The organism is Nitriliruptor sp., assembly GCF_040882075.1.
Lineage (GTDB): Bacteria > Actinomycetota > Nitriliruptoria > Nitriliruptorales > Nitriliruptoraceae > Nitriliruptor.
Window position 1 is genome coordinate 1 of sequence record NZ_JBBEBZ010000214.1, and the last position, 55,436, is coordinate 55,436.

The window sequence follows — 55,436 nt, forward strand, 5'->3', positions numbered from 1 at the left end:
TGACACCATGTTGACACATGCCGAGCGGAACGCGAGGGAACACATCCGGTCCTGAGACCGACTCCTCGACACCCCCGGACGGCCCCGTGCTTGCCGGGGGTTCGTCGTCACCGAGCCGGCAGCACGGCGGGTTCCCGGAACCAGCTGGACCCGGAACGGTGCTTCGCGCGGTACATCGCCTCGTCCGCCGTGCGCATCAGCGCCCTGACGTCGACGTCCGCGTCTCCCGTCACCGCGATGCCGATCCAGACCGCGACCGGCACCTGGACCCCGTCGATCTCGAGGCCGTCCTCGACGGCAGCGGTGAGCCGGCCAGCGATCTCGTCAGCATCCTCCGGCGACGCCAGATCCTCACAGACGGCGACGAACTCGTCCCCACCGACCCGGGCGAGCGTGTCCGATGGCCGCAGCACCCCGGCGAACCGGTGGGCGACCTCGGCGAGGACCTGGTCGCCAGCGGCGTGGCCACGGGTGTCGTTGACGAGCTTGAAGCCGTCGAGGTCGAGGAACATCACCGCGATCAGCGTCTCGTGCCGATCGAGCCGGGCGACCGCCAGGGCGAGCCGGTCGTCGAACAGCGCCCGGTTCGGTAGGCCGGTCAGCGCATCGGTGCGGGACGCTCGGCGGAGCGCGAGCACGCTGGAGGCCAGCTGCGCCTGGTGGGTGAGCACCTCCAGCTCGGCGGAGGTGAACGCGCGTGCGACCGCGTCGAACATGGCGACCGACCCGAGAACCACGCCGTCGTCCACCAGTGGGACCCCGGCGTACGCGCCGATGACCCCTTCGGCGACGAGCGGGTTGCTGGCGTAGACCGGGTGCGATCTGGCGTCGTCGACGGTCAGCGCGCTGCCGGTGTCGACCACCTCGGCGCAGAACGACAGCCAATCGGGGACGTGCGTGCACGGGGTGCCGACGCCGACCTCGGCTGCGTAGGTCTGCAGGTCGGGTCGGACGATGTTGACCACGGCGATCGGGACGTGACACCCGAGCTGCAAGGTGGCGACGACCGCCTCGAGAGCGCGATCGTCGGCGTGTCCTTCGAGCTCAGCCGCAGCGACCGCAGCGATCCTGCGGGCGTCACGGACGCCGGTCACCGGGCCAGACGCCGGGGGCTCGTCGATCGCCGGGGCAGTCACAGGCACGCCCGTGAGGTTCGAGGTACCGATCGAACGGTGGTCGTGGCCGGTCGAGGGCGTCCGAGCCGTCCGCCGACGGTACCGGCGACGCCTCGGCGTAGGGTGGGCTCCCGCGACCCGGAGGGCAGATGAGCTTCGGAGCTGACCACGTTCCGGATGGTGAGCTGCTCGAGCGCCTCGAGGCCGTCGCGCTCGAGCTCGCGGACCCCGAGACCGGCCAGCTCCCCGATGGTTGAACCCTCCGGTCATCTCGACGCGGTCGTCGTCGGTGCCGGCGTCGTCGGGCTCACGGCAGCGCTCGTGCTGCAGTCGACCGGACGGCAGGTCGCCATCGTCACCGCTGACGATCCGGGCGCCACCACCTCGGCGCTGGCGGCGGCGGTGTGGTTCCCGACCAAGGTCGGGCCGCGGGATCGTGTCCTCGTGTGGGGAGCTCGCACCTACCGGGTGCTGCACGAGGCGGCGGGCGACCACGCGAGCGGTGTCCTCCTGCGCGACACCGTCACCCTGTACCGAGATCGGCCCGGCCGTCCCTGGTGGAGCGCCGCCGTCCCTGACGTCCGCGACGCCCGGCCGGACGAGCTCCCAGCCGGCTACGACCACGGTCTCGCCTTCACCGTGCCGCTGGCCGAGATGCCGGTGCACCTGGCCTGGCTCCTCGACCGTTTCGTCCGCGGGGGAGGGGTCGTACGGCGGGCCCGGCTCGGCAGCCTCGCTGACCTGGCCGGCGAGACGCCGTTGGTGGTGAACTGCGCCGGGCTGGGGGCCCGCGACCTGGTCGGTGACCGTTCGCTGACCCCGCTCCGCGGCCAGATCGTGCGGACCACCAACCCGGGACTGACCGTCAGCCTCCGAGACGAGCACCACCCGGGTGGCTACACCTACGTCCACCCGCGTCGGGACGACTGCATCCTCGGCGGCACCGTCGAGCCGGGCCGCGACGACACCACCCCGGACGACGAGGTCACCGCCGCCATCCTCGACCGGTGCACCGCTCTGGCGCCGGAGCTCGCCGACGCCGAGGTGCTCGACGTCTCGGTGGGCTTACGGCCCGCCCGCCCGACGGTGCGCCTCGAACGCGACGTCGGCTCCGTCCCCGGGAGCACGGTGATCCACGACTACGGGCACGGGGGCGCAGGCGTCACCCTCGGATGGGGTTGCGCCGAGGAGGTCGCCGCGCTCGCGGACGCCGTCGAACCACGGTGAGCCCCGACCCAGGACCGGGCGAGCCGGTACCGTTCCCGTCATGGATGCCGTGACCACGACCGCCGCGACGGGTGCCGCCGACACCAGGACGGCCCCCCGTTCGACGACCGTTCCTGCCACGCCGGTCGTCGACCCGCAGGTCCGCCCCGATCCCTCCTCCGGTGACGGCGAACACGATCGCTTCACGCACTACGTGAGCAAGCGACAGCTCGAACGTTCGCGCCGCAAGGGCACCGCGGTGACCGCCCTCTGCGGCAAGCGCTGGAAGCCGGACGGTGATCCGGCGCGCTACCCGATGTGCCCGACGTGCTCGGACCTCGCGGCCGAGTTCCTCAGCCGTGGGTTCGGCGACTCCAAGGGCTGAGCGTGCAGCCGTGAACGGGCCGGGATCGGTACTGCCTCCGCCCGTGGTGCCGTTCGCGGTGCAACCGACGCGGGAGGTCCGTCCGGACCTGTGGCCGCTGGCGCGAGCCGTCCCCGAACACGTCGACGACGATGGACCGCGGACGCTGGTCCGGCTCGACCGTGAGGTCGTCGACCTGGTCGCTGCGAAGCGTGATGCACTGGGGCGTGATCCTGGTCCGTGGACGGCGTCGTCACCGTCGCTCGCCGCTGAGGATGCCGTCGAGGTCGGTCTGCGCCTGGCAGCCGCCGTGGCTGACGCGGCCCCCTCGTTGCTGACGCTGATCCGGCAGCGATCACCGTCCCAGGCACCGGCGTCCGGGTCTCGACCGACGGCTCGATCAGCGAGGTGGGACCGAACTTCGGCCGCCCCGTCCTCGGCGATCCGCGGGTGGTCCTCGAACGGCTCACAGCGGTCGCACCGGCGCACCGGCTGCCGGAAGCGGTGGCACTCGCGATCGCCGAGGACCCCACGTCCGCTGGGTCTGGGGGCTGACCGACGATCCGGCAGCAGCCCACCATCCTCGGGTCCGCGTGGTCGCTCCGCCCGTCCCCACTCCCGGGGAGCTGACGTTCCGGGCCGAGCGGCAGACCACGCTGCCGCTCCGTGACGTGGGCCTCGGGATCTTCCTCATCCGGGTGCACCGAGCCCCTCTGGCGACCGTCGTGGCGACCACGGCGCGTCGGTCGCGCTTCGCCGCAGCCGTCGACTCCCTGTCCGAGGATCTGGCCGGCTACAAGGGCATCACGGGTCAGCGGCGCACGGAGGAGCTGGTCCGGTGGCTCGCGGACCTCGAGGTCGGGGAGACCACGACCGACCGAGCGACCCAGCCCACTACCGTGCACGCGTCTCCGGAGGAGCGACACGCGTGGCAGATACCGCCATCCAGGCCGTCATCTTCGACCTCGACGGGGTCCTGACCGACACGGCCGAGTACCACTACCTCGCCTGGCAGGAGCTCGCCGACGCCGAGGGGCTGCCCTTCGACCGGCGGGCCAACGAGGCGCTCCGTGGCGTGTCGCGCGCGGACTCGCTCCGGCTGTTGCTCGACGGACGCGAGGTGGCCGAGGACGACTTCGCCCGCATGATGGCGAGCAAGAACGAGCGGTACGTCGAGCTGCTGGCGGACATGTCGCCGTCTGATCTGCTGCCGGGGGCGGTCGAGCTGATCGACGCCTGCCGCGACCGGGGCCTCGCCGTCGCGATCGGGTCGTCGTCGAAGAACGCGCCGCGGGTGATCGCCGCCCTCGGTATCGCGGACCGGTTCGACGTCGTCGCTGACGGCACGATCGTCGAGGTCGCCAAGCCCGCTCCGGACCTCTTCCTGGCCGCGGCTCGCGACCTCGGGGTCGACCCGGAATCCTGCGCCGTCATCGAGGACGCGGCCGCTGGCGTCGACGCTGCGCTGGCCGCCGGGATGCTCGCCGTCGGGATCGGGCCGCACGAACGGGTCGGAAACGGACACCTGGTGTTCCCCACCACCGCGGACGTCGATCTCGCTGCCGTGCTCGCCGCGCGGGTGTGAACGGGCTACGCGTCCCACGCCCGGTCCTCCACGGCTGGGAACTCACCCGTCGCGGCCTCGGCGCGGTCCGACGCCGGGCCCAGGCGGAAGGCACCGTCGACGGGGTCCTGCTCGGGCTCGGAGCAGCGACCGGCCTCGTGACCGGCGCCCTCGCCTGGGTGCTGATCTCGACCGTCGAGCTCCTGCAGCACCTGCTGTGGACCGACCCGGCGCCCTGGTGGCAGATCGTCACCATCCCGGCGCTCGGCGGGCTGGTCGTCGGCTACCTCGTGTCCCGCGTGGTCCCCGAGGCCGCTGGCGGCGGTGTCGTGTCCACGATGGAGACCCTCGCCCTCCGGGGTGGCGCTTTCCGTCGCCGGGTGCCTCTCGGGTCGCTCGCGGCGACCTCCGTCGCCCTCGGGACCGGTGCCTCCGGCGGTCGTGAGGGACCGATCGTGCTCATCGGTGGGTCGGTGGGCTCGCTCATCGGTCGCCTCGTCCCGATCGGCGAGGGCCGGATGCGCGCCCTCGTCGCTGCGGGCGCCGCTGCCGGCATCGGCGCGTCCTTCAACGCACCCATCGGGGGGATGCTGTTCGCGATCGAGGTGTTGCAGGTCGGCGTCCGCGGCGGCGCGCTCCAGGTGGTCGTGGTCGGATCCGTCGTCGGGTCCGTCGTCGCGCGCCAGCTCGTCGGTGAGGATCTGATCTTCCAGCCCAGCCGGAACCTGGCCCTCGGCGATCCCATCGAGCTGCTGGTCTACGCCCTGCTCGGCCTGCTCGCCGTGGTCGTGGCCGTCGGCTTCCAGCGGGGGGAACGCGCGGCATCGATCGCGTCGAGGTGGCTCCGGCAGCGGATCGGGTGGCCAGCGACGGTCGCCACCGCTGGCCTGGTCGTCGGCCTGATCGCGCTCCTGGTCCCCGAGGTGCTCGGCGACGGCGAATCGGTGCCACCCGTCGCGGGGCTCCGCGAGCCCATCCAGGCCATCCTCGACGTCGAGCAGGGGACCACCTGGCAGGCGGCTGGCTTCCTGCTCGTGCTCCTCGTGGCCAAGCTCGTGGCCACGTCGGTCACGGTCGGTGCCGGTTCCTCGGTCGGATCCTTAACGCCGATGCTCCTGACCGGTGCGGCGCTCGGCGGCGTGGTCGGGACCGCGGCCCTCCCGATCCTGCCGGCGCTCGACCCCGGCGCGGTCGCGACCGTCGGGATGGCTGCGGTGTTCGGTGCGACCGCTCGGGCACCGCTGACCGCGATCCTCATCGTCTTCGAGCTCGTCGGCGACTACGAGCTGGTCCTGCCGCTGATGCTCGCGGTCGGCCTGGCGGTCTTCCTGCACGACCGCGTCCACGGCGACGGGATCTACGCCACGAACCTGCGACGGCGCGGGGTGGTCCTCGGTCGGCCCGACGACGTGGACGTGCTGCAGCGCGTCGAGGTCGGTGAGGTCATGACGCGCGACCACCCGACCATCCCCGCGGATGCCGACCGTGAGGAGCTGGCGGCACGGTTCGCGAGCAGCCGGAGCAACGGCTTTGCCGTGGTCGACGACCGCGGCCAGCTGGTCGGTGTGCTGACCCGCCGTGACGCCGCCGAGCGGGAGGGCGCCACAGCAGGGGCGCTCTGCACCCGGCGCGCCCTGACGGTGGCGCCGAACGACCCGGTCTTCGTGGCGGTCCGACGGATGGCCTCGCTGGACGTCGGGAGGGTCCCCGTGGTCGACCCCGCGAGCCGGCGGATGGTGGGGATGCTGCGACGCGAGGACGTGGTCCGCGCCTACCAGCTCGGCCTGTCGCGGGGGACCGCGGTGCAGCAGCGACGCAACACCGCGCAGCTCCGCGACCTCACGGGGGTGCGCTTCGTCGAGCTGGCGATCGAGTCAGGATCGCCCGTGGCTGGGCAGGCGGTCCGTGACGTGGCCTGGCCCGAACGCACGGTCCTGACCAGCGTCAGTCGTGACGGCGAGGTCGTGGTCCCGCGAGGTGACACCATCCTCAGCCCGGGCGACGTCCTCGTGGTGCTCGCGTCCGACCCCGACGCTGTCCGTGCCCTGATCGTCGGGGACGGACACGCCCACCTCTAGATCGAGTCCCGCTTCCTCCCCTGCGCGAACCCCGGAGCCACCGTGCCACGTCGCCGTCCGCTGCTGCTCCTGCCGCCGTCCAAGGGGAAGTCCGAGGGTGGCGGTGGTCCGCCCTACGCAGCGACGCTGCCGGGGTCCGAGCTCGCTGACGCGCGGACGAGGGTGCTCGAGGCGCTGGCGCACGACGTTCCCGGCCTGGATGATGCGGCCGTCGCGAGGTTGGCGGGGGTCGGCGCCGCTGGTGCGGTCGAGCAGCGCGCCTCGCTGGTCTCGCTCGGCGACGCCCCGACCTCGCCGGCCAACCGGCGCTACACCGGGGTGGTCCACGGCAACGCCGGCCTGGCCGATCTTCGACCTGGTCAGATCCGCGCCGAGGTGAGGATCGTGTCCGGACTGCTCGGTCTGGTCGCCCTGGGCGACCCGGTGCCGGCCTACCGGCTCGAGTTCACGGCGTCGTTGCCGAGCCTCGGGGGACTGGCCGGGTTCTGGCGTGAGGCGGTCTCCGAACACCTCGCCGCGCTCGGCCGCGGCCGCCGCGTCTGGGACCTGCTCCCCGGGGAACACCGGCGCGTGTGGAGCACGCAGACCCGTGCGGGACTCGACGTGGTCGAGGTGGCGTTCCTGCGCCCGGACGGTCGCTCGGCCAACGCCGCACGCACCAAGGTCGCCAAGGGCAGGCTGGCTGCGGCTCTGCTGGCCGAGCCGGGGATGTCGCCGAGCGACCTGCCCGGACACGTCGATCTCGGTCCGGGCTGGAGCGTGCACGCGGACGGTCCGTCGGTCACCGCCATCTACGCCGGCTGAGCATCGCCGCCCGTCGAACCGAGCCGCGCACGACCGGACGACCGGCTGCGGCAACTGACGCGACCCGCACCGGGTCCTACCGTTCCTCGCCGAGGTGGAGGGTCACGTGTCCGAGGCGGAACTGAGCGACCGGGTACGCGAGCGTTGGCGTGCCGTCGCCCGTCGGTTGCCGCCGGGGATCAACCGGATCGCGGAACGGATCGCGGGCCGCGAGCTGCTGCTCGAGGCCAGCAGCCTCGGGTTCTACGGGCTCGTGTCCGCCCTCCCGCTGCTGACCATCACCTTCAGCCTCGTCGGTCTCGTGGCGGGTGATGCGCAGCTGGAGCAGTTCGCGCAGCAGGCGGAGGAGAGCGGGCCCGCGGGGACCGGCCAGATCCTCCAGCAGCTGCTCGAGAACAGCGACTCGCTGTCCTGGGCGGCGGTGCTCTTCACGATCTGGCCCGCGACCGCGTACGGCGGAGGGCTCCGGCGTGCGCTCAGCCGCGCGACCGAGGAGGACGCGACCGCCCCCGCCCTCCGGGGCCGGGCGACGGCCGTCGGGATGGTCTTCGCGCTGCCGGTCCTCGTGCTCGCGGGGCTCCCGCTGGTCGCGGTGCTGACCTCGCTGGGAGACGATGGGCTGGCCGGAACGATCCTCGGTTGGGGGCTCGCGCTCGTGGTCGGGGTCACCGCGCTCACGTTGATCCTCACCCTGCTCTACAACGTGTTCACGCCGGATCGGCTCGGGTGGCGAGACACCCTGCGCGGCGCGGCGATCACCGCGGCCGTGACCACGCTGTTCTCCATCGGCTTCGTCGCCTACCTGCGGCTCGGCAGCGTCGAGGACCGGTTCGGCGGTGCCACCATCGGCCTGATCGTGATGCTCGGGGTGTACCTCTTCGTCGCCAACGCCCTCCTGCTCGCTGGCTTCGAAGCGGCCGCAGGGCTCGACGGGGGTGATCTCGACGAGAGCGGCGACCGCGACGACGGTCAGGCGGCCGCGACGACGGTCAGGCGGCGGACGCGGTCACGTGATCGATGAGGCGCTCGACCGCTCGGATGAGCTCGCGGTCGAGGTCGCGCCAGGTGGTCACCGACCGGGCGATGTGGCGCCACAGCTCCCGCGGGTCGCTGAAGCCGAGCCGCTGCGCCGTCCCCGTCTTCCAGTCCTCACCTCGTGGCACGTCCGGCCAGGCGGCGATCCCGACGACCTCGGGCCGGACGGCGGCCCAGACGTCGACGAACGGGTGGCCGGTCACCAGCACGTCGGGCCCCTCGACCTCGGCGGCGACGCGGGCCTCCTTGCTCCCGGGCACGAGGTGGTCGACGAGCACGCCGACCCTCCGGTCCGCTGAGGGGCCGAAGGCGTCGATCACGCCCCGCAGGTCGTCGATGCCGTGCAGCACCTCGACCACGACGCCTTCGACGCGCAGGTCGTCACCCCAGACCTGCTCGACGAGGGCCGCGTCGTGGATGCCCTCGACCAGGATCCGACCCGCCCGGGCGACCTTCGCCGGCTCTCGTGGCACGGCGAGCGAGCCGGAGTTGGTCACCGCGGGGACGACCGGGGCCACCGGACGGGGCGGTGGGATCAGCGTGACACGCACGTCGTCGACGAGGAACGCGCCCGGGTGGAGCCCGAAGCGGCGCTCACGTCCTCGACGGTCCCGCAGGGTCACCGCGTCGCCGGTGCAGCGGACCGCCGCGCCGGTGAACCCGTCCGCCGCGACCTCGATGATCATCCCCGGCGCCACCTCGACCCGCGGGATCGGGCGTCGGTGCTGACCGGGGTCGGCCAGGACGTCGCGGTCGTACCGGCTCACGCGTGGGTGCTCGGCGGGACCACCGGACGGACCGAGCCGTCGTCGACGTCGATGACGGCGCCCGCGACCGCCCAGGGGTCGGGCCGGCCGGGCCACGCCAGCAGCCGGGCGACGTCGTGACGCACCGCCTCCTCGACGTCGGTGAACCAGCCCCAGTCGTCGCGCATGGGGTCGAGGTCGCGGAGCCGGTCGCCCAGCGTCCCGTCCTCGTCCTCGAGCCCGCAGTCGGTGTGCCCGAGCACCAGGCAGGCGCGGGTCCCGAGCATCGCGGTCGACAGGTGGAGCGAACGCAGCACGTCCTCACCGATGCGCGCCCCGGCGACGCGGATGATGTGCGCGTCACCGTGAGCGAGCCGCAGGTCGCCGAGCGCATCGATGCGGGCGTCCATGCAGGTGATGACCGCGAGGCGGCGCACCGGCGCCGGCGAGTCCGGTCGTCCGGAAGGGCCGCTGACCGCGCCGGCCGCCAGCACGTCGCTCAGGACGGCGATCGGGGCGGCTCCTTCAGCGGGGTCCTGGCTGGTGGTTCCCACGGTCAGCTCCTCGATCGTTCGGGGGACCGGGTGTCGCTGTCGGCGTCGACGGCGCGTGCCGACAGCGTCCGGGTGAGGGTGTCACGCTGCTCGAGCAGCACGCGGCGCAGGGGACGAGGAAGACCGCGGCTGAGGGTGGCGTCCACCCGCGCGAGCAGCTCGTCCGACGCGGCCGGGTGCGGGAAGGTGCCGGTGGAGAACTCGATGGCCCAGTCGAGCGAACGCTGCGACCAGACGTCGTCGAGGGCCTCGAAGTACCGGTCCACGTACGGTGCGAGGATCTCGGTCTGGTCGAGCTGACCGAAGCCGACGAAGACCTGACGTGACAGCGTGTGCGACAGCGACGTGTCCTCGAGGAGTCGGTCCCACGCCTCCTGCTTGGCATCAGCGGCCGGCCGGACGGCACGGGCGGTGAGAGCTTGCCGCTCGCCGAGGTCGGTCGGGTCACGTTCGAGCTCGGCGTCGATGTCCCCGGTCGTGAGCTGGCCAGCCCGCGAGAGCGAGGTGACCAGGTGCCAGCGGAGGTCGGTGTCGACGGTGAGGCCGTCGAACGACAGGTCCCCGACGAGGAGGCGACGCACGTCGCGGAGCTGATCCTCGTCGCCCCGAGCGGTCGCGGCCCAGTGCCGCACCCACGCGAGCAGGTGGTCGCTCCCGGGCGATGCGCCGTCAGCCTGCACACGGGCCGTACGGGCCAGGGCGGCCAGGAGGGCCGGACGGTGCGCCGGCGCGGCGTACCGCTCAGCCGCCGAGACAGCGCGCAGCAACAGGCGCTGGAGCACACCGATCTCGGTCTCGGAGGCGATGTTGGTGCGCACCAGCTCCCCGAACGTCGACGCGGCGAGCTCCCCGTCACGGACCATGTCCCATGTGGCCGACCACACCTGGGCCCGAGCGAGCGGGTCGGTGAGCGCCGCCAGATCGTCGGTGAGCGCCACCGTCGACGCGGGGTCCAGCGCCACCTTGGCGTAGGTGAGATCGTCGTCGTTGACGAGGATGACCTCGCCCGCGGGCACACCCACGAGCTCGGGGACCTCGGTCCGAGCGCCAGCCACGTCCAGCTCGACGCGCTGATCGCGGACCAGCCCCGCGTCGGTGCGCCGGTAGCACCCGACCGCCAGCCGGTGACGGCGCAGCACCTCGCGGTGCTCGGGCGTGCCCGGGAGCCCGGACCACGAGGGGGAAGGTGAGGTCTGGACGACCGCGAAACGTTCGTACGTGCCGTCGTCCGCCACCGCGAAGTCGGCGGTGAGGTGCGCCACCCCCGTGGTCAGCAGCCACTCGTCCCGCCAGGCCGCCAGATCGCGCCCCGAGGCGCGTTCGAGCGCGCCGAGGAAGTCCGGCAGGGTCGTGTTCCCCCACGCGTGGCGGGCGAAGTAGTCGCGACACCCGGCGAGGAACTCGTCCTGACCGACCCAGGCGACCAGCTGCCGCAGGACCGACGCCCCCTTGGCGTAGGTGATGCCGTCGAAGTTCTGGTGGACCGATTCGACGTCCGGCATCTCGTCGGCGACGGGGTGGGTCGAGGGCAGCTGGTCCTGCAGCTTGGCCCAGGTCTTCTCGGCGTCGAGGAAGGTGGTCCAGGACCCCTTCCAGCGGGTCGCCTCCGCCTGGCACAGCACGGACATGAACGTCGCGAACGACTCGTTGAGCCACAGGTCGTCCCACCAGCGCATGGTGACCAGGTCGCCGAACCACATGTGCGCCATCTCGTGGAGGATGGTCTCGGCGCGCCGCTCGCGGATGGCGTCGGTGACCTTGCTCCGGAAGACGTAGGTCTCCGAGAAGGTGATGCAGCCCGGGTTCTCCATCGCGCCGGCGGAGAACTCCGGGACGAACAGCTGGTCGTAGGAGCCGGCGAACGGGTACGGCATCTCGAACGCCTGGGCGTACCAGTCGAGCCCCTGCTTGGTCACCTCGAGGATCTCGTCGGTGTCGAGGTGGTCGGCCAGGGACCGCCGCACGTAGAGACCGAGCGGGAGCTCGCGGTCGCCAGCCCCCGGGCCGGTGTGGACGTCCCCGAACCGGGCGTACGAGCCCGCCACGACCGCGGTGATGTAGGTGCTGATGCGCTCGGTGGTGGTGAACCGCCAGGTACCGGCCGCACCCTCATCGGGACGCTCGGTGACCGAGCCGTTGCTGACGACGACCCACTCCTCGGGCGCGTCGACGCGGAACGAGAAGCTGGCCTTGAGATCGGGCTGATCGAAGCAGCCGTACACGAGGTGGGCGTCGAAGGGCTCGAACTGGCTGTGGAGGTAGACGCGAGCATCGGCCGGGTCGACGAACCGGTGCAGCCCACGGCCCTCGTGGGTGTAGGCCATCTCGGCGACGACGCGGAGGGTGTGGGTTCCGGTGGTGAGCCCCGGCAGGGACACCCGGGTCGGGCCGACCAGGTCGAGGTCGAGCGGCGTGCCGTCGAGTTCGAGCAGCTCGACGTCCGCTGCGGTCAGGTCGAGGAAGCTGTCGCCGTCGGTCCGGACGTCGAAGGTGACCGTGCTGCTCGACCGGAAGCGCTCCGCGCCGCGCGTGAGATCGAGGTGCACCTCGTAGCCGTGGACCTCGAGCTGGGCAGCGCGGGCTTCGGCCTCGGTACGGGTCAGGTTCTCGGCAGCGGCCACGGGACACCTCGGGATGGGGACGATCAGGGGTGGTGCCGGACCGGGCCGACCCACCGACGGGGCAGGCTAGAGGCCCGGTGCGTCGAAGCGCCCACCGCGTCCGGCCCCCGCCTGGAAGGCCGCCACCGAGGCGGCACCGCCCTCGGCCAGCGCGCCCGCTCCTGTGCGGTGCTCCGCCAGGAGGGCGTCGTCGAGCGGCGCGTCGAAGGCCCGTCGAGCAGCGTCGAGGTCAGCGAGCATCGTCCGGCGCGGGAAGGCCTCGAGCGAGCGGCCGAGTGCCACAGCTGCCTGGAGGGCGGTGTCCTCGGGGACGACGCGCGTCGCCAGGCCGATGCGAAGCGCCTCGTCCGCTGCCACGGGCCGACCCGTCGCGATCAGGTCGAGCGCGACGCCGAGCCCCACGACCCGGGGGAGGCGGACCGTGCCACCGTCGATCAGGGGCACCCCCCAACGCCGGCAGAAGACCCCGAAGGTGGCGGTCTCGGCCACCACGCGCAGGTCGCACCAGAGCGCCAGCTCCAGCCCACCCGCGACGGCGTGGCCCTCGATCGCGGCGATGGTCGGCTTGCGGGTACGGCGACGCGTGGGACCCATCGGCCCCCGGAGCTCCTCGACGATGCGGTTGCGGCGAGCTGGATCGTCGAACGCGTGCAGGTCAGCTCCGGCACAGAAGGTGCCACCGGTGCCGGTGAGCACGGCCGCGACCAGGTCGTCGTCCGCCTCGAACCGGTCGAACGCGACGTCGAGCGCCTCGGCCGTCGGACCGTCCACGGCGTTGCGGACGTCCGGCCGGTCGATCGTGACGATGAACACCGGGCCGTCGCGCTCGGTCCGGACCTGTCCCGACGAGGACGACACGACGGCTCCGATCGGTGGGTGTCACTCCCGCGGGCGTTCCGCGCGGTGCGGGCGCCTGGAACGTCGTGAGCGTAGGCCCGGGAGCGGCGCGAGCGGGTGGGGGCCGGCGACTCGAGGTGACGTCCGTATCACCTTTCTCCACCGGAGAGGGTGGTCCGGCGTTGCTAGGCTCGGCCCTGGAGAGGGTGCCCGCTGACGACCCGTCGGTTCGGGAGCCCCACGTTCACGAACACCACCACGGGAGAGCGTCGTGCAGGAGTACACCAGCCCAGGCGAGGTCGCGATCGACCCGTCCGAGAACCTCACCCGCGCCCTCTGGGCCGCGGCCGACCAGCGCCCCGATGCGCCCGCCGTCGCGCACCGCGTGGGGGACCGGTTCGTCGAGTGGTCCAACCGGCAGTTCGCCGACGAGATCCTGAGCGTCGCGAAGGGCCTGATCGCCAAGGGCATCCAGCCCGGCGACAAGGTCTGCCTCTACTCCGCGACCCGCATCGAGTGGACCGTCTTCGACATCGCGATCTGGACCGCCGGTGCGGTCACGGTCCCGATCTACGAGACCTCCTCCGCCGAGCAGGTCGAGTGGATCGTCTCGGACTCGGAGGCCAAGGCGATCGTCATCGAGACGCCCGAGCTCAAGGGCACCTTCGCGTCCGTCGCGGGCAAGCTGCCCACCTGCGAGCACGCCTTCGTCATCGAGGAGGGCGCGGTCGAGGACCTCAAGCAGGCCGGCGCGTCGATCAGCGACGAGGACGCCCGTCGCACCGCGGACGCGGTCACCGGCAGCGACGTGGCCACCATCGTGTACACCTCGGGGACCACGGGCCGGCCGAAGGGCTGCGTGATCACCCACGGCAACTTCGTGTGGGATGCCACCCAGGTCGAGTCGGGAGCCAGGGAGTTCTTCAAGGAGGGCGAGCGCACCCTGCTGTTCCTCCCGCTGGCGCACATCTTCGCCCGGGTCATCCAGACCTCGTCCATCCGCGCCGGGGTCACCCTCGGCTACTCCACCGGCATCCCGAACCTCATGGAGGAGCTCGGGATGTTCAAGCCGACCTTCCTCATCGCGGTCCCGCGCGTCTTCGAGAAGGTCTTCAACGGCGCCCAGCAGAAGGCGCACGCCGGCGGCAAGGGCGCGATCTTCGACAAGGCCGCAGCCGTCGCCGAGGAGTACTCGCGGGCGACGACCTCCGGCAGCAAGGTGCCGATCGGCCTCAAGCTCAAGCACACCGTCTTCGACAAGCTCGTCTACTCCAAGCTCCGGGACGCGATCGGCGGCAACGTCCGCTACGCCGTCTCCGGCGGCGCGGCGCTCGGCGAGCGGCTCGGCCACTTCTTCAACGGGGTCGGCATCCTCATCCTCGAGGGCTACGGGATGACGGAGAACACCGCCGGCGCGACGATCAACCGCCCCGACGCGTTCCGGATCGGCTCGGTGGGAAAGCCCATCCCCGGCTCCTCGGTGCGCATCGCGGAGGACGGCGAGATCCTGCTGAAGGGCGGCCACGTCTTCAAGGGCTACTTCAAGAACGACGAGGCCACGCGCGAGACCGTGAGCGACGACGGATGGCTGCACACCGGGGACATCGGCCAGCTCGATGGCGAGGGGTTCCTGCGCATCACCGGCCGCAAGAAGGAGATCATCGTCACCGCGGGCGGCAAGAACGTCGCCCCGGCGGTGCTCGAGGACCGGGCCCGTGCGCACCCCCTCATCAGCCAGGTGATGGTCGTCGGCGACGACCAGCCGTTCATCGCCGCGCTCGTCACCATCGACCCGGAGGCGTTCCCCGCCTGGGCCGAGGCCAACGGCAAGTCCGGCGAGTCGGTCGCCGACCTCGTCGACGACGAGGACCTGCGGGGCGAGATCCAGAACGCGATCGACGACGCGAACAAGGCCGTGTCGAAGGCCGAGTCGATCCGCACCTTCCGCATCCTGCCGGACGACTTCGAGGTCGGCGTCGAGCTGAGCCAGAAGATGTCGGTCAAGCGTCACGTCGTCGGAGAGAAGTACGCCGACGTCATCGACGGCATCTACTCGGGCGGCAAGCGCTAGTCGGACGACGGTTCCACCTCGCGGCCCCGGTCCTCGACCGGGGCCGTGACGCGTCCGAGGTCGTCGCGGCCGTGGGCGCAACCCCACCCTCGTCGGCGCGCCCTCAGGCTGGTGGGTCGACCGCCGGTTCGCGGGTCCGCCACCACTGCGCGTCGAGCTCGCCGAGGGCGGTCGCAGGACCGCCACCGCCTTCCAGGTACTCGTCGCGGATGGCGCGCCAGTCGCCGCGGGCGCCGAGGCGTGCGAGGACCGAGTTCAGGCCCCACTGGATGCGGTTGAGCAGGAGGTAGTCCGACGGGAGGTTCAGCCGCCGGACGACGTCGGCGAGGGGGCTGCGAGGGTCGGCGGAGGAACGGATCACCTCGGCCGCGAACTCGGGCGTAAAGGTGAACGGCTGGTCAGCCAGGACGGGCTTGGTGTACAGCCGGAACCACTCGTAGACCGCATCCCCGTCGACCTTGGCGCTGCGGGGCAGGAACCCCGCGTCACGGAGGGCGGACAGCGCGGCATCACGGTCCGACAGCGCCATCGCCGCTTCGATGCGGCGCATCGACGCGTAGCGTTCGCGGCTGAAGAGCTTGACCGACCCGTAGTCGAGGAACGCGACCGTCAGGCCGTGTTCACCCTCCTCGATGAGGTAGTTGCCGGGGTGCGGGTCACCGTTGAACAGCCGGAAGCGTCCGATCGACCCGAACGCGTACCGGAAGATGATCTCACCGACGCGCTGCCGATCCTCGTCGGTCCCCTCGGCAACGAGCTGATCGAAGGTGCGCCCGTAGATGCGCTCGGACACCAGCACCTGCTGGCGGCACAGATCGCCGACGATGTCGGGGACGTGGATGAAGGGGTGCCCCTCGTAGCGGTTGGCGAAGGCGCGCTGGTACTGGGCCTCGCGCTCGTAGTCGAGCTCGTCGAACACGCGCTCGCGGAGCTCGTCGAGCAACGGCCCGATCTCCTGGTTGGGGGACACCAGGCGGGCGAGGGGTGCGAACGACTCGGCGTTCTTGAGGTCGGCGCGGACGGCGTCGGCGACGCCGGGGTACTGCACCTTGACCACCACGTCGCGGCCGTCGTGGAGCTTGGCGGCGTGCACCTGCCCGATCGAGGCGGCCGCGAGCGGGGTCGGGTCGAACGACGCGAAGACGTGTTCCGGTCCCTCGCCGTACGACTGGTGGAGGACCTCGTCGATCGCACCAGGATCGAAGGCGGGCGCCTGGTCGCGGAGGGAAGCGAGCACGTCGTGGTAGGTGCTCTGCACCTCGGGCGGCAGGTCGAGGTCGACGAAGCTCAGCAGCTGGCCGAGCTTCATCGCCGCGCCCTTCATGTCACCGAGGACCTCGGCGAGGTCGGCGGCGACACGGGCGTGGAGCTCGGCCTCACGCGGGTCGCCCCCGGCGAGCCCACGTGCCTTCGAGGTGGCGACCCCGGCGGCGCCCTTCGCGCCGGCGCGGGCGAGCCGAGCACCGCGCTGCAGCCGGCCGCCGAGCGAAGCCCGGCTCCTGCTGGCGCCATCGCGTTCGTCGCTCACGTGCCGGTCCCTGTCGTCACGGTCACCGCGTGCGGCGGGACCTCGACACGATGGTGCCCGAAGCGGACGCTGTCGGCCGGGTGGCCGTCAGGTCACTCGGCCATCTCGGCCAGCGGGTTGCCCTCGGCGCGAGCGTCGGCCAAACGGGTCGCGAGGGCATCGCGCCGGTCCGCGGACAGGCAGTCGCAGCCGACCTCGTGGCTGGTGTAGTGCTTCACGTCCATCCGGTGGGTCGGGCAGGCAGCGACCTCGAGGCGGGTGATGGGTTCGGAGCGGGCCACCGTGGGCCTCCTCGTCGGTCAGGGTTGTGGGGTCGAACAGCTGCGGTGACGCTCAGACGTTGAACCGGAAGTGGATCACGTCCCCGTCGGCGACGACGTACTCCTTGCCCTCGATCCGCAGCCGGCCCGCGTCGCGCGCGGCGGCCTCGCTCCCGAGGCGGTCGTAATCGTCGTAGGCGATGACCTCGGCCTTGATGAAGCCACGCTCGAAGTCGGTGTGGATCTCGCGCGCGGCGCGTGGTGCGGTGGACCCGCCGGGCACGGTCCACGCCCGCGCCTCCTCGGGGCCGGCCGTGAAGTAGGTCAGCAGCCCGAGCAGCCGGTAGGCCCTGTCGATGAGCCGCTCCAGCCCGGAGCGCTCCAGGCCGAGGTCGGTCAGGTACTCCTGGCGTTCGTCGCCCTCGAGATCGGCGAGTTCGGCTTCGACCTGTGCGGAGATGACCACGACCTCGGCCGCTTCCTCCTCGGCGAGCCGGCGCACGACCGCGACGTGCTCGTTGCCGTCCGGGAGCTCGTCCTCGGCGACGTTGGCGGCGTACAGCACCGGCTTGGCGGTCAGCAGCGACAGCTCGCGAGCGACCACCGGGGGGAGTTCGCCGCGGAAGGTGCGGGCCACGGAGCCCTCGCCGAGGTGGTCGCGGAGCGCCTCGATGACGTCGCGTTCCCGGATCGCGTCCTTGTCGCCGGTCCGCGCCGTCCGGTTGGCGCGTTCGAGCCGCTTCTCGACGGTGGCGAGGTCGGCGAGGACGAGCTCGGTGGTGATGATCTCGACGTCGCGGGCCGGGTCGACCGAGCCGCTGACGTGGACGATGTCGTCGCTCTCGAAGCAGCGCACCACGTTGCAGATCGCGTCGACCTCGCGGATGTGGGCCAGGAACTGGTTGCCGAGCCCCTCGCCCTGCGAGGCGCCGGCCACGAGCCCGGCGATGTCGACGAACTCGATCGCCGTCGGCACGACCTTCTTGGACGCGGCGAGCTCCGCCAGGCGGGTCAGACGCGCGTCGGGGACGGCGACGACCCCGACGTTCGGGTCGATGGTGCAGAACGGGAAGTTCGCGGCCTCCGCACCGGCCTGGGAGACGGCGTTGAACAGCGTCGACTTGCCGACGTTCGGCAGCCCGACGAGTCCGACCTGCAGCGCCACGGGAGCCTCGGAGGGGAGGGGGAGGGGTGGAGGGACGACCACGACGGTCCGCCGACGGGTCGACCCGCGAGGGTAGCGGCGAGGCGGTGCCCGCCCGGACGCCGTCGCGCCGTTCCGTACCGGCTCGGGGCCACTGGTAGCGTCCCGGAGCATCTTCGTGCTCGCCAGGAGGCCCCGTGCGGCTGGTCATCGCCCGCTGCTCGGCCACCTACGTCGGCCGGCTGTCGTCGACCCTGGCACCGGCGCTCCGGCTCATCATGGTCAAGGCGGACGGGTGCGTCGCCATCCACGCCGATGTCGGCGCCTACAAGCCCGTCAACTGGATGAACGCGCCCAACACCCTCGCCGAGGACGCCGACCGGTGGGTCGTGACCAACCCCAAGGGCGAGACGCTGACCATCGAGTTCGAACGGATCGTCTCCGACACGACGGTCGAGCTCGACACCGAACGCGGGTTGACGCTCGACGGGGTGGAGCGGGAGCTGCAGGAGCTGCTGGCCGACCACCCCGGTCACCTCGAGGACGGCCTCACCTGCGTGCAGCGCGAGTTCCGGACCGACCTCGGCCCGGTCGACCTGCTCTGTCGCGACGTGGACGGCGCTGCGGTGGCGGTCGAGATCAAACGGATCGGCGAGATCGATGGCGTCGAGCAGCTGACCCGGTACCTCGAACGGATGCAACGTGACCCGCTCATCGCGCCGGTTCGCGGCGTCTTCGCCGCCACGGTGATCAAGCCACAGGCCCGCGTGCTGGCCGCCTCGCGAGGCATCGGGTGCGTCGAGGTCGACCTCGCCCGGCTGCGCGGTGAGGACGACGTCCACCTCCGCCTGTTCTGACCGTGTCCGCCCCCCTCCCGCTCCTGCCCGCCGGTCCGCGACTCGTCCGCGGCCTGGTCGCCGGAGAGGTCGCGATCGACCCGGTCCCACGCGCCCCGCGACGCGGTCGCGTCCGACGGTGGTGTTACGTCGCCGCCGGGGACGGCGACACCCTCGTCGGCGCCGCGGTGGTGCACCTCGGTGTCGCCGGTGTGGCCTTCGCGTTCGCGCGGGTCGGCGGCGTCCAGGGCACGTGGGACCTGACACGTCCGCTCGCCCGGGGTGTCCGGGTCGGTGAGGTGCCGGCGGGGGGCGCCGCGGTCCGAGCCGGAGAGGCTCGCCTCGAGCTGCACCCGGACGGACGCATCGACCTCGACGTCCCGACCCGGACGGGCCGTCTCCGCGCGGACGTTCGCTCGGAGGGCACGATCACGCCGGCGGTGCTCTCGACGCGCACCGAGGCCGGAGGGTGGAACGTGACCCGCAAGGCCGCAGGGATGCCGGTCACCGGAGAGGTCCAGCTCGGAGCCGGGCCGACCGTCGGTCTCGCTGCGGACGCTGGCGCGTGGTCGGATTGGACCGCAGGCCGGCAAGACCGGCGCACGACGTGGCGGTGGGCGGCGGGTGCCGGTTCGACCGCTGACGGACGACGTGTCGGCGTGAACGCGTCGACTGGGATGAACCGCCGCGAAGCGGGGGAGGACGTCGTCTGGTGGGACGGCGTGCCCCACGCGTTGGAGTTGACCTCGCTAGCGGCCACCGGCGACGTCGCGGTCGATCCCTGGCAGGTCTCGGGGCCAGGCACGTCGCTGCACCTCGAGCCGCACGGTTCTCGCAGCGCGGACGAGCGGCTCGTGGTGGCGACCTCCCGGTACGTGATGCCGTTCGGTACCTGGACCGGGAGCCTCACCGACCCGGACGGACGAGCTGCTGAGGTCCGTCTCGCGGGGGTCGCCGAGGACCACCTCGCCGTCTGGTGATCCCGCCGACCCTCAGCCGGAGTGGCGAAGGGCGCCCTCGACCGCTGCCGCAACGCTGCCGTCGCCGATCCGACACGCCTCCTCGGCGGTGAACCAGGCGACGTCGGCCGACTCGCCCGCGTCCGGTGCGAACGCGTCAGCGCCGTCGGCGATCAGCAGGTAGCGCAGGTCGAGGTGCAGGTGGCCACGAGGTCCGGGGTGGACGTCGACGTGGATCAGCCGCGGCCCGTCGTCGGGGTGACGGGCGGCCAGCCCGGTCTCTTCGCGCGTCTCGCGCCGTGCCGCGTCGGGTGCCGACTCTCCGGGGTCGACGTGACCGCCCGGTTGGAGCCACAGCCCGAGCCGCTTGTGGCGGTGGAGGACGACGCGACCGCGGTCGTCGACCACGATGGCCGACCCCGTCAGGTGCGTGGCGTCCGCGTGCTCGTCGAACGGTCGGGGGAGCCAGGTCGCCAGCGCGCGGGTGCGTCGCAGCGACCACGTCTCGGTGGGTCCGTGCGGCACGTGCGCCGCGAGCTGGTCGAGGACCTCGGTGAGTCGCGCCTCCCGGGCGGTCACGTCGGGCCCCACGGTCCGGCGACGGCACCGGCCAACCCGATGCGTCGGATCTTGCCGGTCGGCGTCCGGGGCAGCTCGTCCACGATGGCGACCTGCTTCGGGACCTCGGCCGCGCGCAGGCGATCGGACAGCTGGTGGCGCAGGAACGCGGGGTCGAGTTCGACGCCGGCGTGCGCGACGACGGCGGCGACGACCTGCTGCCCCCAGTCCTCGTCGGGGATGCCGAAGACCACCGCTTCGGCCACCCCGGGGAGGTCGAGCAGGTGACGCTCCACCTCGGCCGGGTAGACGTTCACCCCTCCGGAGATCACCAGGTCGCCGGGCCGACCGGCGAGCGTCAGGCGGCCAGCGGCGTCGAGCGACCCGAGGTCGCCGACCGTGAACGCATCGCCGTCCCACGCCGCCGCCGTGCGGGCGGGGTCGTCCCAGTAGGTGAACCGAGCGTGGGTGGGAGCCTCGCACCACACCGTCCCGATCTCGCCGGTCGCGGCTTCGCCACCGTCCACGTCCCGGATCCGCAGCCGTCGGCCAGGTCGCGCGGTCCCGACGGTCCCGGGGGCGACCTCCCAGACCTCCGGAGGGCAGACGGTGAACTGGCCCTCGGTGGAGCCGTAGAACTCCCACGCGCTGCTCGCCGGGGTGAGCTCGAGGGTCCGTCGTTTGAGGGGGACCGGGCAGGGTGCCCCAGCGTGCGCGAGCAGGGTGAGCGACGCGAGGTCGTCCCCGGTGACGTCGGGGAGCGCGAGCAGACGGTGCAGGTGGGTCGGGACGCAGAAGAGCGAGGTCGGACGCACCGCCCGGAGCGCGTCGCGCCACGCGCGCGCGTCGAAGCGAGGCAGGACGGCGACCTCGCCACCGAGCAGCGCCGTCACGAGCGCGAAACGCAGCGGCCCCGAGTGGTAGAGGGGTGAGACCACGAGGTGGCGGTCGCCGTGACGCCCGCCGAAGGCCAGGTGCTCGTCCTCGGTGACCTCCCGGCCCCAGTCGGGCTCGTGCACGCCCACGTGGACGCCCTTGCGACGCCCCGTCGTGCCGGACGTGTACGCCATCGGCCGCGTACGGGGCCAGGACGACGCCGGATCGGTCCCCGGCAGGGTCGCGATGCTCGCCGGGTCGACCTCGTGTACCGGGACGTCGAGCTCCGCCGGGGTCGAGACCACCAGCGTCGGATCGGCGAGGATCGCGGTGGGGCGGGCGTCCGCGACGATCGCGCGCCGTTCGCCCGGGGGGAGGTCGGGCGGGAGCGGGACGGCCACGACCCCCTCGAGGCAGGCGGCCGCGAGGACACCGAAGGTCGACAGGTCCTGGCCGAGCTGGACCACCACGCGGTCACCGGCGGTGGCACCGGTGCGCCGCAGCAGGGTGACGCCACGGGCGATCGCGGCCGCGGTCGCGCCGGTGGTCACCGGGCGCTGCGGTCGAGACCGATCTCGGTCACGAGCTCGGCGGGGGACCGGCGGATGCCGACCACGAAATCCCCGAACTCCGCGTAGCGCGCGGAGGCCTCGTCGTAGCGCATCGTGTAGACGATCTCCTTGAGGTCACCGAGGTCGTGGGCGAACAGGGTCACACCCCACTCCCACTCGTCGAGCCCCGTGGAGCCGGAGACGAGCTGCAGGACCCGCCCGGTGTACGCGCGACCGCTCTTGCCGTGGTCGTGCATGAGGCGCTTGCGCGCGGGGAAGTCGAGCGAGTACCAGTTGTCTGGCGCCTCGCGACGGTGCGACATCGGGTAGAAGCAGGCGACCTCCCACGCGGGCATCTGCGGGTGCAGCTTGTCGTCGGTGTACGTGGCCATCCGTTCGACGAACTGCTCGACGCGCTGCTCGAGATCGTCGCCTGTGACGCCTTTGGCGGTCATCTCCTTGCGGTACTGCTCCCCGGTGGTCACGTACTCGCCGCCCTCGGTGAGCGACAGGTAGGACCAGGTCAGCTCGAGCGCTGGCGCCGCTTCGCACGCCTGGACGTCGGTCTGGAGCGCGCGGAGCCGGGCCAGATCCGGGTCGATCCCCATCAGCATCACGTCGGCTTTGTGGCCGATCGCGCTGAAGATGTGGAGCTGCGAGTCCTCCTGCCACCGCATCAGCACGTCGACGAGATCCTTGGCCGCACCGGGCGGCAGCGAGGGGACCTCGGCGTGGTCGACGGTCAGGAACAGGTGGAGGACGGGCCAACCCTCACGGGCGGTGACGGCTTCGGTCACGTCGGAACCTCGATGGACGGGTGGCGACGAGGCTACCGCGGTGCCATGCTGGGCTCGGAGACCGCGTCGAGAGGGGAGACCAGATGAGCGAGTCCATCGAGCGGGTGTTGGCCAAGAAGGGCAGCGACGTCCTGACGGTCGCCCCGGACGATTCCGTCGGCGAGGCGGTCCGCAGGCTCGCCGACCGCAACGTCGGCGCCGTCGTCGTCCTCGACGGAGGGAGCGTCGTCGGCGTGATGTCGGAACGGGACGTCGTCCGCCGGCTCGCCGTCGACCACGACGTGCTCGGGTTGCCCGTCCGCGACGTGATGACCTCGCCGGTGACCACGTGCACGTCCTCGTCCACCACCGACGAGCTCGCGCGGACGATGACCGACGGTCGGTTCCGTCACGTCCCGGTCGTGGACGACGATCAGCTCGTCGGGATCGTGTCCATCGGTGACGTCGTCAAGCGCCGGCTCGACGAGCTCGAGATGCAGACCGAGCAGCTGACGGGGTACGTGTCCGGCACCTACTGAGCCACCGGCGGCGCGCCGTCCCCGATCGGTCAGCGGTCGTGCAGCTCGCGTGAGCGGACCGTGCCGTCGGCGTCCAGCTCGTAGACCAGAGGGATCCCCGTCGCGAGCTCGAGCGCCAGCACGCCCTCCTCGTCGAGGTCGTCGAGCTGCATGACGATCGACCGGTTGGAGTTGCCGTGGGCGACGACCAGCACGTCCTTGCCCTGGCGGATGTCACCCAAGATGGCGCGGTCGAAGAACGGCAGCGTGCGCGCGGCCGTGTCCTTCAGCGCCTCGCCGTTCGGCGGCGGCGTGGCGAACGAGCGGCGCCACGTGTGGACCTGCTCGTCGCCGTACTTCGCGGCGGTGTCGGCCTTGTTGAGCCCCTGCAGGTCGCCGTAGTGACGCTCGTTGAGCGCCTCGTCACGGATGACCGGCACCCCCTCGAAGCCCGCGGTCTCGATGATGATGTCGAGCGTGTGCTGCGCCCGCGACAGCCTCGAGGTGTACGCCACGTCGAACGACATGTCGCGGAGCCGCTCACCTGCGGTGCGGGCTTCCTCGCGACCCTTCTCGGTCAGCGGGACGTCGACCCAGCCGGTGAACCGGTTCTCGAGGTTCCACAGCGACTGGCCGTGTCGGACGATGGCGAGCGTGGGCACGTGGCAGGCTCCGGGACGGCGTTCTTCGGTGCCGCGAGCCTACGGGTCAGCGGGTGGACGGCACCTGCTCAGCCGGTCGGGACGATCCGGGCCAGCTCGAAGTGCATGCCGTCGGGGCGCCGCCAGTGCCCGCCCCACTCGAAGCCCCACCGCTCGAACACCTCGACGACGCGGCGGTCCATCTTGGGGGTGGCACCGAGCCAGTTGTCACGGGTGTTGAAGTCGATCGCCAGCCCCCAAGCGTGCATCGAGAGCGGCTTGCTGGGGTTCCAGTCGATGTGCCGGGCGACGAAGCAGCCCGCGAACTGCGACGGGTCGAGGTGGGGGTACAGGTCGCGCTCGATGAGCTCCTCAACGGCCGCGAGCAGCTGGGGGACCATCACCCGGTGGCAGGAGGTGGCGGACATCCCGGGCAGCTGCACCCGGGTGATGTTGCGCGCCACCCAGTCGCCGTGGATCGAGATGCGCCCGTCGGCCCGGCTGGTGTAGCTGAACGGTTCGATCTTGCCCGAGGGCGTGGCCTGCGTCGTGCGCCGTTCCGCGACGGGAGGCGCGGACTCGCGGCGCAGTTCCACCTCGCCACCGGTCGCGTCCGCGAGCGCGGTGCCGAGCGACTCCGGGTCCTCGCCCGCGGCGACGATCAGGGTGTTGGGGCCGGCCGCGCCGAGGAGGCTGGCCACGTCGACGGGGACGAGGACGTCGGCGATGGACGGGGCACCGTTGGCGGCGAAGGCACCGATGCGGACGGGCACCGTGGCTGAGTCGGTCCGCAGCAGGAGGGTGCTCCCGAGCTCGAGACCGTGTGCCTCGGCGACCTCGTGAGCGACCAGGACGTCGCCCTCCGAGAAGCGCTCCCAGACGGCATCAGCCCCCGCGGTGACCTGCGGGGCGAGGGGCCGGAAGGTGGAGCCGTCGACCCCGAGCAGGGACAGGTCGGTGGGTTCGTCAGCACCGGTGTCGGCCTGGGCGGTGAGGGCCGCAGCGGGGGCGACGTGGGTGGCACCGACGAGCGCGTCGGTGAGCGCGTCGAGATCGACGGTGTCGCTGCGGACGATGAGGTCGGCCGGGACCACCTCGTCCTCGCTGAGGTCGCCGACCGGGCTGCCCTCGAACGGCGTCAACTCGCGGACATCGGCATCGGGGCTGGGGCCCATCTCGTCGGGGTCGGCGCCGAGCGAACGACCCGCGTCGAGGAGGCCCTCGAGCTCGGGCGCCGCCGCGTCGACGACGACCGTCTCCTCCGGCACGTTGGTCGCCGTGGCGGCGGCTGACGTCGTGGTCCCGAACGGAGGGGCCGGCGAGGTGTAGGTGGTCAGGGTCGCGAGCGCGAGCAGGCCCACGACCAGCACCACCAGCGGACGGTCGACGTGGCGGAGGGCGGCGACCGCGCGTCGCGCGGTCCGTCCCCATCGCTCCTGCAGCTCCCGCACGCCGCTCCCGTCCGTCTCCGTGGGGACGCGCACCTGCGCCGTCCCACCCTCAGAACGCATCGGACCCCGTCCCGGTGACGCGCACCTCCAGCTGCGCACCACACCGTGCGCTCAGCGCAGCGGGTCGGCCGAACGGCGTCTCACGCCACCTGCGAACGCGTCTCGACGCTACCGCCGCGGATGGTCCCGCTCGCGATCCCGCCCTGGACGAAGGTGGGCGCCAAGCCTGGGGCCAGCCGGGAGCCCGTCAGCTCGGAGAGGGGCAGGACGCGCGGGAACGGCGCCTCGGGCGACGGGTCCGCCAGCGACCGCTCGAGGATCATCGCGTCGTAGTGGTCGCCCACCCGCTCGGGGGTGTTGGCGTTGAGCACGACCTCGTGGCCCCACTCGACCGCATGTCGGCGCAGCCCGGCGATCCGGGATGCCCGCGGCGCGTAACACTCCGCGGCGACACCGTTGCCGGAGCTCACCCAGACCCCATCGTCGGTGTTGAGCACCAGGCTGACCGTGCCAGCCGTGTGCCCCGGTGTCGCCACGAGCGCGACCCCCGGCCCGAGCTGGACGTCACCCTCGGTGAGCGCGACGCGGGTCGAGGTCGCGGAAGGTGTCCGGCTGGTACCAAGGTGCCTGCAGCGGGTGGAGCTGGTGCAGCGAGGACCACTCGCGTTGCGACGTCACCAGCGTGGCGTTCGGGAACCAGCCCGCCAGGGGCTGGTCGGGCTCGCCGAGGTCGCGGGCGGGCCGGGTGGTCCCGAGGACCCGCCGGAGGTCCTGGGCCTGGAGGTGGTCGGAGGCGACGTAGTCGACGTCCGCGGGATCGATACCGAGCGCGCGCAGGTGTCCGCGCACGCTCCCGTGGGTCGTGGTCAGCAACCGGTCCGGAACCGCCGTGCGTGGCCCGAGCTGCAGCGCGGCCGGCGTGGTGGCGGCACCCTCGCGGTCGAAGGCACCCCACAGCAGCGTGCGGCGGCGATCGGTCGTGCCCCGGGTGCGGCCGCGCCGGGCCGGCTCGTCCCACTGGACCACGAGGAAGCGCGCCGTCAACCAGACGAGGGGAACGGGGGACCGCGCAGCCCTCCAGAGCCCGAAGACGCTCGGGTACGGGAAGGTCACGAGCTCGCCCGTCGCCACGCCGCCGACGACACCGGACGCGGTGACGGCGCGCTTGAGGTCCGGAGCTGCCTCGACGATCGCTGCCAACGCCGCGCCGCCGGGGCCGTCGCTGACGGCTGCGCGGACCTCGGCCATCGGCCCGATCGGTGCGAACCGGTCGGTCGTGTCGATGGTGGGCAGGACGGTGCCGTGACGCACGTGCGTTCCCTCCGTCGCCCGCGCTCGGCTGCTGCGAGCCGGTCGCAGGCTACCGAGCAGGGGGTCGAGGGGAGGGCCCCTCGCTCCTCGGCTAGCTTGGGGGTCCCGACCGCCCATCTGGGAGCCCACCGTGACCCGTGACAGCTTCGGCGCCAAGGACCACCTCGAGGTCGACGATCGGACCTACGAGATCTTCCGACTCGACGCGGTCGAGGGTGCCGAGCGGTTGCCGTTCAGCCTCAAGGTGCTGCTCGAGAACCTCCTGCGCACCGAGGACGGCCAGAACACCACCGCCGACGACATCCGGGCGCTCGCCGCGTGGGACGCGGCGGCGGAGCCATCGACCGAGATCCAGTTCACCCCGGCCCGGGTGATCCTGCAGGACTTCACCGGGGTCCCCGCGGTCGTCGACCTGGCCGCGATGCGCGAAGCGATGCGCGACCTCGGTGGCGATCCGTCCCGGATCAACCCGCTGGTGCCGGCCGAGCTGGTGATCGACCACTCCGTCGTCGCTGACGCCTTCGGCACCTCGGATGCGCTGCAGATCAACATCGACCTCGACTACGGACGCAACCGTGAGCGGTACGCGTTCCTGCGCTGGGGCCAGACGGCGTTCGAGGGTTTCAAGGTCGTGCCACCGGGGACCGGGATCGTCCACCAGGTCAACATCGAGCACCTCGCCCGCGTCGTGTTCGGCAACGAGCGCGCCGACGGGCTACCGCAGGCGTACCCCGACACCCTCGTCGGCACCGACTCGCACACCACGATGGTCAACGGGCTCGGGGTGCTCGGCTGGGGCGTCGGCGGTATCGAGGCCGAGGCGGCGATGCTCGGTCAGTCCGTCTCGATGCTCATCCCGTCGGTGGTGGGCTTCAAGCTCTCGGGCCAGCTGCCCGATGGTGCCACCGCGACCGACCTCGTCCTGACCATCACCGAGATGCTCCGCGAGCACGGGGTGGTCGGCAAGTTCGTCGAGTTCCACGGCCCCGGCGTCCCGGGCGTCCCGCTGGCCAACCGCGCCACGATCGGGAACATGTCGCCGGAGTACGGCTCGACGGCCGCGATCTTCCCGATCGACGACGAGACCCTGCGCTACCTGCGCTTCACCGGGCGCAGCGACCACCAGGTCGCCCTCGTCGAGGCGTACGCGAAGGCCCAGGGTCTGTGGCACGACCCGGACCACGAGGCCGACTACTCCGAGTCGATCGAGCTCGACCTGTCCACCGTCGTGCCGTCCCTCGCCGGGCCGAAGCGCCCGCAGGACCGGGTCAGCCTCGATGACGCGAAGCGTTCCTTCCGGGTCGCCCTCGACGACTACGCCTCCACCCCCGAGCACGGGGACCTCGACGACGCGGTCGAGGACACCTTCCCCGCGTCGGATCCCGTCTCGGTCTCCGCCAACGGTCACGAGGACGCCGAGGACGCGCCGCACCACCAGCAGGGGTCGGCTGCTGCCGATCGACCGTCGAACCCGGTCGAGGTCACGCTCGCCGACGGCAGCAGCTTCGAGCTCGATCACGGGGCGGTGACGATCGCGGCCATCACCTCGTGCACGAACACCTCGAACCCGAGCGTCATGATCGGGGCCGCGCTGCTCGCCAAGAAGGCGGTCGAGGCGGGCCTGACCCGCAAGCCCTGGGTCAAGACCACGCTCGCGCCGGGCTCGAAGGTCGTCACCGACTACTACGACCGCTCGGGGCTGACCCCCTACCTCGAGAAGCTCGGCTTCAACCTCGTCGGGTACGGCTGCACCACGTGCATCGGCAACTCCGGGCCCCTCATCCCCGAGGTCAGCGCGGCGGTCCAGTCCCACGATCTCGCCGTCACCTCGGTGCTGTCGGGCAACCGCAACTTCGAGGGCCGCATCAACCCCGACGTGAAGATGAACTACCTCGCGTCCCCGCCGCTCGTGGTCGCCTACGCCCTGGCCGGGTCGATGGACATCGACATCACCACCGAACCGCTCGGCACCGGCAGCGACGGGCAGCCGGTGCACCTCGCTGACATCTGGCCCTCCCCGCAGGAGATCCAGGAGACCATCGACAGCTCCATGCAGTCCGAGACGTTCACCGAGGAGTACGCGTCGGTGTTCGAGGGCGACGAGCGCTGGAAGGCGCTGCCCACCCCCGAGGGCGACACCTTCGACTGGGACCCCGACTCGACCTACATCCGCAAACCCACGTTCTTCGACGGCATGCCGTCGGAGGCCGAGCCGGTCGAGGACATCGTGGGGGCGCGGGTGCTGGCCAAGCTCGGCGACTCGGTGACCACCGACCACATCTCCCCGGCGGGTGCGATCAAACTCGACTCGCCGGCGGGTCGGTACCTGACCGAGCACGACGTCGAGGTGTCGCAGTTCAACTCCTACGGCTCACGCCGCGGCAACCACGAGGTCATGATCCGCGGCACCTTCGGCAACATCCGGCTGCGCAACCAGCTCGCGCCGGGGACCGAGGGCGGTTTCACCCGCGACCTCAGCGACGCGGGGGACGGCGAGGTGATGTCGATCTTCGAGGCCTCCGAGCACTACCAGGCCGAGGGCACCCCGCTCGTGGTCCTCGCGGGCGCCGAGTACGGGTCCGGATCGTCACGTGACTGGGCGGCCAAGGGCACGGTGCTGCTCGGGGTCGAGGCGGTCATCGCCGTCAGCTACGAGCGGATCCACCGCTCCAACCTGATCGGGATGGGCGTGCTGCCGCTGCAGTTCCCCGACGGTGAGTCGGCCGAGTCGCTCGGTCTGACCGGCGAGGAGACCTTCGGCATCTCCGGGGTCACCGCGCTCAACGACGGCTCCATCCCGGCGACCGTGGCCGTGGTGGCCCGCGGCGCGGGCGGCAGCGAGGTCAGCTTCGACGCGCGGCTGCGCATCGACACGCCCGGTGAAGCGACCTACTACCGCCACGGCGGCATCCTCCAGCACGTGCTGCGCTCGCTACGGGACGCCTGACGACACCGACCGAGAGAGGCACCCGTGTTCGGGAAGAAGACCCTCGAACTGCTCGCGCCCGAGGAGACCCTCCCCGGGCGGGAGCACGCCATCGCGACCCCGCGGCCCCACGCCGTCCTCGGTACGCCCATCGTCCCGCCGTTCCCGGCGGGCCACCGGGAGCTCGTGGTCGGGATGGGCTGCTTCTGGGGCTCGGAGCGCATCTACTGGCAGATGCCGGGCGTGTTCACCACCGCCGTCGGCTACAGCGGCGGCGTGACCCCGAACCCGACCTACCAGGAGGTCTGCACGGGGCGCACCAACCACGCCGAGGACGTCCTGGTGGTCTACGACCCCGAGGTCACCAGCTTCGAAGAGCTGCTGGTCCCGTTCTGGGAGAACCACGACCCGACGACGCCGATGCGGCAGGGCAACGACGTGGGCACCCAGTACCGCTCGCAGATCCAGGTCGCCGACGACGCCGAGCGTGCCGCGGCGGAGGCGTCGCGCGACCGCTACCAGGCCAAGCTGAACGAGCGCGGTTTCGGGGACATCGTGACCGAGATCGTGCCGCGGTCGACCTTCTACTGGGCCGAGCCCGAACACCAGCAGTACCTGCACACCAACCCGGGCGGGTACTGCAACCACGGCTTCTGCCAGGTGGCGTTCTGAGCGCGCCGCTGCCGCTGACGTTCGTCACGTCGGCGGAGCGGCTCGATCAGTTGCCTCCGAGCCGGGCCGAGGTCGCCGTCGTCGGGCGCTCGAACGTCGGCAAGTCGTCGCTGCTCAACGCGCTCGCTGCCCGCAAGGGGCTCGCGAAGGTCTCCGGCAAGCCCGGCAAGACCCAGCTGCTCAACGTCTTCGCGACCGAGGACGGCGCGACGCTGGTCGACCTGCCGGGGTACGGGTACGCGTCGTCAGCGTCGAAGACGACCCGTGCGTCGTGGGAACGGCGGATGCACGGCTACCTGCGCGATCGCGAGCCGCTGCGTCTGACCCTCCTGCTGGTCGACGGCGAGATCGGTCCGGCCGGCCAGGACACCGAGGTGCTGGCGTGGCTGCGGGACAACGACGTGGCCTTCCAGGTCGTGGCCACCAAGCACGACAAGGTCAAGAGTTCCAAGCGCGTGCGACGCAAGCGCGACCTGGCCGGGGGCCTCGGCCTCGACGAGTCCGCCGTGCTCTGGGTGAGCGCCGAGAAGAACGTCGGGCTCGACCGGCTGCGCGCGTTGGTCCGCGAGACCCTCGCACGCTGATCGCGGTGCCACCCACCCGCCGCGGGTGCGGTGACTCGTCCCCACCGGACCGGTAGCGTCCGGCCACCCCAGAACGGCTCGAGCCTCGAGGTCGGCACCGTGATCCCCCGTGAGATCAACCTGCCGCCCGAGCACCTGTTCCCGTCCGACGAGTGGCGGATCATCGAGCGGGACTACACCCGCGAGTGGATGGGCAACGCCGAGACCATCTTCTCGATCTCGAACGGCTTCCTCGGGATCCGGGGCACGTTCGAGGAGGGGCGGCCCGCCATCGAGCCGGGGACCTTCCTCAACGGCTTCCACGAGACGTGGCCCATCGTCCACGCCGAGGAGGCGTACGGCTTCGCACGGACCGGGCAGACCATCGTCAACTGTCCCGACGCGACCCTGATCAAGCTCTACGTCGACGACGAGCCGCTCTACCTGCCGACCGCGCGCATCACCGAGTACGAGCGGTGCATCGACTTCCGTGAGGGCGTCCTGCACCGCACCCTCAACTGGTCCTCGCCCGCCGGCAAGCAGGTGCGCGTCACCTCCCGTCGCTTGGTGTCCTTCCAGCACCGCCACCTCGGCGCCATCGAGTACGAGGTCGTGGTCGACACCGACGCACCGGTCGTGCTCTCGAGCCAGCTGCTCAACCGTCAGGACGCGCGTGCCGAGGACGAGCCGCGGTCGGGGGGCAACGACGACCCCCGCCGGGCCCGTGCGTTCGGGCACCGGGTGCTGAACGCCCGTGAGCACGTCGAAGACGACCAACGGTTCATCACCGGGTACCGGACGACCAACTCGAAGATGACGCTCGGGGTCGGCATCGACCACGTCCTCGAGACCGACGACCCCTGGGCGGTCACCACGAGCTGGGCCGAGGACCTCGACAAGGTCGTCTACACCATCGACGCCAAGGCCGGCGTGCCGATCAAGCTCACCAAGTACTTCACCTACCACGTGTCGCGGACGGTGCCGTCGGTCGAGCTGGTCGACCGCGCCAGCCGGACCCTCGACCGTGCCAAGCGCGACGGGTTCGCCTCGCTGGAGGAGGCGCAGCGGGCCTACCTCGCCGACTTCTGGACGCGTGCCGACGTCCAGGTCGACGGGCCCCGGCGCATCCAGCAGGCGATCCGGTGGAACATCTTCCAGCTCATCCAGGCGGCGGCTCGCGCCGAGGGCACCGGGATCCCGGCGAAGGGACTCACCGGTCAGTCCTACGAGGGACACTACTTCTGGGACACCGAGATCTACGTCCTGCCGTTCCTGACCTACACCGATCCTCGGATCACCCGCAACCTGCTGCGCTTCCGCCACTCCATGCTCCCCGAGGCACGGGCGCGCGCCGCCGAGCTCGCCGAAGCCGGGGCGCTGTTCCCGTGGCGGACGATCAACGGCGAGGAGGCCTCGTCGTACTACGCCGCCGGGACGGCCCAGTTCCACATCAACGGGGACATCGCCTACGCGATCCAGCGCTACGTCGACGTGCGCGGGGACTGGGATCTGCTCACCGAGGTCGGCGCGGAGATCCTGGTCGAGACCGCTCGCCTGTGGGAGGCCCTCGGGTTCCACTCGCCCGACACCGGTGAGTTCCACATCCACGGTGTCACCGGACCGGACGAGTACACCACGGTCGTCAACGACAACGTCTTCACCAACCTCATGGCGCGCCGCAACCTCCGGTACGCGGTCGAGGTCGTGCGGTGGATGCGGGACGATCGCCCCGAGGCCTTCCGGGACCTGGTCCACGCCACCGATCTGCGCACCGACGAGGTCGCGGCCTGGGAGCGTGCTGCCGACCGGATGCACGTCCCCTACGACGAGGACCGCGGGATCCACCCGCAGGACGCCAGCTTCCTCGACAAGGAACGGTGGGACTTCGAGGGCACGCCGCGCGATCACTACCCGCTCCTGCTGCACTACCACCCCCTCAAGATCTACCGCTACCAGGTCATCAAGCAGACCGACGTCGTGCTGGCCATGGTCCTGCTCGACGACGAGTTCGACGCCGGGCTCAAGGAACGCAACTTCAGCTACTACGACCCGCTCACCACCGGCGACTCGTCGCTGTCGGCGTGCGTCCAGGCGGTGCTGGCCGCCGAGATCGGTGCCGAGGACAAGGCGCTCGAGTACTTCCAGTACGCCCTGCTGATGGACCTCGCCGACATCGCCGGCAACGTGATCGACGGCGTGCACATCGCGTCGACCGGCGGGGTGTGGATGGCGCTGATGTACGGGTTCGCGGGACTCGCCGACCACCGCGGCAAGCTGAGCTTCGACCCCCGGCTGCCGAGCGCGTGGCGGGGGATGCGCTTCCCGCTCCGGTTCCAGGACCGACAGGTCCACATCGAACTCACCCACGACGCCGCCACCCTGCAGCTCTCGGAGGGGGAGGACCTCACCGTCGACATCCGTGGCGAGGACGTGGTCGTCCGCACCGGTGAGGCGGTCCGGGTCCCGCTCTCGCGTGACCTCGAGGGTCGCCCCCGGTACGGCCCGGCTGACATCGACCACCTCGCCGCGCGTCACGCCGAGGGGGGCGGGTTCGGCCGATAGCCTCGCCGGACGCGTCCACCGCCGTCGTCGCCCGTCCCCCCGAGGCCCTCCCGTGCGCGTCCGTCTACGCAACCCCGACCGCGTCGAGACCCTGGCTGGCCCGCTGACGGTCGCCGAGGTGCTCGAGCGGCTCGACCTGTCGCCGCACACCGTCCTCGTCATCAGCGGCGGACAGCTCGTGACGGCCGGGCACACCCTCGAGGACGCCGACGAGGTCGAGATCCGACCCGTCATCTCGGGTGGTGCCGGTGCCGCGCCACGCTGCGTGTGGGTGGACCCCGGAGGTGACGCACGTGGCTGTCGGGCACCGGCGGTCATCGAGGAGCCGCGCCACCGGTCGGCCTGGTGCCCCGAGCACTTCGTCGAGCACGTCCAGCAGCAGATCCGAAAGACCATCGACCACCCACCGGCACGCCCGCCCCACGAGCGCATGTTCTCCTACGGCGATCGGCTGTTGGTCGCGGTGTCGGGTGGCAAGGACTCGCTGGCGCTGTGGGACGTGCTCCTCGACCTCGGCTACCAGGCCGACGGCCTGTACATCGGCCTGGGTATCGGTGGCTACTCGAAGCGCTCCCAGGTCGTGTGCGAGGAGTTCGCCGCGGCCCGGGGGGCGCAGCTCCACGTGGTCTCGCTCGCCGAGACCTACGGCTACACCACGCCGACCGGCGCGCAGGCCAGCGGGCGGTCCACGTGTGGGGTGTGCGGCCTCTCCAAGCGGTACGCGTTCAACAAGGTCGCCGTCGACCACGGCTACGACGTGGTCGTGACGGGCCACAACCTCGACGACGAAGCCGCGACCCTGCTCGGCAACGTCATCCGCTGGCAGGACCCGTTCCTGGCTCGTCAGCGTCCGGTCCTCCCGGCGACCGGCGCGAACCAGGTCCGCAAGGTCAAGCCGCTCTACCGGCTGTCCGAGCGCGAGATGGCGGCCTACTGCGTGGTCCGCGGCATCGACTACGTGGTCGAGGAGTGCCCGCTCGTGGACGGCAACACCGGCCACGAGCTCAAGGCCACGCTCGACGCGCTCGAAGCCACCTCGCCGGGGTTGAAGGCCCAGTTCCTCTTCGGTTTCCTCGACAAGCACGCCACGAAGTGGGACGAGGAGGCGGGTGACGACCCACCCGCAGGGCTCGGCGCCTGCGAGACCTGCGGCATGCCGACCACCGGGGAGGTGTGCGCGTTCTGTCGCCAGCGCGACCGGATCCTCGCCGCTCTCCCGCTGCTGTCCGCGGACCGTCCGCAGGCTGACCTCCCGGTCACCTGACCCGCCGCTCGAAGGTCCCTCGTGGAACCCGATCCCGCTCTGCCCGTGACCGATGCGTCCGAGCCGGTCGTCCCCGCTCCGATCCTGCCCGGGACCGACGCGCCGCTCGTGGACGGCGAACTCGTCGTGCTGATCGACCGTCGAGGACGCCGCTACCTCGTGACGCTCGAAGCCGGGGGCGAGTGGCACAGCCACGCCGGCCTGGTTCCCCACGACAGCCTCATCGACGTGGTCGAGGGCACGGCGGTGCGGACCAACAAGAACATGGAGGTGGTGGTCCTGCGCCCCACCCGTGAGGACTTCGTCCTCAAGATGAAGCGCGGGGCGCAGGTCGTCTACCCCAAGGACCAGGCGATGATCATCGCCGAGGCGGACGTGCGTCCGGGCTGCACCGTCGTCGAGGCGGGCGCTGGCTCGGGAGCCCTGACGCTGGCCCTGCTCGCCGCCGTGGGCCCGACCGGCGAGGTCATCTCCTTCGAACGGCGCGAGGACCACGCCCGGATCGCCCGCCGCAACGTCACCCGTTTCCTCGGTGGCGCCCCTGACAACTGGGAACTGATCGAGGGCGACGTCGTCGACGGGCTCGGGGCCCTCCGGGCACACCGTGTCGTGCTCGACCTGCTCGAGCCGTGGGCGGTGGTCGACGCGGTCGCCACGGCGCTGGCTCCCGGAGGCATCGTCCTCAGCTACACCCCGACCGTCCCGCAGGTCATGCGCCTGACCGAGACCCTCTGGGCCGACGGGCGGTTCGCGGACGTGCGGACCACCGAGACCCTCGTCCGCGGCTGGGACGTCGACGGGCTCGCCGTTCGCCCGCGTCACCGCATGGTCGCCCACACCGCGTTCCTGACGACCGCGCGACGGGTGCCGCACCGCGACGAGGGCGGTCCGCCGCGGCCGCGCCGCAAGGCCGACGCCGGGGGAGCGGGGGTCACCTGGACCGCCCCACCGGTCGCGGCGCCCGAGTCCGACCACGTCGATGGCCGCGACTGAGCTCGACGCACGCGGCGGTCGGCGGCTGCGCGACCTCGGTGGCTCGTCGCAGAGCCACCGGTACAGTCGATGAGGTCGGGGCGGGCCGGAGGCCGCGCCTCTCCGCCCGGTCCGGCGTCCGTGGTGCGCGCCGCGGACCACGGCCGGTGAGGAGGTCCACGTGGGCGATCCGACGACAGGGAGCGGCGCGGGGTCCGAACACCCCGACGCGTGGTCGGCCGACCCGGGGCCGTCGGAGTCCTCCCTGCCCGACGATCCCGACGCGCTCGCAGCGGAGCTGAAGTTCCTCCGCGAGGAGGTCGATCTGCTGCGTCGGCGGCTCGAGACCACGCCGGGCCGGATCCGCACCCTCGAGGAACGGCTGCTCGAGACCAAGGGGCAGCTCCAGGCAGCGTTGTCGCAGAACGCCAAGCTGACCGACACGCTCCGCGCCGCGCGGGACCAGCTCGCCACGCTCCGTGAGGAGGTCGACCGGCTGTCGGCACCTCCGCAGGCCTACGCGACCTACCTCGAGCACGACGCGGACGCCGACACCGTCACCGTGGTCGTCAACGGGCGCAAGATGCAGGTCGCGGTCGGTCCGGACGTCGACGCGGCCGAGCTCGCTGTCGGCCAGGAGGTGCGGCTGAACGAGGCGATGAACGTCGTCTCGGTCGGGCGGGTCGAGGACCGCGGCGAGGTCATGACCATCGCCGAACTGTTCGACGACGGCCGTGCGCTCGTCCTCGGCCACACCGACGACGAACGGGTCGTCCACCTCGCCGCGGCGCTGCGCGAGGGGCCGCTCAAGACCGGCGACAGCGTCCTCGTGGACCTGCGCGCCAACACCGCGCTCGAGCGGATCCCCAAGGCCGAGGTCGAGCAGCTCATCCTCGAGCAGGTCCCCGACATCAGCTACGACCAGATCGGTGGTCTCGGTGACCAGGTCGAAGCCATCCGGGACGCCATCGAGCTGCCCTACCTCCACGCCGACCTGTTCGTCGAGCACGAGCTCCGCGCCCCGAAGGGCATCCTGCTGTACGGACCACCAGGCTGCGGCAAGACCATGATCGCCAAGGCGGTCGCCAACTCGCTCGCGCAGCGGGTGCGGGACAAGACCGGTCGCGAGGACGTCAGGAGCTACTTCCTCAACGTCAAGGGTCCCGAGCTGCTGAACAAGTACGTGGGTGAGACCGAGCGTCAGATCCGCGTCATCTTCCAGCGTGCCCGTGAGAAGGCGACCGAGGGGTTCCCCGTCATCGTGTTCTTCGACGAGATGGAGTCGTTGTTCCGCACGCGCGGATCTGGTGTCTCCTCCGACGTCGAGACCACCATCGTCCCCCAGCTGCTCGCCGAGATCGACGGCGTCGAGTCGCTCAAGGACGTCGTGGTCATCGGGGCGTCCAACCGCGAGGACATGATCGACCCCGCGATCCTGCGGCCCGGCCGACTCGACGTGAAGATCAAGATCGACCGACCCGACGAGGATGCGGCACGCGAGATCTTCGGCATCTACCTCCACGAGCGGCTCCCGCTGCACGAGGACGATCTCGCAGCCCACGGCGGGGACCCCGCGGCGACCGTGACCGACATCATCGCCCGCACCGTGACCAAGATGTACGCCGCCGACCGCGACAACGAGTTCCTCGAGGTCACCTACGCCAACGGCGAGAAGGAGGTCCTGTACTTCAAGGACTTCAACTCCGGCGCCATGATCGAGAACGTCGTCGCGCGGGCCAAGAAGCTCGCCATCAAGCGGTTGCTGTCGACCGGCGCTCGGGGCCTGACCGCGGAGGATCTGATCCTGGCCATCCGCGACGAGTTCCGGGAGAACGAGGACCTGCCGAACACGACCAACCCGGACGACTGGGCGCGTATCAGCGGCAAGAAGGGTGAGCGCATCGTCTTCGTCCGCACCCTCGTCAGCGGCACCGACTCCGACCACCAGAGCCGTTCGATCGAGAACGTCAACCCCGGCCAGTACCTGTGAGCACCCCACGTCTGAGGCGACACCTGTGAGCTCTCCGACGTTCGTGGGGGTCGAGACCGAGTTCGGGATCGCGGTGATCGGGCCGAACGAGGTCAACCCGGTCCTGGCCTCATCGATGGTGGTGAGCGCCTACCGGGCAGCTGGGCGGGCCGAGGTCCGGTGGGACCACGCCGACGAGCACCCGCTCCGCGACGCCCGCGGGTACGAGGTCGCCGATCCGCACGAGCCGCTCGAGGACGACGAGCTCGGGCTCGTCAACACGGTGCTGACCAACGGCGCACGCTTCTACGTCGATCACGCCCACCCGGAGTACTCCTCGCCGGAGGTCACCAACGCGCGCGACCTCGTCACCTGGGACAAGGCGGGGGAGCGCATCCTCGAGGACGCCGCGCAGAGGGCGGCCGCGTCGCTGCCCGCCGGCAGCCGGGTCCTCATCCACAAGAACAACACCGACGGCAAGGGAGCGGCGTACGGGACCCACGAGAACTACCTGGTCCCTCGGTCGGTCGCCTTCGGTCGTCTGACCCGTCAGCTGCTGCCTTTCTTCGTCTCCCGGCCGGTGTACGTGGGCGCCGGCCGTATCGGCAGCGAGCTCGACCGTGACCTCGGCTTCCAGCTCACCCAGCGCGCGGATTTCTTCGAGGTCGAGGTCGGGCTCGAGACCACCCTGAAGCGCCCCCTGATGAACACCCGCGATGAGCCGCACGCCGACCCGGACCGCTACCGGCGCCTGCACGTGATCAACGGGGACGCGAACCTGTGCGAGGTCGCGACCTTCCTCAAGGTCGGCACGATGATGCTGGTCCTCGGCCTGATCGAGGACGAGGTACTGCCCGAGCCGCCGGCGCTCGCCGAACCCGTCGCCGCGTTCCACGCCGTCTCGCACGACCTGACCCAGGCACGACCGCTGCGGTTGGCCGACGGCACGACGGCGACCCCGCTCGAGCTGCAGTGGCACTACCTCGAAGCCGCGCGCAAGCACCACGAACGCGGGGGTTTCCCGCGCGACGCCACCGAGGTGCTCGAGCGTTGGGAGTCGGTGCTGGCCACCGCCGAGGTCGATCCGCGGAAGCTCACCGGACAGGTCGACTGGGCGACCAAGCTCGAGCTGCTCGAGGCGTACCGTGAACGCGACGACCTCGACTGGACCTCGGATCGCTTGAAGGCGATCGACCTGCAGTACTCCGACGTGAGACGCGACAAGGGCCTCTACCAACGGCTCGTGGCCCGGGGCCGGGTCGAGACCTTGGTGACCGAGGACGAGATCCAGGCGGCGATCACCTCACCCCCCGAGGACACCCGCGCGTGGTTCCGTGGCGAGTGCCTGCGGCGGTTCCCCGACCAGGTCGTGGCCGCCGGGTGGGACTCGCTCATCCTCGACGTCGGTCGCGATGCGCTGCAACGCCTGCCGATGATGGAGCCCGGCCGTGGCACGCGGGCCAACGTCGGTGCGCTCCTCGACGAGGTTGCGGATGCCGGCGAGCTGCTCGACCGGCTCCGCGGTTGACCGTGTTCGGATGCCTCCCCTCGCTACCCTCGTGCGAGCAGGGACCACGGCGCGGCCGCGGGTCGGTCGGACGACGGAGGAGCGGCGGGTGAGCGATGGCGGGCAGACCCAGAAGGGCGGCGCGGCGCGGGAGCGTGACGACGCCGAGACCACCGAGGCGCCCGAGACGACGGACGCTGCGCCGGCATCCCGCGACGTCATCGACGACGTCGACGAGCTGCTCGACGAGATCGACGACGTCCTCGAGGAGAACGCCGAGGAGTTCGTGCGCAGCTACGTGCAGAAGGGCGGCCAGTAGGGCCGGCCGTCCGCTGTGGGAACGCTCACCCGCGGGGTCGCCGCAGGCTCGAGTCGACGCTCGGAACTGCCCGTGGACGCACCCTCGGTTCTCCACACCGTCCGTGACACGTCCTTGGTATCGAACATATGCTCGGATAGACTCCGTGAGGTAGCGAAGACGCCAGACGGGGACCACATGCGCAGCAGCCAGCGGTACCGGCACACCAGCCGCCGGTCCCTGCCGGTGCTCGCCCGCGAAGAGCGCCCCACCTACGGATCTGGCCCCGACGACCCGTGCGGCACGGACGTGGTCGGCGAAGCCGTCGCGGCGATCCTCACCGGTGATGGCAAGCCGCTACCCGAGGGTGAACTCGCCGAGCTGGTGGCCACGCTCCGGGTCGTCGACCGGCTCACCTCCCGAGCGGTCACGCTGGCCAGCCGACTGGACGGGCGTCGCGCTGCAGCCGAGGAAGGCATGACCGTCGATGCGGCGCTGCGCCTCCACACCGGCGCCGCGGGCAGCGACGTGTCGATGGTGCTCACCGCGGCCGAGGTCCTGGCCTCCATGCCTGCGGCCGCTGCGCTCTTCGCTCGCGGTGTCCTGTCCTGGGGGCACGTCCGCAGCCTGGTCGCCGGTGCACGCCGACTCGACACCGCGACCCGGTCCGAGCTGGACGACCACCTCGCCCGCAACGCTGACCAGCTCGCGGCGATGGACGCGGACCGCAGGAGCTGGGCGATCGAGGACGCGATCGCCGACCACCAGCCCGAACGGCGCCTCGAACGCCAGGCCGAACGTCAGGCCGACACCGAGTTCCTCGCCCTGCAGGGGCGTCTTGACGGGTCCGGGTCGGTCTACGGCGAGTTCGGTCCCGAGAGCTTCGCCACCATCACCGGCAGGCTCCAGGACGAAGCGGACGCGCCCCGCGCCCAACCCTGCCCGGGTGACCACGACGCACCGGCCGACGTGGCCCCCACCCGCGGTCAACAGCTCGCTGATGCGCTCGTCCGCCTCTGTGGCCGCCGCGACGGCACCGGTGGCGGGTCGGCCGTGCGGTTCTCTGTGATCGTGGACGTGGATCGGGTCACCGATCGGGCCGCCGGACACATCGTCGCTGCCGTGCGTGGGCGACCACCGCGGATCGTGCGTCGTGCGCTGGACCGGCTCGCCTGCGACGCGGCTCTCGACGTGGTCATCCGTGACGGTGTCGACCTGCTCGCTGCCCAGCGGTACGCGCCCGAGGTCACCGCCGCGACCCGTCGGGCCGTCGCGGTCCGTGACGGGGGCTGCCGGTTCCCCGGCTGCACCGCCCCGATCAGCTGGTGCGATGTCCACCACGTCACCCCTCGCGCTGCCGAGGGCGACCCGCGCGCGGTCGACGGTGACCACCACCTCCAGAACGTGGTCTCGCTCTGTCGCCAGCACCACACCACCGTGCATCGCCGCGGCTGGCACCAGACCCTCACACCGGATGGGACCTACCAGCTCCGCCGTCGTGGCCGACGCTGGACCACCCTGCCCCGTACCGCCGCCCAGCTCGCACCACCCACTGGCTCGGGGACACGATCGCGCGCCGGACCCGCACCCCGCGCCGGACCCGTGTCTCGGGCGAAGGCCGACCCTGACCGACCACCCCCCGATCCCGCACCCCTGCCGTTCTGACCCGTATCGCCGCACGCGATGACGTGCCGAGCAGCGCTCACCCCGCCGACCATCCGTCGTGCGGGGTAGCGGCGCGACCCCAGCTGCGTGTGTCGATCGGATCGGCCGCCGGTCGTCGTCCCGTCCTACCCTCGTCGGAACACGACGGCGCGGCGGCGCGCGAGGGAGGTGGAGCCGGTGGGGGAACGTCCGACGGTCGACCTCAACAGCGACCTCGGTGAGTCGTTCGGGCGCTGGACCCTCGGCGACGACGCCGCGATGCTCGACCACATCACCAGCGCGAACGTGGCGTGCGGCTTCCACGCCGGTGACCCGTCCACGATCCGTCGGTGCTGCGAGGACGCGGCTGCACGTGGCGTCACGATCGGTGCCCAGGTGGGCTACCCCGACCTCGTGGGGTTCGGCCGTCGCTTCCTCGACATGGCGTCGGGCGAACTCGGGGACGCGATGACCTACCAGCTCGGTGCGCTCGAGGCCCTCGCCCGCGTGTCCGGATCGCGGGTCGCGTACGTCAAGCCGCACGGCGCGCTCTACAACGCCACGGTCCACCACTCCGCCCAGGCCGCGGCGGTCGTGGCCGCCGTCCTCGCCTACGACCCCACGCTCCCGATCGTCGGCCTGCCCGGCTCACAGCTCCTCGAACGCGCCGCCGAAGCGGGCCTGCGTTGCGTGCCCGAGGCCTTCGCCGACCGCGCCTACACCCCAGAGGCCACCCTGGTTCCACGGGACCAGGCCGGGGCGGTGCTCCACGACCCGGACGAGGTCGCCGTCCGAGCGGTGCGGATGGTCACCGAAGGGCGGGTGACCGCCATCGACGGCAGCACCGTCGAGGTCGCCGCAGAGACGATCTGCCTGCACGGCGACACGCCCGGCGCGGCCGCCATGGCCGTTGCGACCCGTCGGGCGCTCGAGGCCGCGGACGTGCAGGTCCGGAGCTTCGTCGGGTGAGGTTCCTGCCCTGCGGTGATGCCGCGCTGCTGGTCGAGCTCGACGATCTCGATGCGGTGCTCGGGCTCCACGCTGGCCTCCAGGACCGCTCGCTGCCGGGCATCGTCGACCTCGTCCCCGCCACCCGCACCCTCCTGGTGAGGTTCGATCCGAGCCTGGTGTCCGGCCGCACGCTCGTGCGTGAGCTCGGCGTTCTCGTGGGCACGGCGACAGCACGGACCGCGACGTCCGCCTCGGAGTCGGTCGAGATCGCTGTGACCTACGACGGGCAGGATCTCGCCGAGGTCGGCGCGCTCACGGGGCTCGGCCCCCGCGGTGTGGTCGCGGCGCACACGGCACAACGCTGGCGCGTGGCCTTCGCCGGCTTCGCTCCCGGGTTCGCCTACCTCGTGGGCGAGGACGACCGCCTGCAGGTACCCCGACGCGCCCAGCCCCGCTCGACCGTCCCGGCCGGGGCGGTCGGCCTGGCCGACACCTTCAGCGGCGTCTACCCGCGCTCGTCCCCGGGCGGGTGGCAGCTGATCGGCCGTACCCGTGCCGCGGTGTGGGACGCCGACCGGGATCCACCCGCCCTGCTCCGGCCAGGAACCTGGGTGCGTTTCGTGGAAGCCGGATGATCGGCAGCATCGAGGTGCTGGCGCCTGGTCCGCTCACGACGGTCCAGGACCTCGGGCGACCGGGGCACGCGGACTGGGGGGTCTCGCCGTCCGGGGCCGCCGACCGGGGGGCGGCACGGCTCGCCAACCGGCTCGTCGGCAACCCCGAGGACGCCGGGTGCCTCGAGATCACCCTCGGCGGGTTGCGGCTCCGGGTCGACCGCGCCGTCGAGGTGGCGATCACCGGCGCCGCCGCCCCAGCCACGCTCGATGGTCAGCCCGTCGGGCACGACGCTCCGTTCCGCATCGGACCAGGCCAGGTGCTCGCGTTCGGGACGCCGTCGTCAGGTCTGCGGACCTACCTCGCCGTCCGTGGGGGCGTGGACGTCCCGACGGTGCTCGGGTCACGCGCCACGGACGTGCTCGGCGGTCTCGGACCGGCTGCCCTGCGAGGGGGGGATCGGTTGCCGATCGGCAACCTGGTCGACCACCAGCCACCGGTCGAGCAGGCCCCCGTTCGCCCCCCGACGGGCGGCACCGCCGAGCTGCGGGTCGTGATCGGACCGCGGGACGATCGCTTCACCATCCCGGCGCTCGACCGCCTGCTGCACGAGCCGTGGGCTGCGAGGTCCGACAGCAACCGGGTCGGGGTCCGCCTCGACGGTCCCGCGCTGCAACGGGCCGGTCCGGACGAACTGCCGACGGAGGGCCTCGTCCGCGGCGCGATCCAGGTGCCGCCATCGGGTCCGCCGACCCTCTTCCTCGCCGACCACCCCGTGACCGGTGGGTACCCGGTGATCGCGGTCGTGCTCGATGCTGATGCCGACCACGCCGCTCAGGTCCGTCCCGGCCAGCAGGTCCGGTTCCGCTCGGTCGCTGGGCCCGTCGCGGGAGATCGAGGGGCCGGCTGACGCGACGGCGACGGCTGCGACGTGCACCCACGGCCGCTGCGTCGGCGAGCCCGGGGTCCTAGGCTCGCCCGGCCCCGTCCGGACCCGCCTGGAGACACCGTGACCGCTGCCCGAGACGAGCTCACCGCCGGTCTGCCGACGCCGTTCGACACCGCGGGCGCGTCCTTCTTCGAGGTCCTCCGGCGACAGGCTCCCGCGGCCGTGCCACCGTTGCTCGCCGGCCAGGCGGTGCCTCCCGAGCTGCTCGCCCAGATGGTCGAGGGCACCACCGTGCTGGCCGTGGCCGCCGTCGGGGGCGTGGTCGTCGCCGGTGACCGCCGCGCGACCGCCGGGCACATGATCAGCCGCGGCGACATGCGCAAGGTGTTCCCGGCCGACGACCGCTCCGCCATCGCCATCTCGGGGGCGGCCGGCCCGGCGATGGAGCTCGCCCGGGTGTTCGCCACCGAGCTCGAGCACTACGAGAAGGTCGAGGGCGAGCCGCTCAGCCTCGAGGGCAAGTCCAACAAGCTCGCCGGCATGGTCCGGGCGCACCTACCGATGGCGATGCAGGGTCTGGTCGTGGTCCCGCTGTTCGCCGGCGTCGATCCGCGAACCGGCGAGGGCAGCATCTTCGAGTACGACCCCGCGGGCGGCCGCTACGAAGCTCGTGACCACGCCGCTACCGGGAGCGGCTCGCTCGCCGCCCGCGCCACCCTCAAGCGCCTCCACCGGTTCGATGCCGGTCTCGACGGGGCCGTCCGCACCTCCCTCGAAGCGCTCTTCGACGCCGCCGAGGAGGACAGTGCGACCGGTGGACCGGACCTGATCCGCCGCATCTACCCGATCGTCGCGGTCATCGAGCCCGACACCGGCTACCGCGAGCTGCCCGACGTCGAGGTCGCTGCGGTCATCGAGGACGTGATCGCGCTCCGCCAGCGCTGAGGACCCGCCCGTCACGCACCGCCGCTGAACCGAACAGGACCGCCCGTGGCCACCCCGTTCTACGTCGCGCCAGAACAGATGATGAAGGACCGGGCCGAGTACGCCCGGAAGGGCATCGCCCGGGGTCGGGCCCTCGTCGCCGTCGAGCACCCGGAGGGGGTGATCTTCGCGGGGGAGAACCCGTCGCGGTCGCTGTACAAGACCTCCGAGATCTACGACCGGATCGGGTTCGCCGCGGTCGGCAAGTACAACGAGTTCGAGTCGCTGCGCGTGGCCGGCATCCGTATGGCGGACGTGAAGGGCTACCAGTACGCGCGCGAGGACGTGACCGCCAAGGGCCTCGCGAACGCCTACTCGCAGGCGCTCGGTGCCAGCTTCATGGGTGACAGCAAGCCGTTCGAGGTCGAGCTGCTCATCGCCGAGGTCGCCGCTCCCGGGCGGACCGACGGTGAAGGTCACGAGCTGTACCACATCCTCTACGACGGCTCGATCGTCGACGAGCACCGGTTCGTGGCCATGGGCGGTGAAGCCGAAGCGCTCACCGCTGCGCTCGGCGAGAGCTACACCGACGGACTCGATCGCGACGGTGCGATCCGGCTGGCCGTCGCGGCCCTGGCACAGGTCGCCGGCCGGGAGCTGCCGGCGGGGGACCTCGAGGTGTCCGGGCTCGACGCCACGCGTCCCCGTCGACGCTTCTTCCGGCTGCGCAGCGACGACCTCGAGACGGTCCTCGCCGGCGGCTGACCCACCGGGACAGGGTCAAGCAGGTCGATCCGCAAGGGCGGGTACCCGAGCTGAACCACCTGGTCCGCGACGAGGAAGTCCTCTCGACGCAGGCCGACATCACCGAACCCGAACCGCTCCAACGCCGCCACGATGGCGTCGGCGTTGCCATCCTCGACCCAGACCCACAGGTCGAGGTCACCCGTGTAACGCGGGTGGCAGCGTGCTCTCGGGGGCGGTGACGCGCGTCGAGGCCGCCGATGGGGCACCATCAGCGTCGGCCCGGCGGCGCCCGGGAGAGAGGGACAGCGGTGCGGCGCAGGATCTTCGGCATCGAGAACGAGTACGGGGTCACCTGCACCTTCAAGGGACAGCGACGGCTGAGCCCGGACGAGGTCGCCCGGTACCTGTTCCGCCGGGTCGTGTCCTGGGGGCGTTCGTCCAACGTCTTCCTCGAGAACGGCGCCCGGCTCTACCTCGACGTCGGTTCGCACCCGGAGTACGCGACGCCCGAGTGTGATTCGCCACGCCAGGCCGTCGTTCACGACAAGGCGGGGGAGCGGATCGTCGAGGACCTGGTGCTGTCGGCCGAGAAGCGGCTGGCCGAGGAGGGCATCCAGGGCCGGATCTCGTTGTTCAAGAACAACACCGACTCGGCCGGCAACTCCTACGGCTGTCACGAGAACTACCTCGTGGCCCGGGTGGGGGAGTTCCAACGCCTGGCCGAGGCCCTCATCCCGTTCCTCGTGACCCGGCAGGTCTTCGCCGGCGCGGGCAAGGTGCTGCAGACCCCGCGGGGCGCGATCTTCTCGCTCGCGCAGCGCGCCGAGCACATCTGGGAGGGCGTCTCGTCGGCGACCACCCGGTCCCGCCCCATCATCAACACCCGGGATGAACCCCACGCGGACGCCGAACGGTTCCGCCGCCTCCACGTCATCGTCGGCGACTCGAACATGTCCGAGTACACCTCGTGGCTGAAGGTGGCGACCTGCGACCTCGTCCTGCGGATGCTCGAGGAGCAGGCGGTCGCGCGGGACCTCTCGCTCGACAACCCGATCCGGGCCATCCGCGAGATCAGCCACGACCTGACGGGTACGACGCCGGTGCGGCTGGCCAACGGCCGCGAGCTGTCGGCGCTGCAGATCCAGCAGGCCTACCTGGAACGGGTCGAACGCTTCGTCGCGGCGAGCTACCCCGACGACGAGGACGCCAAGCACGTGGTCGCCGAGTGGCGTGATGTGCTCGAACGCCTCGTCAGCGACCCGATGTCGCTGTCACGCCAGCTCGACTGGGTGGCCAAGTACCAGCTGGTCGACCGCTACCGGGCCAAGCACGATCTGCCACTGTCCCACCCCCGCGTGCAGATGCTCGACCTCGCCTACCACGACGTCGTGCGGGACCGAGGGCTCTACCACCTGCTGGTGCGCCAGGGCCGGGTCCAGCGTCTGCTCGAGGACGCCGAGATCGACCAGGCCACCACGCAGCCACCCGCGTCCACGCGGGCCGCACTGCGGGGCCGGTTCGTCCGTGAGGCCAAGGCGAAACGCCGCGACTACACCGTCGACTGGGTGCACCTCAAGCTCAACGACCAGGCGCAGCGGACGGTCCTGTGCAAGGACCCGTTCCGGTCCGAGGACGAGCGGGTCGACAAGCTCATCGCCTCCATGTGACCCACCCACGGCCACCGGACGGGAGCGTGGTCTAGGGTCCCGCCCGACGACGGGGGCGAGGTGACGGCGAAGGTCGAACGGCTGGTGAACCTGACGGTGGCGCTGCTCGAGACGCGTCGGCCGTTGACCTACCGCGAGCTGCGGACCCGCACACGCGAGTACCAACAGAGCAACCCCGAGTCGGCGCGACGTCAGTTCGAGCACGACAAGGACGACCTGCGGGCTCTCGGCGTCCCGGTCGAGACCGTCGACGTCGCCTTCGAGGAGGAGCCCGGCTACCGCATCGATCGGACGCGCTACGAGCTGCCGGACGTGCAGCTCGAGGCCGACGAGGTCGCTGCGCTCGCGCTCGCGGTCAAGCTGTCCGGGGAGCACGGCAGCCGGCTCGCCCTCGCCAAGCTCGCCGCGCGGGCACCCGACCCCACCACGCTGGACGCGACGGGTGCTCCCGAGGTCGAGGTCGCGGTCGACCCGATCGGGGACCGGCTCGCCGACGCCCTGGTCAGCCACGTGCCGCTGCGGTTCGAGTACCGCACCGCGGCCGGTGCTTCGGCCAGCCGAACCGTCGACCCGTACGCGGTCGTGCGACGGCGGGGGGCGTGGTACCTCGTCGCCCGGGACCACGACCGTGACGCGCAACGCGCGTTCCGTCTCGACCGCGTCGAGGGCGAGCTCGAGGTGGCTGGCGAACCCGACGCGTTCACCCCGCCCGCCTCGCTCGATCTCGCGGCAGCCGTCGCGGGCCCCGAGTCCGAGCGGCTCGAGGTCGAGGTCGCCGTGGCCCCCACCGCCCGCTGGGCCGTCGAGTCGCGTGGCGGTGTGCCGACCGGCGAGACCACCTCGGATGGCTGGAGCGTCCTCCAGGTCCCCGGCGTCGACCGCATCCGGGATCGGTCGTGGTTGCTCGGGCTCGGGGACGAGGTCGAGGTCCTCGCCCCGGCCGAGCTACGCGCTGAGGTGGCCGACACCCTCCGGGCGGTCGCCGGAGCCCACGGGGGGGCCGCGTGAGCGCGCTCGACGACGTCGGACGGATGCTCGCGCTCGTCCCGTGGTTGCTGGAACGGCCGGGTGCGTCGCTCACCGAGACCGCGGATGCCTTCGGAGCCACCGAGCAGCGCATCCGCAAGGACCTCGAGCACCTCGACTTCTGCGGGCTCCCCGGGCTCGGCGGCGGCGATCTGTTCGACGTCTCGATCGTCGAGGACCGCGTCGTGGTGACCATGGCGGACGAACTGAAGCGTCCGATGCGACCGACCCCCGCCGAGGCGCTGCGGTTGGTCCTCACCGTCGACGCGGTCGCCGAGGTGCTCGGTGACGAACTCCCGGCGCTGACCTCCGCGGTCGCCAAGGTCCGGGAAGCGCTCGGTGTCCCCGAGGGTGTCGCGGACGTGCTCGAGCCGTCGACCACCGGGGCCGTCGCCGAGGTCCGCCGCGCGCTCAAGGACGGTCGCCGGGTCCACCTCGACTACCAGGGTCGCGGCGACAGCGCGCCACGCGAGCGCCGGATCGATCCCTGGCGGGTACAGGTCGTGGACGGCACCTGGTACCTGCAGGGCTACGACCACGAGGCACAGGATCTGCGGACCTTCCGCCTGGACCGTGCCGCGGCGGTGGCGGTCAGCGACGACCCGGCCGACGTGTCCGCTCCCGCTGACCTGCCGCCACCGCGCTACCAGCCCGGTCCCGATGCGGTCGAGGTGCAGCTGGCGGTGTCCCGCGGGGGCCGCTGGCTGGTCGAGGCCCTCGACGTGGACCGCATCGAGGAGGGTCCCGACGGCGGTGCCACGTTGCACCTGACCACCGATGCCCCTCGGCACGTGGCCCGGTTGGTGCTGATGGCCGCCGGTGAGGCGACGGTGCTCGAACCGGCCGCTCTCATCGAGGCGGTACGGGACGTCACGGCGGCGTGCGTCGCGCGCTACGAGGACTAGCCCGGTTCGGGGGTTCTCGGGTCAGATGCCCCGTGGAGCGGTCAAGGGGGAGCGTGATGCAGCCGATGTCCGGGATGCCCCCGAACCGAGGCAGACAGATGACCCGCATCCGCGCGACGTGCCCCTCCTGTGGGGAGGTCGAGCTCCGACCCGGCGACGTGGTCCTTCGTCGCGTCACCGACGAGATCGGTGAGGTCAGCTCCGGGAGCTGCTACCGGTTCAGCTGCCCCGACTGCACCGAGCTCGTGGAGAAGCCCGCCGACGAGCGGATCGTGAGCCTCCTCGCGACCGGGGGCGTACCGGTCGAGGACGTCGGCCCCGACACCGACCTCGACGACCGTCCGCGTCACCCCGAGGCCGCGGTCGGTGGACCGCCGCTGAGCCACGATGACCTGCTCGACCTGCACTTCGCGCTCGAGGACCCTCGCTGGTTCGACCGCCTCCTGGCCACCACGGGGCGCTGACGGACCGACGACGACGCCCCGCGGCCTACGCTGCGGGGCGTCGCCCACGTCCGTGTCCCGTCGGGGGTCCGTCCTGCCGTTGCTCGTCTGGTCCAGCCTCGCCGTCGCCGTGCTCGTCACGGTGGTCGCGCTCGCGTGGACGATCCGTGCCCTCGTCGGTCGTCTCCGCCACCTCGGCGCGGACCTCGAGCGGCTCCACCGCGAGCTGACCCCCGCCCTGGAGCGGCTCCAGGCGGACGCCGAGGTCACCTCGACCGAGCTGGCTGCCCTCGGTGACCAGCTCGAGGAGCGCGCCCAGCTCCAGCGCGCACGTCGGCCGCGGCGGTGGCGACCTCGGCGCGGAGCCTCCGAGGGATAGACTCGATCCGCGTGGCCGATCGGTCCCCGCGCTCACGACCGCACTCCTCGACACGGAAGGCCCGGACCATGACCATCCCCGGCGGCGGCGAGCTGTGGGTCATCCTGCTGATCATCCTGGTGCTCTTCGGTGGTCGCAAGCTCCCCGGTCTGGCCCGCTCGATCGGTCAGTCGATGACCGAGTTCCGCAAGGGCACCCAGGAGGGCGTCGCGGACGACGAGCCGAACGACCGGGACCGGGACCGGGACCGCGAGCGCGACCAGGAGCGCTGACCCATCGTCGCGGAGCAGCACCGGGGCGCCGACGCGGGGGACATGACCCTCCTCGAGCACCTGCACGAGGTGCGGTCCCGCGTCTTGCGAGCCGCCATCGCGCTGGCGCTCGGCACCGTCGTCGGGTACCTGGTGTTCCCCGCGGTGCTCGAGCTGCTGCTCGATCCGTTCTGCCGCGCGCAGGCGGTCCTCCGCCCCGAGCTCAGCGACTGCAACCTGGTCGCCCTGCGACCGCTCGAGGCCTTCTCGGCCCGGATGAAGACCTCGGTGGTCATCGGGCTGTTCGTCGGTGGCCCGGTCATCTTCTACCAGCTGTGGCGGTTCATCACGCCCGGCCTGACCCGGCGCGAACGCCGGTTGGCGCTGCCCTTCGTCCTCCTCAGCCAGGTGATGTTCGCGGTCGGCCTGGTCTTCGCCTACGTGGTCATCCCGCAGGGCCTGCGCATCCTGCTCGGCATGGCTGGCGACCGGGTCGAGACCTTCCTGTCGGTCGAGGAGTACCTGTCGTTCTTCCTGACCACCTCGGTGGCCTTCGGTCTCGTCTTCGAGCTGCCGCTGGTGCTCATCTTCCTGTCGCTGGTCGGGGTCGTCAGCTGCGCGAGCTTGCGACGTGCTCGGCCGTACGCGATGGTCGCGATCGTGGTGGTGGCGGCCATCATCACGCCGACGACCGACGCCATCACCCTGCTGCTCATGGCCGGACCGATGGCGTTGTTCTACGAGCTGTCGATCCTGGCCGCGTGGGTCATCGAGCGACGACGGAGGCGACGGTGAGCCAGGTGGACGCGCCGTCGCCGCCTCCGCCGACCCGGTCGCAGTCGATACAGCTGCGGTGGCGCGCCGCGAAGCGGTCGGTCGCCTTCCCGGTGACGATCGCGGCGATCGCCGCGCTGCTGCTCGGGCTGATGGCCGGCCGTGCCACCGCTCCGACGGTCGACGAGAGCGCGATCGCGGCCATCGAACGCGAGATCCTGCCGCTCGTGGTCGACGCCGACGCGCTCTGGACCGCTGGCAGCAACGGGACCCCCGGCGTCGCGACCCAGCTCCAGGCGTTGCGCGTCGACGGGGACCCGGACGCCGTCGCACCTCACGTCGACGCGTGGCTCGAGGCGTACGACACCGTGCTGCTCCGCCTCGTCGGGGTCGAGGTGCCGCCCACGGTCCGGCCGGTCCAGCGCCAGTTCGTCTCCGCCGTGACCCTGTCCCGGGACGCGGTCGAGGTCATCTCCGCCTCGATCGAGGTCGCTGACCGGGCGACGCGCCACGAGCTCACCTCCGAGGCGGTTCGACTGCGCGTCCGGGCCGAGCAGCTGACCCAGACCGCCCAGGCCGCGATCACCGACCTGCGCGGGTCGGTCACCAGCGGCGTCTCGGTCCCCGGTCCGGTCCCGTCGCTCGCCGAGCTGCGCTGACGCCGTAGCCTGCGCCGGTCCGACCTCCCGCGAAGGCCCACCGTGTCCGATCCCGCCCTGCTCGAGGAGTTCCGTGCGAGCCTCGGGTTCGACCCCGATCCCTTCCAGCAGCAGGCGATCGCCGCCCTGCTCGCGGGACGGTCGGTCCTCGTCGCCGCCCCGACGGGCGCTGGCAAGACGGTGGTCGGTGAGTTCGCCTGTCACGAGGCGCTGCACACCGGCGGTCGCGCCTTCTACACCACCCCGATCAAGGCGCTGTCGAACCAGAAGCACCGCGACCTCGTGCGGACCTACGGCGAGGCCAAGGTGGGTCTGCTCACGGGGGATCGCTCGGTCAACGGCAACGCCCAGGTCGTGGTGATGACCACCGAGGTCCTCCGCAACATGATCTACGAGGGGTCGTCCGCGCTCGACGAGCTGCGCTCGGTCGTGCTCGACGAGGTGCACTTCCTCGCCGACCGCTCACGCGGGGCGGTCTGGGAGGAGGTCATCGTCCAGCTCGACCAGCGGGTGAAGCTCGCTGCGCTGTCGGCGACCGTCTCCAACGCCGAGGACGTCGGCCGGTGGCTCGACCAGGTGCGTGGGCAGGACGGCGGGCTCGGCTGTGAGGTGGTCATCGAGGAGCACCGTCCCGTGCCGCTCCGCCACCACTACTTCGTCAACGACACGGTGTACGACACCTTCCGAGCCGGCCGGAAGGGCGGCGCGACGCGTGAGCACCGCGAGGCCGCCTCCCAGGCGCTCGCGGGCGTCCCGAACCCGGACGTCGTGATGCTCGAGCGCCGCGCTCGCACCCGCAACCGCGTGTCGGGGAAGGGCCGGCGCCAAGCCTCCGACGTGCGGCTGCGGTGGCCGAGCCGCCCGCGGGTCGTCGAGGAGCTCGCCGAACGCCGGTGGCTGCCGGCCATCCTGTTCGTCTTCTCGCGTCAGGGCTGCGAGGACGCGGTCTCGCAGCTCCTGCAGGCGGGCGTGCGCCTGACCACGCCGGAGCAGGCGACCGAGATCGCCACGATCGTCGACTCGATGGTCGGTGACCTGCCCGACGCCGACCTCCGGGTCCTCGGCTTCGCCCGCTGGCGAGCTGGCCTGCTCGACGGCATCGCCGCGCACCACGCCGGCATGGTCCCGGCGTTCAAGGAGGTCGTCGAGGTCCTGTTCCAGCGCGGCCTGCTCGGGGTCGTCGTGGCGACCGAGACGCTCGCGCTCGGCATCAACATGCCGGCACGGACCGTCGTCATCGAGCGGCTCGAGAAGTGGAACGGCGAGTCGCACGTCCTGCTCACGCCGGGGGAGTACACCCAGCTCACCGGCCGCGCCGGCCGCCGTGGCATCGACCGCGTCGGCCACGCCGTGGTCCTCTACCAGCGCGACCTCGACTTCCGCACCGTCGCCGGCCTCGTCGGGACCCGTACCTACCCGCTGCACAGCTCCTTCGCCCCGTCGTACAACATGGCCGTCAACCTGCTGCGCCGGCACGACCTGCGGGAGGCCGAGTCCCTGCTCGGAGCCTCGTTCGCCCAGTTCGAGGCCGACGCATCGGTCGAGCGGTCCACCTCGCGCCTCACCGAGCTCGAGGAGGGCAAGGCCGGGTACGCCAAGCACCTGACCTGCGAGCTCGGCGACTGGCCCGCGTACTGGGCGATGCGTCGCGAGGTGTCACGACGGGAGAAGCGCGAGACCAAGGAGCGGCGCCGCGCCGACACCGACCGCGTCCGTGACGCCATCGCGGCGCTGCAGCCGGGCGACGTCCTGCACCTGCCGTGGCTCGGCAAGCGCGGCCTCGCGGCGGTCGTGGGCGTCCACGCGACCAAGAAGGGCACGCCGATCGCGCAGCTGGTCGTCGACGACCGGTCCCTGACCAAGCTCGGCCCCCGCGAGATCGAGGCGCCGCCGGTCACCGTGGAGCGGGTCCGGCTCCCGGGCAGCGGCAACCCCCGTCAGGCCGCGTACCGGGGCGAGATCGCCGTCGGGCTGCGTCAGCTCGACCCGCCCGGGCTGGACGTCACCACCCAGCCGAAGGATCCGAACCGGCGCACGGGGCCGTCGGCCGAGGTCGTGCAGCTCCACGAGGCCATCCGCGCTCATCCCTGCCACGCGTGCCCCGACCGGGCCGACCACGAACGCTGGCAGCACCGCTACGACGAGCTCGACGACGAGGTGCAGCAGCTGCGCCAGAAGGTCAGCGCGCGGACGGGCAACCTGGTCCGCCAGCTCCACCGCATCCTCGCCGTGCTCGACGAGCTCGGGTACGTCACCGATCCCGACCGGCCGCTCGACCACGGGGGCCGCTCCGAGGACCCCGAGCCGACGGACGCGGGACGGACGCTCGCCGGCATCTACAGCGAGGTCGACCTGCTCGTCGCCGAGGCCCTGCGGCGCGGACTGTTCGACGACCTCGAACCCGAGGAGCTCGCCGGCGTGGCCGCGCTGTTCCTCTACACCCCGCGAGGTGGGGATCCGACCGAGGACCCGGAGCTGCCGACCATGCGGCTCTACGAGGTCACCGAGGAGCTGCTCGACCTCGCCGACGAGCTGCGCACCCGCGAACGTGCCGCCGGTCTCCGCCCCCTGCGGGATCTCGATGCGGGGTTCGTGGCGCCGGCGTGGCGGTGGGCGGGAGGCGCCGACCTCGACACCGCGCTCGGCCGTCTCGACCTGACCGGTGGCGACTTCGTGCGCAACGTCAAGCAGGTGGCCGACCTCGTCGGTCAACTCCGATCGGTCGGCGACGACGCGCTGGCCTACACGGCGACCGAGTCGCTCGCCGGTCTGCGCCGCGGCATCGTCGAGTCCTGACCCCGCGGGGTTAGCCTGCGCCGTCCGTCCCCCATCCGAAGCGAGGTGCTCCGTGGCGCTGTCGGCCGCCCTGCTCGACGATCTGGCGGGGACGACCGGCATCGACGTGGTCACCGACCCGATCGCGACCGAGACCTACGCACACGACTGGTGGCCGCGCATGCTCATGCGCCGGCGCGCCGGCGAGGACCTCCCCGTCCCCGATGCCGTCGTCGCGCCACGCAGCCGCGACGAGGTGGCTGCGATCCTCCGCTGGTGCGCCGCCAACCGGGTGGCGGTCGTGCCGTTCGGGGCAGGCACCGGTGTCTGTGGCGGCGCCACCCCCGTCAGCGGTGCCATCACGATCGACCTCAAGCACCTCACCGCCATCGGGGAGCTCGACGAGGTCTCGGGCGTGATCGAGGTCGAACCGGGCGTCATCGCCCAGCGGCTCGAGGACCACCTCGCCCACCGCGGTTGGACGCTCGGTCACCACCCCTCCAGCGTCCACGCGTCGACCATCGGCGGGTTCCTGGCGGTGCGGTCGGCCGGTCAGGCCTCCTCGCTGCACGGCAAGCTCGAGGACACCGTCGTCGGGCTCGAGGTCGTGCTGGCCGACGGGCAGGTGTTCACGTCCCGTCCGGTCCCGCAGAGCTCGTCCGGCCCGGACCTGACGCGGCTGTTCCTCGGCGGTGAGGGCACCACGGGGATCATCACCCGCGCGTGGCTCCGCGTGCGACCCGCCCCGGACGTCGCCCTCGACCGCGGGTGGCTGGTCAGCGACCTCGCGGCCGGCCTCGACGCCATGCGTGCCATCGTGCGGACCGGGACCATGCCGGCCGTGCTGCGGCTCTACGACGAGCCCGACACCGGCGTCGTCTTCGGCGGGCAGGGGCTCCCGGTCCCGGGGGGGTGCCTGCTGATCGTCGGCTGCGAGGGACGTGACGACGTGGCCGAGTTCACCGAGCAGGTCGCCACCGGGGAGCTCGCCCGGCTCGGAGCGCAGGACCTCGGGCGCGGGCCGGGGGAGCACTGGCGCTCGCACCGCCACGACATGAGCTACCGGTTCGCCGACTACGTCAAGCCCGGCGGCACCTTCGGCGACGCGCTGACCCTCGACACCATGGAGGTGGCGGGGCTCTGGCGCGATCTGCCCGCGCTGTACGTCGCCGTCCGGGATGCGCTCCAGGAGCAGGTGGATCTCGTGCTGGCCCACGTCAGCCACGTCTACGACACCGGCGCGTCCATCTACTACACCCTCGGTGCCATCAACGACGGCGACGAGGTCCGGGCCCTCGCGCGCTACGACGCGGCCTGGGAGGTGGGCCAACGTGCGGCGCTCGCTGCGGGTGCGACCGCCTCGCACCACCACGGGATCGGTCTGTTGCGGGCGCCCTACCTGCCCGAGGAGCTCGGCCCCGCGGGGTTCGACGTGTTGCGCCGCGTCAAGGACGCCCTCGATCCGGATCACCTGCTGAACCCCGGCAAGCTCGGGATCGGCACACGGCAGGAGCCGTCGTGACGACCCCGAGGATCGATGCTGCCGGGCCGCACGTCGGCGCGGTCGCCGACGATGCCCTGCACGGCAGCTACTGCCCGAAGATGTGCACGTTCGCCTGTCCGGTCACGTCGGCGACGGGGCGCGACGAT

General features: G+C 71.8%; 51 protein-coding genes. 36 read left to right on the forward strand and 15 right to left on the reverse strand.

Annotated elements, in window-relative coordinates; genetic code table 11:
- Positions 1 to 107 precede the first annotated feature (107 nt).
- Positions 108 to 1,094: a diguanylate cyclase gene (locus tag WEB03_RS15610; protein ID WP_368071845.1), complete on the reverse strand. Its 987-nt coding sequence runs from the start codon at positions 1,092 to 1,094 to the stop codon at positions 108 to 110.
- A gap of 270 nt (positions 1,095 to 1,364) precedes the next feature.
- Between WEB03_RS15610 and WEB03_RS15615 the strand changes: the two genes are divergently transcribed.
- From WEB03_RS15615 to WEB03_RS15645, 7 genes are all read left to right on the forward strand, one after another.
- Positions 1,365 to 2,342, forward strand: a complete 978-nt coding sequence (locus WEB03_RS15615; RefSeq protein ID WP_368071846.1) for an FAD-dependent oxidoreductase — start codon at positions 1,365 to 1,367, stop codon at positions 2,340 to 2,342.
- Between the two features lie 49 nt (positions 2,343 to 2,391).
- Positions 2,392 to 2,706 (forward strand): DUF3039 domain-containing protein, encoded by a 315-nt coding sequence (locus WEB03_RS15620; RefSeq protein WP_368071847.1) that lies wholly within the window; start codon positions 2,392 to 2,394, stop codon positions 2,704 to 2,706.
- Between the two features lie 572 nt (positions 2,707 to 3,278).
- On the forward strand, positions 3,279 to 3,665 hold the full coding sequence (locus WEB03_RS15625; RefSeq protein ID WP_368071848.1) for a hypothetical protein: 387 nt from the start codon (positions 3,279 to 3,281) through the stop codon (positions 3,663 to 3,665).
- Positions 3,614 to 4,270, forward strand: coding sequence for a beta-phosphoglucomutase (gene pgmB / locus WEB03_RS15630; RefSeq protein ID WP_368071849.1), 657 nt, complete (start codon positions 3,614 to 3,616; stop codon positions 4,268 to 4,270). The genes WEB03_RS15625 and pgmB overlap by 52 nt, the downstream gene beginning before the upstream one ends.
- Positions 4,267 to 6,327 (forward strand): chloride channel protein, encoded by a 2,061-nt coding sequence (locus WEB03_RS15635; RefSeq protein ID WP_368071850.1) that lies wholly within the window; start codon positions 4,267 to 4,269, stop codon positions 6,325 to 6,327. Before pgmB ends, WEB03_RS15635 begins: the two co-directional genes overlap by 4 nt.
- 42 nt (positions 6,328 to 6,369) lie before the next feature.
- Entirely contained in the window at positions 6,370 to 7,131 is a 762-nt protein-coding gene (gene yaaA / locus WEB03_RS15640) for a peroxide stress protein YaaA (protein ID WP_368071851.1), read from the forward strand.
- 106 nt (positions 7,132 to 7,237) lie between these two features.
- Positions 7,238 to 8,152 (forward strand): YihY/virulence factor BrkB family protein, encoded by a 915-nt coding sequence (locus WEB03_RS15645; RefSeq protein WP_368071852.1) that lies wholly within the window; start codon positions 7,238 to 7,240, stop codon positions 8,150 to 8,152.
- Here WEB03_RS15645 and WEB03_RS15650 read toward each other — a convergent pair.
- From WEB03_RS15650 to WEB03_RS15665, 4 genes are all read right to left on the reverse strand, one after another.
- Positions 8,121 to 8,933, reverse strand: coding sequence for a DUF3097 family protein (locus WEB03_RS15650; RefSeq protein ID WP_368071853.1), 813 nt, complete (start codon positions 8,931 to 8,933; stop codon positions 8,121 to 8,123). The genes WEB03_RS15645 and WEB03_RS15650 overlap by 32 nt on opposite strands.
- Complete coding sequence (locus tag WEB03_RS15655; protein WP_368071854.1) at positions 8,930 to 9,466, reverse strand: beta-class carbonic anhydrase; 537 nt, start codon at positions 9,464 to 9,466, stop codon at positions 8,930 to 8,932. The genes WEB03_RS15650 and WEB03_RS15655 overlap by 4 nt, the downstream gene beginning before the upstream one ends.
- 2 nt (positions 9,467 to 9,468) lie before the next feature.
- The gene (gene pepN, locus WEB03_RS15660) at positions 9,469 to 12,087 is read right to left on the reverse strand and encodes an aminopeptidase N (protein WP_368071855.1); all 2,619 of its coding nucleotides are present in this window, start codon (positions 12,085 to 12,087) and stop codon (positions 9,469 to 9,471) included.
- Between the two features lie 66 nt (positions 12,088 to 12,153).
- On the reverse strand, positions 12,154 to 12,945 hold the full coding sequence (locus WEB03_RS15665) for a crotonase/enoyl-CoA hydratase family protein (protein WP_368071856.1): 792 nt from the start codon (positions 12,943 to 12,945) through the stop codon (positions 12,154 to 12,156).
- A gap of 250 nt (positions 12,946 to 13,195) precedes the next feature.
- Here WEB03_RS15665 and WEB03_RS15670 point away from each other — a divergent pair, with 250 nt between their 5' ends.
- Complete coding sequence (locus WEB03_RS15670) at positions 13,196 to 14,995, forward strand: long-chain fatty acid--CoA ligase (RefSeq protein WP_368071857.1); 1,800 nt, start codon at positions 13,196 to 13,198, stop codon at positions 14,993 to 14,995.
- 103 nt (positions 14,996 to 15,098) lie between these two features.
- Here WEB03_RS15670 and WEB03_RS15675 read toward each other — a convergent pair whose 3' ends face one another.
- The 3 genes from WEB03_RS15675 to ychF form a co-directional block, all read right to left on the reverse strand.
- On the reverse strand, positions 15,099 to 16,523 hold the full coding sequence (locus WEB03_RS15675; RefSeq protein ID WP_368071858.1) for an ABC1 kinase family protein: 1,425 nt from the start codon (positions 16,521 to 16,523) through the stop codon (positions 15,099 to 15,101).
- Positions 16,524 to 16,615: 92 nt separating this feature from the next.
- On the reverse strand, positions 16,616 to 16,804 hold the full coding sequence (locus tag WEB03_RS15680) for a hypothetical protein (RefSeq protein ID WP_368071859.1): 189 nt from the start codon (positions 16,802 to 16,804) through the stop codon (positions 16,616 to 16,618).
- 52 nt (positions 16,805 to 16,856) lie between these two features.
- Positions 16,857 to 17,948: a redox-regulated ATPase YchF gene (gene ychF, locus WEB03_RS15685; RefSeq protein ID WP_368071860.1), complete on the reverse strand. Its 1,092-nt coding sequence runs from the start codon at positions 17,946 to 17,948 to the stop codon at positions 16,857 to 16,859.
- 176 nt (positions 17,949 to 18,124) lie between these two features.
- Between ychF and nucS the strand changes: the two genes are divergently transcribed.
- Both nucS and WEB03_RS15695 read left to right on the forward strand, forming a co-directional pair.
- Positions 18,125 to 18,784, forward strand: a complete 660-nt coding sequence (gene nucS / locus WEB03_RS15690) for an endonuclease NucS (RefSeq protein ID WP_368071861.1) — start codon at positions 18,125 to 18,127, stop codon at positions 18,782 to 18,784.
- A gap of 2 nt (positions 18,785 to 18,786) precedes the next feature.
- Positions 18,787 to 19,743, forward strand: a complete 957-nt coding sequence (locus tag WEB03_RS15695) for a DUF2804 family protein (RefSeq protein ID WP_368071862.1) — start codon at positions 18,787 to 18,789, stop codon at positions 19,741 to 19,743.
- A 12-nt stretch (positions 19,744 to 19,755) separates the two neighbouring features.
- On the opposite strand, the gene WEB03_RS15700 is transcribed toward WEB03_RS15695, so the two are convergent.
- Genes WEB03_RS15700 through WEB03_RS15710 form a run of 3 tightly spaced genes read right to left on the reverse strand, consistent with a single transcriptional unit; the run spans position 19,756 to position 22,504 of the window.
- Positions 19,756 to 20,301 (reverse strand): NUDIX hydrolase, encoded by a 546-nt coding sequence (locus tag WEB03_RS15700; protein ID WP_368071863.1) that lies wholly within the window; start codon positions 20,299 to 20,301, stop codon positions 19,756 to 19,758.
- Complete coding sequence (locus tag WEB03_RS15705) at positions 20,298 to 21,707, reverse strand: class I adenylate-forming enzyme family protein (protein ID WP_368071864.1); 1,410 nt, start codon at positions 21,705 to 21,707, stop codon at positions 20,298 to 20,300. The genes WEB03_RS15700 and WEB03_RS15705 overlap by 4 nt, the downstream gene beginning before the upstream one ends.
- Positions 21,704 to 22,504, reverse strand: coding sequence for a chlorite dismutase family protein (locus WEB03_RS15710; protein ID WP_368071865.1), 801 nt, complete (start codon positions 22,502 to 22,504; stop codon positions 21,704 to 21,706). Before WEB03_RS15710 ends, WEB03_RS15705 begins: the two co-directional genes overlap by 4 nt.
- 83 nt (positions 22,505 to 22,587) lie before the next feature.
- On the opposite strand from WEB03_RS15710, the gene WEB03_RS15715 reads away from it, so the two are divergent.
- The gene (locus tag WEB03_RS15715; RefSeq protein WP_368071866.1) at positions 22,588 to 23,022 is read left to right on the forward strand and encodes a CBS domain-containing protein; all 435 of its coding nucleotides are present in this window, start codon (positions 22,588 to 22,590) and stop codon (positions 23,020 to 23,022) included.
- A 29-nt stretch (positions 23,023 to 23,051) separates the two neighbouring features.
- Here the strand turns inward: WEB03_RS15715 and WEB03_RS15720 are convergent, their stop codons facing one another.
- From WEB03_RS15720 to WEB03_RS15735, 4 genes are all read right to left on the reverse strand, one after another.
- Positions 23,052 to 23,663, reverse strand: coding sequence for a 2,3-diphosphoglycerate-dependent phosphoglycerate mutase (locus WEB03_RS15720; protein WP_368071867.1), 612 nt, complete (start codon positions 23,661 to 23,663; stop codon positions 23,052 to 23,054).
- 68 nt (positions 23,664 to 23,731) lie between these two features.
- Positions 23,732 to 25,093 (reverse strand): M15 family metallopeptidase, encoded by a 1,362-nt coding sequence (locus tag WEB03_RS15725; protein ID WP_368071868.1) that lies wholly within the window; start codon positions 25,091 to 25,093, stop codon positions 23,732 to 23,734.
- Positions 25,094 to 25,233: 140 nt separating this feature from the next.
- Positions 25,234 to 25,629 carry a hypothetical protein gene (locus WEB03_RS15730; RefSeq protein ID WP_368071869.1) on the reverse strand — a complete coding sequence of 132 codons (396 nt, stop codon included), beginning with the start codon at positions 25,627 to 25,629 and terminating at the stop codon, positions 25,234 to 25,236.
- A 28-nt stretch (positions 25,630 to 25,657) separates the two neighbouring features.
- Positions 25,658 to 26,404 carry a hypothetical protein gene (locus WEB03_RS15735; RefSeq protein WP_368071870.1) on the reverse strand — a complete coding sequence of 249 codons (747 nt, stop codon included), beginning with the start codon at positions 26,402 to 26,404 and terminating at the stop codon, positions 25,658 to 25,660.
- A gap of 130 nt (positions 26,405 to 26,534) precedes the next feature.
- Between WEB03_RS15735 and WEB03_RS15740 the strand changes: the two genes are divergently transcribed.
- The 25 genes from WEB03_RS15740 (at position 26,535) to WEB03_RS15860 (ending at position 55,308) form a co-directional block, all read left to right on the forward strand.
- The gene (locus WEB03_RS15740; RefSeq protein WP_368071871.1) at positions 26,535 to 29,351 is read left to right on the forward strand and encodes an aconitate hydratase; all 2,817 of its coding nucleotides are present in this window, start codon (positions 26,535 to 26,537) and stop codon (positions 29,349 to 29,351) included.
- A 24-nt stretch (positions 29,352 to 29,375) separates the two neighbouring features.
- Positions 29,376 to 30,002: a peptide-methionine (S)-S-oxide reductase MsrA gene (gene msrA / locus WEB03_RS15745; protein WP_368071872.1), complete on the forward strand. Its 627-nt coding sequence runs from the start codon at positions 29,376 to 29,378 to the stop codon at positions 30,000 to 30,002.
- A 14-nt stretch (positions 30,003 to 30,016) separates the two neighbouring features.
- Positions 30,017 to 30,586 (forward strand): ribosome biogenesis GTP-binding protein YihA/YsxC, encoded by a 570-nt coding sequence (gene yihA, locus WEB03_RS15750; protein ID WP_368071894.1) that lies wholly within the window; start codon positions 30,017 to 30,019, stop codon positions 30,584 to 30,586.
- A gap of 99 nt (positions 30,587 to 30,685) precedes the next feature.
- Positions 30,686 to 33,127 (forward strand): glycoside hydrolase family 65 protein, encoded by a 2,442-nt coding sequence (locus WEB03_RS15755; protein WP_368071873.1) that lies wholly within the window; start codon positions 30,686 to 30,688, stop codon positions 33,125 to 33,127.
- 52 nt (positions 33,128 to 33,179) lie between these two features.
- Positions 33,180 to 34,391, forward strand: a complete 1,212-nt coding sequence (locus WEB03_RS15760; RefSeq protein ID WP_368071874.1) for an ATP-binding protein — start codon at positions 33,180 to 33,182, stop codon at positions 34,389 to 34,391.
- Positions 34,392 to 34,412: 21 nt separating this feature from the next.
- Positions 34,413 to 35,384: a tRNA (adenine-N1)-methyltransferase gene (locus WEB03_RS15765; RefSeq protein ID WP_368071875.1), complete on the forward strand. Its 972-nt coding sequence runs from the start codon at positions 34,413 to 34,415 to the stop codon at positions 35,382 to 35,384.
- A 244-nt stretch (positions 35,385 to 35,628) separates the two neighbouring features.
- On the forward strand, positions 35,629 to 37,353 hold the full coding sequence (gene arc, locus WEB03_RS15770; protein ID WP_368071895.1) for a proteasome ATPase: 1,725 nt from the start codon (positions 35,629 to 35,631) through the stop codon (positions 37,351 to 37,353).
- 25 nt (positions 37,354 to 37,378) lie between these two features.
- Positions 37,379 to 38,860 (forward strand): depupylase/deamidase Dop, encoded by a 1,482-nt coding sequence (gene dop / locus WEB03_RS15775; protein ID WP_368071876.1) that lies wholly within the window; start codon positions 37,379 to 37,381, stop codon positions 38,858 to 38,860.
- A gap of 88 nt (positions 38,861 to 38,948) precedes the next feature.
- On the forward strand, positions 38,949 to 39,158 hold the full coding sequence (locus tag WEB03_RS15780) for a ubiquitin-like protein Pup (protein WP_368071877.1): 210 nt from the start codon (positions 38,949 to 38,951) through the stop codon (positions 39,156 to 39,158).
- A gap of 177 nt (positions 39,159 to 39,335) precedes the next feature.
- The gene (locus WEB03_RS15785) at positions 39,336 to 40,802 is read left to right on the forward strand and encodes a hypothetical protein (RefSeq protein WP_368071878.1); all 1,467 of its coding nucleotides are present in this window, start codon (positions 39,336 to 39,338) and stop codon (positions 40,800 to 40,802) included.
- 177 nt (positions 40,803 to 40,979) lie between these two features.
- Positions 40,980 to 41,750, forward strand: coding sequence for a LamB/YcsF family protein (locus WEB03_RS15790; RefSeq protein WP_368071879.1), 771 nt, complete (start codon positions 40,980 to 40,982; stop codon positions 41,748 to 41,750).
- Positions 41,747 to 42,367 carry an allophanate hydrolase subunit 1 gene (locus tag WEB03_RS15795; protein ID WP_368071880.1) on the forward strand — a complete coding sequence of 207 codons (621 nt, stop codon included), beginning with the start codon at positions 41,747 to 41,749 and terminating at the stop codon, positions 42,365 to 42,367. Before WEB03_RS15790 ends, WEB03_RS15795 begins: the two co-directional genes overlap by 4 nt.
- Positions 42,364 to 43,257, forward strand: coding sequence for a biotin-dependent carboxyltransferase family protein (locus tag WEB03_RS15800; protein ID WP_368071881.1), 894 nt, complete (start codon positions 42,364 to 42,366; stop codon positions 43,255 to 43,257). The genes WEB03_RS15795 and WEB03_RS15800 overlap by 4 nt, the downstream gene beginning before the upstream one ends.
- A gap of 99 nt (positions 43,258 to 43,356) precedes the next feature.
- Positions 43,357 to 44,181, forward strand: coding sequence for a proteasome subunit beta (gene prcB / locus WEB03_RS15805; protein WP_368071882.1), 825 nt, complete (start codon positions 43,357 to 43,359; stop codon positions 44,179 to 44,181).
- A gap of 45 nt (positions 44,182 to 44,226) precedes the next feature.
- Positions 44,227 to 44,925, forward strand: coding sequence for a proteasome subunit alpha (gene prcA / locus WEB03_RS15810; protein WP_368071883.1), 699 nt, complete (start codon positions 44,227 to 44,229; stop codon positions 44,923 to 44,925).
- A gap of 290 nt (positions 44,926 to 45,215) precedes the next feature.
- Positions 45,216 to 46,574, forward strand: a complete 1,359-nt coding sequence (gene pafA, locus WEB03_RS15815) for a Pup--protein ligase (protein WP_368071884.1) — start codon at positions 45,216 to 45,218, stop codon at positions 46,572 to 46,574.
- A gap of 60 nt (positions 46,575 to 46,634) precedes the next feature.
- Positions 46,635 to 47,582 carry a helix-turn-helix transcriptional regulator gene (locus WEB03_RS15820; protein WP_368071885.1) on the forward strand — a complete coding sequence of 316 codons (948 nt, stop codon included), beginning with the start codon at positions 46,635 to 46,637 and terminating at the stop codon, positions 47,580 to 47,582.
- Complete coding sequence (locus WEB03_RS15825) at positions 47,579 to 48,505, forward strand: helix-turn-helix transcriptional regulator (RefSeq protein ID WP_368071886.1); 927 nt, start codon at positions 47,579 to 47,581, stop codon at positions 48,503 to 48,505. Before WEB03_RS15820 ends, WEB03_RS15825 begins: the two co-directional genes overlap by 4 nt.
- 98 nt (positions 48,506 to 48,603) lie before the next feature.
- A complete protein-coding gene (locus WEB03_RS15830) occupies positions 48,604 to 48,969 on the forward strand; it encodes a hypothetical protein (protein WP_368071887.1) in 366 nt (121 codons plus the stop codon).
- 52 nt (positions 48,970 to 49,021) lie between these two features.
- Positions 49,022 to 49,327, forward strand: coding sequence for a hypothetical protein (locus WEB03_RS15835; RefSeq protein WP_368071888.1), 306 nt, complete (start codon positions 49,022 to 49,024; stop codon positions 49,325 to 49,327).
- Between the two features lie 68 nt (positions 49,328 to 49,395).
- Positions 49,396 to 49,599 carry a twin-arginine translocase TatA/TatE family subunit gene (locus WEB03_RS15840; RefSeq protein ID WP_368071889.1) on the forward strand — a complete coding sequence of 68 codons (204 nt, stop codon included), beginning with the start codon at positions 49,396 to 49,398 and terminating at the stop codon, positions 49,597 to 49,599.
- Between the two features lie 42 nt (positions 49,600 to 49,641).
- A complete protein-coding gene (gene tatC, locus WEB03_RS15845) occupies positions 49,642 to 50,373 on the forward strand; it encodes a twin-arginine translocase subunit TatC (RefSeq protein ID WP_368071890.1) in 732 nt (243 codons plus the stop codon).
- Positions 50,370 to 51,011 carry a hypothetical protein gene (locus WEB03_RS15850; RefSeq protein ID WP_368071891.1) on the forward strand — a complete coding sequence of 214 codons (642 nt, stop codon included), beginning with the start codon at positions 50,370 to 50,372 and terminating at the stop codon, positions 51,009 to 51,011. The genes tatC and WEB03_RS15850 overlap by 4 nt, the downstream gene beginning before the upstream one ends.
- A 42-nt stretch (positions 51,012 to 51,053) precedes the next feature.
- Complete coding sequence (locus WEB03_RS15855) at positions 51,054 to 53,807, forward strand: DEAD/DEAH box helicase (RefSeq protein ID WP_368071892.1); 2,754 nt, start codon at positions 51,054 to 51,056, stop codon at positions 53,805 to 53,807.
- Between the two features lie 52 nt (positions 53,808 to 53,859).
- Positions 53,860 to 55,308 carry an FAD-binding oxidoreductase gene (locus WEB03_RS15860; protein ID WP_368071893.1) on the forward strand — a complete coding sequence of 483 codons (1,449 nt, stop codon included), beginning with the start codon at positions 53,860 to 53,862 and terminating at the stop codon, positions 55,306 to 55,308.
- The last annotated feature ends 128 nt before the right edge of the window (positions 55,309 to 55,436 follow it).

Excerpts from the sequence above, each read along its gene's own strand:
- WEB03_RS15840 (WP_368071889.1), top strand. The coding sequence starts at position 49,396 with ATGACCATCCCCGGCGGCGGCGAGCTGTGGGTCATCCTGCTGATCATC.
- WEB03_RS15615 (WP_368071846.1), top strand. The coding sequence starts at position 1,365 with ATGGTTGAACCCTCCGGTCATCTCGACGCGGTCGTCGTCGGTGCCGGC.
- WEB03_RS15715 (WP_368071866.1), top strand. The coding sequence starts at position 22,588 with ATGAGCGAGTCCATCGAGCGGGTGTTGGCCAAGAAGGGCAGCGACGTC.
- WEB03_RS15800 (WP_368071881.1), top strand. The coding sequence starts at position 42,364 with ATGATCGGCAGCATCGAGGTGCTGGCGCCTGGTCCGCTCACGACGGTC.
- WEB03_RS15830 (WP_368071887.1), top strand. The coding sequence starts at position 48,604 with ATGACCCGCATCCGCGCGACGTGCCCCTCCTGTGGGGAGGTCGAGCTC.
- WEB03_RS15785 (WP_368071878.1), top strand. The coding sequence starts at position 39,336 with ATGCGCAGCAGCCAGCGGTACCGGCACACCAGCCGCCGGTCCCTGCCG.
- tatC (WP_368071890.1), top strand. The coding sequence starts at position 49,642 with ATGACCCTCCTCGAGCACCTGCACGAGGTGCGGTCCCGCGTCTTGCGA.